Below are 56,904 nucleotides of genomic sequence, written 5' to 3' on the forward strand. Positions count from 1 at the left end.
CCACCTTCTTCAGAAGGTGGATTCTTTACTTGCCCTCATCTTAGGTCTTTTGGCGGATAGTTCTATTTATTAGAATATAACATGCTTAATTTTGCTATTTTAAACCAACTTCTGGAAAGATAAGCTGTGCAAATCAAGAGAGGAACTTATGGCATCAGAGAATAAAGGCTATAGCTGGACTAGCATTCTATTACACTGGTTGGTGGCCGTTATGGTCATTGGGCTTTTTGCCTCAGGCTTTTGGATGGTGGATCTAAGCTATTACAGCAGTTGGTACAGAACTGCGCCTTTCTGGCATAAAAGTGTCGGGGTGTTGCTGCTGTCGCTGATGCTGTATCGGTTATTGTTTCGTATTATTAAAGGAACTGCTGAGCCTTTATCCAGTCACAGTAAAACCATACAGCTCGCCAGTCACGTGACCCATCTGACTTTATATGGCCTGGTTTTTTTGATTATCTGTAGCGGCTATTTGATTTCAACTGCGGATGGCCGGCCTATAGATGTATTTGGCTTATTCAATTTGCCTTCTGTCGGAGAATTGTTTGCGGAACAGGCAGACAAAGCTGGACTGGTTCATAAATTTGCAGCTTACGGTTTAATAGCATTAGCAGTTTTGCATGCTGCAGCTGCTTTTAAACATCACTTTTTTGATAAAGACAACACGCTAAAACGCATGCTTAAACCTTAAGACCTTAATTACTAAAGGAGATTGGAATGAAGAAATTATTGATTGCCGGTTTGGTGACTTCGATGTTAGCAGCACCAGCACTGCAAGCGGCAGATTACGAAATAGATACTCAGGGTGCTCACGCTTTTATTCAATTTAAAATCAGTCACTTAGGTTACAGCTGGTTATACGGTCGCTTTAATACTTTTACAGGTAATTTCAGCTATGACGCTGCCAAGTTAACTGATGCTAAAATTCAGTTAGAAATCGACACTAAAAGTATCGATTCTAACCATGCAGAGCGCGACAAGCACTTACGCAGCCCTGATTTCCTGAATGTGGACAAACACAGCAAAGCGACCTTTGTCAGTACTAAAATAGTACCAAAAGCAGGTGCTGATTTTGATGTAGTGGGTAATTTCACGTTAAACGGTGTTACCAAAGAAGTAGTGATCAACGCCACTAAGCTGGGTGAAGGTTCTGATCCATGGGGTGGTTACAGAGCAGGTTTTGCTGGCACTACCAGCATCAACTTAGAAGATTTCGCCATTAAAAACATTCTGGGCCCAGCATCTGCCACTGTGCATCTGGACCTGACCGTGGAAGGTATTAAAAAGTCTTAATTTTGAATTGAGCGTCTAAAGACAAGATTGCCCTGACGTATCTTTATGATACTCAGGGCAATTCTATTTCTATATCTGTGATGGGAACGCTGCAGCAAGGTAAGATTTCACCTTTTCGCACAAAAGCCAGGGGCTCATTGATGTAGCTGACTGAACCTGACAGTAGTTTACAGCGACAGGCACCACAATAGCCTTCACGGCATTGATAGTTCACTTGTTGTTTTTGCGCTTCAAGTGCATCAAGCAGGGTGCGCTGCTCAGACCCAAACTCCAGGCTGAGCACATCCTTCACCACTACTTTCACCATGTGAATAGTCGCAGATCAGAGATCAAAATCACCGAAGTCAGCGCCATCCATTTCATTGTCGATTTGACCCACTAAATAGGAGCTGATTTCTGACTCCTGTGGCGCCACCTGCACATTGTCAGACACCAGCCAGGCATTGATCCATGGAATAGGGTTCTGGGTCGTGCTGAATAGTGGTTTTAACCCCACAGCCTGCATTCTGTTGTTGGTGATGTATTCCACATACTGGCACAAAATATCTTTGTTTAAACCAATCATAGAACCATCTTTAAACAAAAATTCAGCCCAATCTTTTTCCTGCTCAGCGGCTTTGCGGAAGATAGCGTAGGCTTCGTCTTCGCATTCTTTGGCGATAATCGCCATTTCCGGGTCATCTTCACCAGCGGCCATAATATTCAGCATATGCTGAGTGCCGGTTAAATGCAGTGCTTCGTCGCGGGCAATCAGCTTAATGATTTTTGCATTGCCTTCCATCAATTCGCGTTCAGCAAAAGCGAAGCTGCAAGCAAAGCTGACGTAGAAACGAATAGCTTCCAGCACGTTTACCGACAAAATACAGATATAGAGCTTACGCTTCAGATCATGCATGCTGATGGTATGGGTCTTGCCGTTGACTTCATGAGTACCAACACCACATAAGTGATACAGGCTAACCGAGTTGATTAAATCATCGTAATAGCGAGTGACATCATCAGCCCGTTCGATAATACGTTCATTCAGCAGAATATCATCGAAGACCTTGTGCGGCTCGTTGGTTATATTACGCACTATATGGGTATAGCTGCGGCTGTGAATAGTTTCGCTGAAGGCCCAGGTTTCAATCCAGGTTTCCAGCTCAGGCAAAGACACTATAGGCAACAAAGCGACGTTCGGTGAACGGCCTTGCACTGAGTCCAGCAAAGTTTGGTACTTTAAATTGCTGATAAAGATATGCTTTTCATGTTCTGGTAACTGTTGAAAGTCGATGCGATCTTTACTGACATCCACTTCTTCAGGACGCCAGAAAAAGCTCAGTTGCTTTTCGATCAGTTTTTCAAAAATGCCATATTTCTGTTGATCATAACGGGACACGTTCACCGGATTGCCAAAAAACATCGGCTCTTTCATTTGATCATTGTTCGTACGGCTAAAGGTGGTGTAACTCATCAGCAATATCCAGATTATTATAAGTTATGCATACAAAAAGAGGGCTGCAACGCAGCCCCAGACTTAAATTTTACAGGCGCCACCGGCACAACCATCATCTTCCGGCGTCGCTTTGATGTCTTCCTGTATGTCGGAAGCGCCATCGCGGGTGTTGTGGTAGTACATGGTTTTGACGCCTAGCTTGTAAGCCGTCAGTAAATCTTTTAATAAGATCTTCATCGGCACTTTGCCGCCTTCGAACTTACCCGGGTCGTAGTTAGTGTTAGCAGAAATCGTCTGATCAACGAACTTCTGCATAATGGCCACCAAGCTGATATAGCCGTCGTTGTTTGGCATATCCCACAACAACTCATACTGGTCTTTCAGGCGATCGTACTCAGGCACAACCTGCTTTAAAATACCATCTTTACTTGCCTTTATACTGATATGACCACGAGGTGGTTCAATACCATTGGTCGCATTTGAAATTTGCGAAGAAGTTTCAGATGGCATTAATGCTGACAGTGTTGAGTTACGCAAACCGTATTGCACCACATCTTTACGCAGCTGCTCCCAGTCGTAATGCAATGGCTCAGCACAGACTTTATCCAGATCCTTTTTATAGGTATCAATAGGCATAATGCCTTCAGAATACGTGGTCTCGTTAAATTTAGGGCAAGGACCAAATTCCTGAGCCAATTTGTTCGAGGCTTTCATCAGGTAATACTGAATAGCTTCAAAAGTACGGTGTGTTAATCCATTGGCTGAACCATCAGAGTACTTGACGCCATTTTTCGCCAGATAATACGCATAGTTAATCACGCCTATACCTAAAGTACGACGGTTCATGCTGGCGTGGTAAGCGGCAAGGATAGGGTAGTCCTGATAATCCAGTAAACTGTCTAAAGCCCGAACTGCCAGCTCAGCTAATTCTTCCAGCTCATCTAAATGTTCGATAGCGCCTAAGTTAAAGGCCGACAGAGTACAAAGGGCAATTTCACCGTTTGGATCGTTAATATCGTTCAGCGGTTTAGTGGGCAGTGCAATCTCTAAACACAGGTTACTCTGACGCACAGCGGCAAATTTTGGATTAAATGGGCTGTGTGTGTTGCAATGGTCTACGTTCTGTAAATAGATACGACCTGTGCTTGCACGTTCTTGCATAAAGAGCGTGAAGAGTTCAACGGCTTTAATGCGTTTTTTACGGATAGACACATCAGCTTCATATTGAACATAGAGTGCTTCGAATTTTTCCTGATCTTCAAAAAACGCATCATACAGACCAGGTACATCAGAAGGGCTGAACAGAGTGATCATGTCATCTTTAATCAGACGTGTGTACATCAGTCGGTTAAACTGCACACCATAGTCTAAGTGACGCACACGGTTTTCTTCCACACCCCTGTTGTTTTTCAGAACCAGCAAGGATTCCACTTCCAAGTGCCACAAAGGATAAAACAGTGTGGCTGCGCCACCACGGACTCCGCCTTGAGAACAGCTTTTTACGGCAGTCTGGAAATGTTTGTAGAAAGGGATACAACCTGTATGGAAAGCTTCACCGTTACGGATCGGGCTGCCTAGAGCACGAATACGGCCTGCGTTAATACCAATACCTGCACGCTGGCTGACGTATTTCACGATAGCACTGCTGGTGGCGTTGATAGAATCTAAGCTGTCGCCACATTCAATCAACACACAAGAGCTGAACTGACGGGTTGGGGTACGTACACCAGACATAATAGGTGTAGGTAATGAAATCTTGAACATAGACACTGCGTCGTAAAAACGACGCACGTAGCTTAAACGGCTGTCTTTTGGATAATTAGCGAATAAACAGGCGGCTACCAGCATGTAAAGGAACTGCGCGCTTTCGTATATCTGGCCTGTCACACGATTTTGCACCAGATACTTGCCTTCAAGCTGTTTTACTGCGGCGTAACTAAAATCTAAATCGCGGCCGTGAACAATAAAACTATCCAGCTGTTCTAGTTCATCTTTGCTGTAATCCGCCAGAATGTGAGCATCATAACGCTTTTCTTCTACCATTTTGACCACATGGTCATACAGCTTTGGTGGCTCAAATTGGCCATAAGCTTTTTTGCGTAAATGGAATACAGCCAGACGAGCCGCCATATATTGATAATCTGGTGTCTCTTTAGAGATCAAATCGGCAGCAGCTTTGATGATGGTTTCGTGGATATCGGCAGTCTTGATGCCGTCATAAAACTGAATGTGAGAACGTAACTCGACCTGAGACACTGATACGTTTTGTAACCTCTCAGCAGCCCAATCAATCACACGGTGAATCTTGTCTAAGTCTAATGGTTCGCGTGAACCATCTCTTTTGGTTACGTATAATGTTTGAGTCATATTAATCCGCCGAAAATCCCATCTCAATTGTTATTATTGTGTGCACAGAATGTCTCCTGCACAACGAATTCACCCGCATTTGGCTTCATTAGGTCAAACTCAAAGGAGCGACACAACATCTAGGGGTGAAAAGGAAACGAATCACAAGATAGAGTGGATCAGTAGCAATTGCAACCCCGCTTGCAGGCTAAAAAACCAGCACGTTAGTGCCCGCTAACGTGCAAAATAGGCTTTTAAAAACCTATTCAGGGAAGCAATAGTTTTTCAGTAAAAAATCTATTTTGTCTGTTCGGTTAAATTTTGAAAGGATCAAAAAAACCACCTGGCGCTAGGTGGTTTTTAATTAACCAAAATATGAAAAAACTGAACTTAGTCGAGGTAGTGGATCAAGTCATCCAGGCTTGAAATATGTAAATCTGCGCCCCAAAGTTCAGTTTTATCATCTGGACCAACATAGCCAAAATCGCACATCACAGTTTGCATGCCGGCGCGACGTCCTGCCTCTATATCTCGTTCCGCATCTCCTATATACCAGCAAGCACTCGCCGAAACCTGCATATAGTGAGCAGTCATCCATAAAGGCGTTGGATCTGGTTTACGTTGTGCCATGCTATCACCGCCTACCAATAAACGGCTTTTTAATAAGGCAGGCAACTGGCGTTGTACTCTAGCGGCGAGTTTATAAGGTTTATTCGTTACTATGGCCCAGGGGATATTTCGAGCTTCAAGTGCAGCAAATAGTTCTTCTGCACCTGGAAACAAGCAGCTGTGTACACCGCTATACTGATGGTAATAATCCAGCAGGCTCTGGCGGGCTTTGCCAAAATCAATAGCTTCTATCGCTTCACCAAAACCCAGCTGCAATAGTCCCTTGGCACCATGCGAGGCCATAGGACGGTATTCTTCATAGGACTTTTCAGGCATACCATGCTGTCGCAGTACAAAGTTCAGCGCTGCGCCTAAGTCCTGGGCAGTATCAACCAAAGTGCCATCCATATCAAATAACAGGGCTGCTGGCTTTTTAAGTGTAATCAACTCTTGGCTCATAACGGCTTTTTCGCTACCACAAAATAATTGACATCCAGCCCTGGGCCAGTGCGGAAGGATTGATTAATAGGGTTGTAGTGCAGGCCTGTGGCATCCACCACCTGTAAACCTGCGTCATCAATAAAACGCATCAGATCAGAAGGGCGGATAAACTTCTCAAATTCGTGAGTACCTTTGGGAACCAACTTTAATACCTGTTCTGCGCCAACAATAGCCAACAGATAAGCTTTCCAGGTTTTATTCAGAGTAGAAAAAACCAGGGTGGCGCCTGGTTTTGCCAAATCAGCGCAGGCTTGCACAACAGATTGCGGCTCTGGTACATGTTCCAGCATTTCCATGCAAGTGACCAAATCAAAGCTTTCTTTATTAGTGGCGGCAAATGATTCCGCGGTACTTTGCTGATACTGAACTGAAACTGCAGATTCCAACGCGTGCAATTTGGCCACAGTTAAGGCTTCATCTGCCATATCAATGCCGGTAACTTGCGCTCCAGCTTTTGCCATAGCTTCAGCCAAAATACCGCCGCCACAACCCACATCCACAGCTTTTTTACCAAACAAGCCTTGCACCTGGTCACTAATAAAGGCCAAGCGGCAAGGGTTCAATTGGTGTAACGGCTTGAATTCACCGGTCGGATCCCACCAACGGGAGGCGATTTCATTAAATTTGGCAATTTCGGCCGGATCGACATTGGAAGAAGGGTTCATAAGCGTATCCACTAAAAATTTTGCCTATTATAAAGCCTTGATCTGTTTGAGCAATCCTGTACAAAGCACAACAGAACTGGCAAGGTATTTTTTCTGTGGTAGAATCCGCCTTTGTCCCGCGACCCATTACAGTAAAAAACGCGGGTATCTTGTTGATTTAAGGGAAAAAAGCTTTTTATGACAAATTTGGCCAAAGAAATTGTTCCCATTAATATCGAAGAAGAATTAAAAAATTCTTATCTCGATTATGCAATGAGCGTTATTGTGGGGCGTGCCTTACCGGATGTAAGGGACGGTTTAAAGCCAGTTCACCGTCGCGTTTTGTTTGCGATGAAAGAGTTAGGCAATGACTGGAATAAAGCCTACAAAAAATCTGCCCGTGTTGTTGGTGATGTGATAGGTAAATACCATCCACACGGTGACAGCGCTGTATACGACACCATAGTTCGTATGGCTCAGCCTTTCTCGTTGCGATATATGCTGGTAGACGGCCAGGGTAACTTCGGTTCAGTGGACGGTGACTCTGCAGCAGCAATGCGTTACACCGAAGTTCGGATGTCGCGTATCGCAGGCGAATTATTAGCCGACCTGGATAAAGAAACAGTCGACTTTGTGCCGAACTACGATGGCACTGAAATGATCCCTGCTGTTCTTCCGACTAAAATTCCAAATTTGCTGATTAACGGCTCGTCTGGTATTGCAGTTGGTATGGCGACCAATATTCCGCCACACAACTTAAATGAAGTGATTGATGCTTGTCTGGCATTGATTGCCAATCCGGATATCAGCATTCCAGAACTGATGGAACTGATGCCAGGACCAGATTTCCCGACAGCCGCTATTATCAATGGCCGTCGTGGCATTGAAGAAGCCTACCGTACAGGTCGTGGTAAGGTGTATATCCGCGCCAGAACTCATATAGAAACTGACGAAAAAACCGGTCGTGAGACTATTGTTGTTGACGAAATTCCTTATCAGGTCAACAAAGCCCGTTTGATTGAAAAAATCGCCGAGCTGGTGAAAGAAAAACGCATCGAAGGTATTTCGGCATTACGCGACGAGTCTGATAAAGACGGTATGCGTATTGTCATTGAAGTAAAACGTGGCGAATCATCAGACGTACTGATCAACCACTTGTACACCCAAACTCAGATGCAAACCGTGTTTGGTATCAACATGGTTGCGCTGGATCAGGGCCAGCCGAAGTTGATGGGCTTAAAGCACATGCTGCAATGTTTTGTGTTGCACCGCCGCGAAGTGGTGACACGCAGAACAGTCTATGACTTACGTAAAGCCCGTGACCGCGCTCATATCTTAGAAGGCTTGGCTATTGCGCTTGCCAATATCGATGAAATCATTGATTTAATCAAAAACTCATCAAGCCCGGCCGATGCCAAACAAGGCTTAGTCGCTCGCGGCTGGCAGTTAGGTGATGTCAGCGCCATGTTAGAACGTGCTGGCGAAAATGCCGCCCGTCCAGAGTGGCTGGAAGAGCATTTTGGTATTCGTAACGGCGAGTATTTCCTGACGGAACAACAGGCTCAGGCCATCTTAGATTTACGTTTACACAAACTGACTGGTCTGGAACATGAAAAAATTCTGGACGAGTACAAAGAGCTGTTACTGCTGATCGCTGAGTTATTACACATTCTGGGTAGTCCGGAACGTTTAATGGAAGTGATCTGTGAAGAGTTAGAGGCTGCCAAAGCCCAATATGGTGATGCCCGTCGTACTGAAATTCAGGACAACGCGATGGATATCAACATGGAAGACTTGATCACTGAAGAAGATGTAGTCGTGACTCTGTCGCATTTAGGCTACGCCAAGTATCAGGCTTTGTCTGACTATGAAGCTCAGCGTCGTGGTGGTCGTGGTAAAGCGGCAACTACAGTAAAAGATGAAGACTTTGTCGATCAGCTGCTGATCGCCAGCACCCACGATACTATTTTGTGTTTCTCTAACCGTGGTCGTTTGTACTGGATGAAGGTGTATCAATTGCCGCTGGCTTCACGTCAGGCTCGTGGTAAGCCAATAGTCAACTTACTGCCACTGGAAGAAAACGAACGTATTACCGCTATTTTGCCGGTTCGTGAATACGAAGAAGGCAAGTACGTGTTTATGGCCACCGCCAACGGTACTGTGAAGAAGACTTCATTAACTGAATACTCTCGTCCACGTAGTAACGGCATTATTGCGGTGAATCTGAACGAAGGCGATCAGTTGATTGGCGTGGATATCACAGATGGCAACAGTCAGATCATGTTGTTCTCAGACGACGGTAAAGTAGTACGCTTTAACGAAGAGCAGGTCCGCCCAATGGGACGTGGCGCTACAGGTGTTCGTGGTATTAAACTGCGCGAAAACGGTTCTGTGGTGTCATTGATAGTTCCGAAGAGCGAAGGCGCAATTCTCACTGTAACTGAAAATGGCTACGGCAAACGTACCGCACTGCAGGAATACCCGGAGAAGAGCCGCGCTACTCAAGGCGTTGTCTCTATCAAAGTATCAGAGCGTAACGGCTTGGTGGTGGGCGCAGTTCAAGTGAATGCGCTGGATGAAATCATGCTGATTTCTGACAAAGGCACACTGGTACGGACCCGCGTCAGCGAAGTTTCACAAGTAGGCCGGAACACTGCTGGTGTTATTCTGATCCGCACCATCGAAGGTGAAAAAGTAGTAGGTGTACAACGCATCGACGAAATTCAGGATCAAGACGAAGTCGCAGCCGCAGAAGCCGCTGCAGCAGCATTGGCTGCGCAGAATCCGACAGAGGATTCTGTGGCGGACGGCGAAGAAGAGTAAGTCTGTATAGAAGGGGCCAGATCGCGTTATTGAAAATAATAATGGGATCTGGCCCCTTTTTTATTTCTGTCTTTTGCAAAGTGCGTTAAAGTAGCGGCTGCCAGAAGAGACGTCCAGACGTCGAAATCTTATTGCAGATAAAATCAAGGCCACAAAAATAAAGATCATCCAAAGATGACCCCAAGCCGTTTTCTAATTTATTTTTCATTCGATAAAGCGTTGTAACAGGAGCAAGAGATGACCACCTATAACTTTTGTGCTGGCCCGGCTATGTTGCCGGTGGAAGTGATGCAACAAGCACAGGAAGAGTTGATCAACTGGCATGGTCGCGGCTGCTCCATTATGGAGATGAGTCACAGAGGCAAAGATTTTATGCAGGTTGCGGCTCAAGCAGAGCAGGACCTGCGCGATTTACTGGCTATACCAGACAACTACAAAGTGCTGTTTATGCACGGTGGCGGCCGAGGTCAGTTTTCAGCTGTTCCGCTGAACTTAGCCAAAACGGGTGTCAGTGCCGATTATATTGTCTCAGGCGCCTGGTCTAAAGCCGCTGTAGAGGAAGCGGAAAAATTTACCGCTTTAAAAGCTCAGAACATTCAGCTCAAACAAGATGGCCTTCGTACTTTAGTACCGGCATCCGAATGGCAGCTCAATGACAACGCCAGCTTCGTACATTTTTGCCCGAACGAGACTGTGGATGGCATGGAGTTTATCGATTTGCCGACCACCAACGCGCCTCTAGTCGCCGATCTGTCATCTACCATCTTGTCTCGTCACCTTGACGTCAGTCGTTATGGCGTGATTTACGCCGGTGCCCAGAAGAACATCGGGCCTTCAGGTTTAACCCTTACCATAGTGCGCGAAGACTTGTTACCAGTAAAAGGCAGCAGCATTCCTAGCGTTTTGGATTATCGTTTGGCTGCTGACAACGACAGTATGTTTAATACGCCTCCCACTTATGCCTGGTATCTGGCTGGTTTAGTCTTCCAGTGGCTAAAGCGTCAGGGTGGTGTAGAGGCTATGCAACAGCGTAATGCCCTCAAAGCACAAACCTTGTATGGCTATATCGACCAAAGCGATTTTTATCGCAACGACGTAGCGCCACAATTCCGCTCATCGATGAACGTGCCGTTTTTATTAGGTGACGAAACGCTGAACGACTTATTTGTCAGCGAAGCTGAGAGTAATGGTTTGTTAGCACTGAAGGGCCATCGTATGGTAGGCGGTATGCGCGCCAGTATCTACAATGCAATGCCATTAGAAGGCGTACAAACTTTAGTAACCTTTATGAAAGAATTTGAGCGGGTGCACGGCTGATGAAAACTTTAACCTTAGAGCCTATAGCTAAAGTGGAAGGGGTGGTGCATTTACCTGGTTCAAAAAGTATTTCCAACCGCGCTTTATTACTGGCCGCCTTAGCCAAAGGAACAACCCGTATCACCAATTTGCTCGACAGTGATGACGTCAGCCATATGCTCAATGCCTTAACAGCGCTTGGTGTCCGGTTTTCGTTATCTGCTGATAAAACAGTTTGCGAAATCACTGGTGTAGCTGGTGTATTTGAGCGTAAAGAGCCGCTAGAACTATTTTTAGGCAATGCCGGCACAGCGATGCGTCCTTTAACAGCAGCTCTTGCTGTGTCCAATGTAGATGTCACCTTAACAGGTGAGCCACGGATGTACGAACGTCCTATTGGCCATCTGGTTGATGCTTTGCTGCAATGGAATGCCGATATTGAATATCTGCAGCACAAAGACTATCCGCCGCTGCGTATTCGCGGTAAAGCTCTGGCTGGCGGACACATCAGTATTGATGGTTCTGTCTCCAGCCAGTTTTTAACTGCAGTATTGATGGCTGCACCTTTGTTATCGGGCGACAGCGAAATTGTCATTAGCGGCGAACTGGTGTCTAAACCTTATATAGATATCACCTTAGCCTTGATGGCGCGTTTTGGCGTAGTCGTCGAGAACAAAAATTATCAAAGTTTTGTCGTCAAAGGTAATCAACAGTATCAATCGCCTGGCGATTTTCTGGTGGAAGGAGACGCATCTTCAGCCTCTTATTTCCTCGCAGCTGCTGCTATTAAAGGCGGTACTATTAAAGTCACAGGCATTGGCAAAAATGCAGTACAGGGCGATATTCACTTTGCCGATGCTTTAGAAGCCATGGGTGCGACAGTAGACTGGGGTTATGACTATATTTCGGTTACCCGTAACCAATTGAAGGGCATAGACCGAGATTACAACGCTATCCCTGATGCAGCTATGACCATTGCAACCACAGCTTTATTTGCTGAAGGGCAAACAGCAATCCGTAATGTCTACAACTGGCGCGTCAAGGAAACCGATCGTTTGTCGGCTATGGCCACAGAACTGCGTAAAGTCGGTGCTGAAGTGGAAGAAGGTGAAGATTACATCTTGATCACGCCACCTACGACACTGAATCATGCCAGCATAGCGACCTACAACGATCACCGTATGGCCATGTGTTTCTCTTTGGTTGCATTAAGTAATACGGCGGTAACCATTGAAGACCCTGATTGCACCCGTAAAACATTTCCTCAATACTTTGAAGTATTTAGCACGCTCAGCACTTTAGCTTGACAAATATCGCGTAACCTAATTGGTTACGCGATCCCCTTGATTAAACCGCGCTTTTTGTCATTTATTTCTGTATAATGCCGCATCTTTTTGTGTGTTCGACTGTTTTGGAGGCAGAATGCAACAAGCGCCGGTAATTACCATTGATGGACCAGGTGGCTCAGGGAAAGGCACTATTTGCCGTTTAGTTTCCCAAAAACTGGGCTGGCATCTGCTGGATAGCGGAGCGATTTATCGCGTATTAGCTTTAGCTGCTATCCATCATCAGATTGACCCTTCTGACGAAGAAGCATTACAGCCATTAGCTGCGCACCTTGATGTACAGTTTAGCTGTGACGAACAAGGCAATACCCGCATTACGCTGGAAGGCGAAAATGTCAGTCATACCATACGTACTGAAGAAGTAGGTTCAGTGGCGTCTAAAATTGCCTCTTTACCACGAGTACGTGAAGCCTTGTTACGCCGTCAACGTGCTTTTAAAGAAGCGCCAGGTTTGGTTGCGGATGGCCGTGATATGGGCACTGTGGTGTTTCCACAGGCAGAAGTTAAAATCTTTTTAACAGCCGACGCGTCAGAGCGCGCCAGACGGCGTTATTTAGAGTTGAAAGAAAAGGGCCATGATGTTAACATCGGCGACCTTTTGAGCGAAATACAGGCCCGTGACGAACGGGATATGAATCGCGCCGTAGCGCCTTTAAAGCCTGCAGACGATGCATACATGCTGGATTCGACCAATAAATCTATTGAACAAGTGTTGGACGAGGTTCTCAACGTCTGTAAAAAGTTGAACCAGGCCTAGACCTTCACGTTGGACAGCTTGTCGCAAGGAAGATGACAAGTTAACTTAGCAACCCCATGACACAGGACTGTGCGTGGAGCACTTAAACTGAAAAAGTGAATATGACTGAAAATTTTGCACTACTGTTTGAGGAAAGCCTCAAGACTATCGAAACTCGCCCTGGTTCTATCGTTAAAGGAACCATCGTTGCTATCCATAAAGACGTAGTACTGGTTGACGCCGGTCTGAAATCTGAAGCAGCAATCCCGGTTGAACAATTCAAAAACCTGGCTGGCGAGATTGAAGTGAGCGTTGGTGACATCATCGACGTAGCTCTGGACGCGGTAGAAGACGGTTTCGGTGAAACCTTATTATCTCGTGAAAAAGCTAAACGCCATGAATCCTGGGTTCGCCTGGAAAAAGCTTGTGAAGATAAAGTTACTGTTATCGGTATCATCACTGGCAAAGTTAAAGGCGGTTTCACTGTCGAAGTCGATGGTATCCGTGCATTCCTGCCTGGTTCATTAGTTGACGTGCGTCCGGTACGTGACACATTACACTTAGAACACAAAGAACTTGAGTTCAAAGTAATCAAATTGGATCAGAAGCGTAACAACGTGGTTGTATCACGTCGTGCTGTGATCGAATCTGAAAGCAGTGCTGAGCGCGATACACTGTTACAAAACTTAGAAGAAGGCATGGAAGTTAAAGGTATCGTTAAGAACCTGACTGACTACGGTGCATTCGTAGATTTAGGTGGCGTTGACGGTTTACTGCACATCACTGACATGGCTTGGAAACGTGTTAAACACCCAAGCGAAATCGTCAATGTTGGCGACGAAATCCCAGTGAAGGTTCTGAAGTTTGACCGTGAGAAACAACGTGTTTCTTTAGGTCTGAAGCAAATGGGTGAAGATCCATGGGCCGCTATCGCTTCACGTTACCCAGAAGGTGCTCGCATCACTGGTCGCGTAACTAACCTGACTGATTACGGCTGCTTCGTAGAAATCGAAGAAGGCGTTGAAGGTTTAGTACACGTTTCAGAAATGGACTGGACTAACAAAAACATCCACCCATCTAAAGTTGTTAACTTAGGTGATTCAGTGGAAGTTATGGTTCTGGAAATCGACGAAGAACGTCGTCGTATTTCTTTAGGTCTGAAACAATGTAAAGCTAACCCATGGGAAGAGTTCGCTAAGGGCTTCAACAAGGGTGACCGCGTATCTGGTAAGATCAAGTCAATCACTGACTTCGGTATCTTCATCGGTTTAGACGGTGGCATCGACGGTTTAGTACACCTGTCAGATATCAGCTGGAATTCAACTGGCGAAGACGCTGTACGTGAATTCAAGAAAGGCGACGAAGTACACGCAGTTGTGTTACAAGTTGACCCAGAGCGCGAGCGTATCTCTTTAGGCATCAAGCAATTAGACGAAGATCCGTTCAACGGCTACCTTGCTGATAACAAAAAAGGTGCTATCGTTAAAGGCAACGTAACTGCAGTTGACGCGAAAGGCGCTACTGTAATGCTGGAAGGTGGTGTTGAAGGTTACGTTCGCGTATCTGACATCGCTCGTGAGCGTATCGAAGACGCTACTACAGTATTAAAAGTTGGTGAAGAAGTAGAAGCTCGCCTGATGGGTGTTGACCGCAAAAACCGCGTAATCAGCCTGTCAATCAAAGCGAAATTCGAAGCTGAAGAAAAAGAAGCTATGGATACGATCAAAAAGCAGGATGATACTGATTTTGGTGGTAACGCTATGGCCGAAGCATTCAAAGCTGCTCAAAAAGCTGACTAATTGATGCTTGTATAGAAAGGCCGGGGCTGTTGCTCCGGTCTTTCATTCTACTGATACAGCGGAGGGTCCATGACCAAATCTGAATTGATCGAAAAACTGGCTACTGATTTTTCTCATGTCCAGGTGAAAGACATCGAATCTTCAGTCAAAGAAATTCTGGAACAAATGGCTACTTCACTGGCGAATAACGAGCGTATCGAAATTCGTGGCTTTGGTAGTTTTTCTCTGCATTACCGTGCACCTCGTGTGGGCCGCAATCCAAAAACCGGTGATAAGGTGGAATTAGATGGCAAATACGTGCCTCATTTCAAACCGGGTAAAGAATTACGTGATCGGGTGAAAACTAATACCTGATCTCTTTTCAGCTAAAAACGGGGTTGATGGAGTTTTGACCAGATTTTTTTACGTTGTCTTTATAATTGCCCTGATTGTTTTCGGGCTTATTCTGGGTTCCCTCAATCAGCAGGTTGCTGAATTTAATTATATTATTGCAAAAACAGAACTCAGAGTGGTGGATATCGCTGCTCTGTTTTTAGTCTCTGGTTTTCTGCTTGGCCTGAGCCTCTCTATGGCCTTTATACTGAAGGCAAAAACCAAAGGTTGGTTTGCTAAATATTCAGATAAAACCTGACTCCTATGCTGGAACTGTTATTTCTGTTACTTCCCGTCGCCGCCGCTTACGGCTGGTTTATGGGACGAAACAGCGAAAAACAAAAAGAGCTTAAGGGCAGGGCTTCTGTCGCTAAAAACTTATCCTCTGGCCTCAATTTCCTGCTGACTGATCAGGAAGACAAAGCTATTGAGCAATTACTGCAATTGCTTGATGTGGAAGCCGCTACTATTGATACCTATCTGGCATTAGCCAACCTGTTCCGTCGCCGTGGTGACTGGGATAAAGCCATTCGTATTCATGAAAAATTACATCAGTTAAAACTGCCAAAACAACAGGCGCAAAAAATACAATTTGAGCTGGCCAAAGATTACTTTAGCGCCGGTTTATACGACAGGGCTGAACCTTTACTCAGTGCTCTGGTTCAGGCTGAAAGCATTCGCGAAGCTGTTTTAAAACAACTCTTTAGTTTATTTACAGCAACACACGAATGGCAAAAAGCCATGGATTTCCGTGCTGTAGTGGAGCAAACAGATTCCCGTTCCTTGCGCATAGGTGTGGCGAATTTTAGCTGTGAAGCCTGGCGTAAAGAACCGGCTCCAAACGATGTGTACCGCCAGTTGATCCAACGTTATCCGGTATCCCTGCGGCCTAAATATGAGCTGGCCAAAAAGCTGATTGCCGAAGAAGAATTTGCTGAAGCCCGAGAGCTGCTGCTGGCCATACTGCTACAAAGACCGCAATGGGCTGCTGAGTTGTTGCCTTTAGTACAGCAGACAACACCAGAACAAGCAGAGTGGCAAACAGTTCTGACGGAACTAAGCCGCAAACATAAAAACATTAGCGCGACGGCAAAACTGGCAGAGTTTTATGCGCAAGGCGAAAACCTACAGCAGGCTGAAAATTTGCTGACGGAGAAATTAAGGCAACAGCCAAATATCCGCTTATTCTTAAAGTTTATTCAAATCAGACGGTTGCAAGACCCGTCTGAGCCGCATCTGGCTGAAATTGAACAAATGGTGCAGGCTTATCTGGATACCAAAGTGCTGTATCATTGCCGCAATTGTGGTTTTAAAACTAAACAACCTTACTGGCTTTGTCCGTCTTGCCAACAGTGGGAAACGGTAGAGCCAATGACCGGTATAGACGGTCGCTGATCTGACAAAGAAGAGAACCTGATGAATAACACCAGTCCTATAGTGGTCGCATTAGACTTTGAACAAAAATCCGCAGCTCTGAATTTAGTCAGCCAACTTGATCCGGCTTTGTGCCGTTTAAAAGTAGGCAAAGAGATGTTTACCCACTTTGGTCCTGATTTTGTCAAAGAGCTGCATCAGCGGCAGTTTGATGTATTTTTAGACCTGAAATTTCACGATATTCCAAATACAGTAGCCAAAGCCGTTAAAGCCTCTGCCGATTTAGGTGTATGGATGGTGAACGTACATGCATCCGGTGGCAGCCGTATGATGATTGCCGCCCGTGAAGCTTTAGAAAGCTTTGGCAAAGAAAAACCGCTGCTGATCGCGGTGACCGTATTGACCAGTATGGAGCAAAGTGATTTAGTGGAGCTGGGTATTAATCTAACGCCACAACAGCAAGTACTTAGACTGGCAGGGTTGGTTGATAAATCCGGACTTGATGGCGTGGTTTGTTCTGCACAAGAAGCTGTTGAATTAAAACAGCAATTTGGTAAAGAATTCTGCTTAGTGACACCAGGGATCCGGCCATCTTTTGCCACTGCTGACGATCAGAAAAGAGTGATGACTCCAGCAGATGCGTTAAAGGCTGGTGTAGACTATATGGTGATAGGGCGCCCAATAACCAAAGCTGCCGATCCGTTATCCGCTTTACAGCAAATTTACCGGGAGATTTACCCCGCGCATTAAGAAAAAAGGAGCTTTTATTTGGAGGCAGTAAATTTAACAATCCTGGTTGCAGGGGCTCTGTTTTTCTCCAGTATCGTTGCTACTCTGATCTCGGCGCGCTTAGGCGCGCCATTATTATTAATTTTCCTTGTTATTGGCATGCTGGCCGGTGAAGACGGTTTGTTGGGCATTAAGTTCAGTAATCCTGATGTTGCTCTGCTGATTGGCTCTATTGCGCTCGTCATCATTCTGTTTGATGGTGGTATGCGCACTCATCCGGACAGGGTTCGTGTGGTCTTAGCGCCTTCAGCCGTATTGGCCACTTTAGGTGTGGTACTTACTTGCGGCATTTTAGGGGTTGCAGCATCCTATCTGTTTAATTTGACCTTGCTCGAAGGCTTACTGTTGGGCGCTATACTAAGCTCAACTGACGCTGCTGCGGTGTTTTCTATCTTCCAGTCTGCTGGCTTAAACATTAAAGAGCGGGTCGCATCCACATTGGAAATAGAGTCGGGTAGTAACGATCCAATGGCGGTGATGCTGACCTTTACTCTGGTCGGGGTGTTAGCTGGTCAAAGTGAATTGAACTGGTCTTTGTCGACCGTATTCTTCCAGCAGGCCATAGTGGGAGCTGCAGTAGGTTATGGAGCAGGGCGCTTCTTTGTTTTTTTGTGCCGTAAACTGCCATTAAGCGCTGCGTTTTTTCCTTTACTGGCCGTCTCTTATGCTTTACTGATCTATGGTTTAACTAACAGATTCGGTGGCAGCGGCTTTCTGGCTGTGTATTTAATGGGCTTTTTAATAGGCAACGCCCGTTTACCCCAAATTCAGCAGATTTTACGTATGCACGACGGTTTAGCCTGGCTTAGTCAAATCATTATGTTTTTGATGCTGGGCTTATTGGTAACGCCAAGCAAGCTGATGGAATATGCAATTCCTGCGCTGATATTGGCATTGGTGATGATTTTTATCGCCCGGCCCATAGCTGTGTTTTTAAGCTTGGTGCCATTTCATTTCCCAAAAAAAGATCAGGTCTTTATCAGCTGGGTAGGGCTTCGTGGTGCAGTACCTATTATTCTGGCGTTATTCCCATGGTTAGCTGGCGTACCAAATAAAGATTTGTACTTTAACGTGGCATTTTTTGTGGTGATTGTATCCTTGCTTATTCAAGGCTGGTCTATAGCACCGGTCGCACGCTGGCTGAAACTTGAAGTACCACCCGAGCCTGGCCCTGATCACTCCATGACACTGGATAGCGTCGACAGTCATGATTTGTTGCAAGTGCTGTCCTTTAACGTTGGTACAGGGTCTCCTGTTATTGACAGCGAATGGTCGCTATTAAACATATCATCAGATGTAAGTTACTTAGGTGTGGTACGCAATGGTGAGTGGTTAAAGCCAGAACAAGCTGCGAGCTTCAGGCTTCACGACGTACTTCTGGTATTAAGTAAAGCAAAAGACGTCAAAACAATCAGTGACAAAGTATCGACCAGTGCCGAGCAAAGCTCTATCGATAAATTGGATTTCTTTGGTGATTTTGTACTCAATGGTGCAATTACTTTGAGGGAATTGGACGCTTTTTATAGTATTCAATTTGCAGAAAACCAAGAACCCACTCAGACATTGTCAGACTATATCTCAGAAAAATTTCACAGGCGCGTTGTGATTGGTGATCAGGTCCAGCTGGATCAATTAGTCCTGACCGTGCGACAAATTGACGATCAGGACCGGGTGCTTCAAGTCGGAATCAAGTCAGCTTAGACATTGAATTCTTCTGTCAACTCAGCTTATTCCTCACTATAAACACGTACCTTCACTTGGTCGCTCGTGTCTTTAATTTTGTGACAGCGATGCACTCTCAGGTTAGAGCCGGTTTTCTCTTGTTGCATTCTGCATGACACAAATTGCGCCTGAGAACCATACTTTGCCTTGTATTCTTCTGTTTTTTGCTCAACAGCTTTTTTCTGCTCAGCAGTCAGGTTAGCAGTTAACGCCTCATAATTGTTTTTCCACTTGGATTCCCGCTGTTCTAAAGCAACGCCTAGCCAAACTAAACCTTCAAATACATTTTCTTCCGTACCCAATCCTTCAATAAAATAAGAGCCAACAATATTTTGAGCGTATTTATCGCCATATTTGGCATATTTTAACAACGTAGGAAAAGCATCTGAATACTGACGTTCTTTCACCTGATAGAGAGCTTTATGAAGATCAGTCTCATATTCAGTACCAGAAATTGTAAGAACTTCAGAGCTAGCAGTGCTGGCATAAGCTGAACTGATCGCTATAGCTGCCGATAAAAATATGTAAGTAACTGGTTTCATGGATTCACTTCCTTATTAATAACTAATCACTATCTTAGAGCAGATAACTTCAGACTCCAGCATTATTTTATGACAAATTGTAAACAATTATGTGTTTCAATTAACTTACAGGTGGTTATCCTTCAAAAGGAAAGACTAAATAGTCGTGCTGAAAGCATGCATCACTGTAGCCATCTAGCACCTAATTTAACATAATAATCATTATGCGAATAAGCGCGAACGGGCCAAAAATCTATGTTTACCTAAATCTGGCACTAAGTAACTCCCAGAGATCTTCAGGACGCATAACATCAGAGCGCCCGTTAGGAGCTTTTTTGCAAGGGTTGACCAGACGCTTTTCACTGCCTCCGATTTGGTGGTATCTGCTGCCAAACTCACTAAAACCCACTCTGTGTTAAACCCGCAATGTTCAGCAATAGCGAGGGCTTGAGCGTCTGTTAGGTCTCTGTTTCCTGATTTTATTTTAGACAAAGTTCCTTTTTCCATATTTGGGATCAGCTCTAACAACTGGGCATCTTTCGTTAATTCCAGTTTCTTTTTTGCCAATTCTAAAAGTTCTCTGCTAAAGCTCATAAAAACCTCTTGACGTTGGCAAGTTTGCCAACTAATCTGTTTCTGAAGTTGGCAAAGATGCCAACAAATTGTTAAATCAAATTCAAAGGCGGCAACCAATGAACAGACTCACTTTAGACCAACTGCAAGAAATCGTTTACTCGGCTACCAGTTCAGCGAAAGCCCTGTTCAATCTGATGCAGTGCGGCGCAAATGTGTATAACTCCGCCTTTCGTCCTGAGTGGTACTCTGTCACTGTTGACGGTCATTGTGTATCTTTTTCAGACAATCCAAACGACGCGCTCTTTTATGTGTTCTTTGACCACAAAATGGTTACGAAAGAAGTTCGCGCTCAGTTTTTAGAGTCTCAGCGGGAAAAAACCTTTTCGGTTGCCGCCGTAGAGCCTGTTGAGGCTCGTCCTACTTCATCAGACCAGTTATCTGACACCATTCCACAGACTACCGTGCAAATGCTGGACTGTTTCCGTTTTATCTTTGGTATTGATACCGCAAATGGTCATTATCAAGACATTCTGTTTGATGTAATGAAATCTCACTTATTTTCTCACGCTATCAACTTCAACGACTTAACCGTTTATGAAATCCGCATTCTTATGATGACTGCCGATTCAATTTTTGACCATCTTATGTCTATCGACTTATCCACAGAATCTGTAGATAAGTAAGGTATAAAAACATGAACCTACAGGACGTAATTCAGCTCAAGGAAAAAGGCGCCAAGTTCAAATTGGTCTTGGCAAAAAGCGATTCTTTCCGCTCTAGTCACTCACATTATGAGCTGTATTTGCAGCTAAAAACCGTCGAAAGCAAAGACGATACGCCTGTGACGGCAAATATAGCAGTTGATGCGCCAAAACACTACTTAACCCTAGAACGGTTTTTAACGCAAAACTCATTAGATTTCAGCTTTTTACCTACAAAAGAAAACCTATTTTCAATCGTGCATGCTAGTGAACCTTTGGCTGGTTGTTCGCTTTGTACCATTTGCTTTAAAACAAATTTTGATGGGGCAAGCGGATGTAAAAATTCCAGTATTTTTTCGCCTGCCGTTGGTGATTGGGTGTGTAACTTACAGGCCAGACAATGATTGATTTTGCTGCCATCTCCGTCATGTTCAAGTCTGAGTTTGTCAAAGAGATGTCCGACAGTTCTATTTTGCTTCCATCCCTAAAAGGAAAGCTTGGTCTCTCCTACTCTGGCCAGATTGATTTTGACCTTGACGGCAACGCAGAAGTAAGCCGTTTGAACCATCGTTTTGAGTCCATTCCAAGCAGCTTTGCAAGCCTCGCTTTTTTGTTTGTGGACGGCACTGACTTTGTGAAATATCCCTACATCCGGATCTGTGGCAATCCTGCCAAGCTTTTGCAGGGTCACAACGTTTATGGCTCTGATGATGCTGAACTCTGCCTCTTTGCAGTGCTGGAAGCTTTCATGATGGCCATGCCACACCTGTCTGAATTTTTGGATTGGACCACGGCAAACATTGATTACATTGATGTGACGTATACAGCAAGGATCACCAATGACAGCACAGCCTTACAGGTGCTTCAGGTTCTGAAAAACGTCAGTGCTGGCCAAACCAAAAACAAAACCTCAGACGATTACTTATCAACGGTTTACTGGGGCAAAGGTACTGGCAAAAATAAGCGCAATAGCCGCCGTAAGCAGCTCAAAGCCTACCTGAAAACCCCTGAGCTGATGAATTCTATTAAAGAAGTACAAAAGAAGCTTAAAAAGTCTTTCGGCGACAAAGTGCTGACAGATTGCCTGATGCGTCAACTAGCCGCATTAAACCAGCCAGATGTTCAGAAAATGGCTGAAGGCGCAATTCGTTTTGAATCCCGTTTATTTGGACCGTGGTTATTTGATAACGGCTTACCCGTCCACGTTTTTGATTTTATGACTAAGGCAAAGGCCGAACCAACGCTATTAAAGCACCTCTGGCAAAAAAGCTGGCAGGACGTTTTCAAATCTTTTGAGGGCGCACAAATGCACCTACACAACGATGAAGCAATCCAGGAATCGTTAAAAACTCATTTTTACCGCGAAAGCAAAACCGGAGGCCGTACTTACACCAAGGCGTCCAAGTTGTTTAATTTCTATATTGCCCTGAAAACCCTCGGCTTTGAGAAGGTTTATCGCGATATGGACAGGGCGACGTTTAGCCGCCATTTGGCTGACTTAAAAACCGCTGGATTAAGTCGCGCCCAGCTTCAGAACCTAACCGCAGAAGTGAATAACGTGGTTCCTCTGGTTCGACTGATTAACATCGATTTCAATACCCAGCTGCCGGAGAACTGGCAGGAACCCCAACCTTTGCGCGACCAAGTGAAGCGCTTAAACCCAATGCTGAAAATAGCAAGCTGAGGCAACTAACATGGCTGAATTAGTACATATACCAACGTTTACAGGTGACTGTCACACAGGCATTTATCTGGGCTTTCGTGAAGAACAAAAGTTAGATAAAGAAAAAAAGCCGTACACACAGTACGTGCTCGGCATGATGCGCGAAATACCAACTAAGTTTGGTACGACAAGTGAAATGATTACCGAGCTTACGGTATCCAAAGACCTCGCAACCAAAGGTTTTTTAACTCTGATCGCTCCAATGGTGGACACCCAAATATCATTGCCCATCTATGTCAGCACTTATCAGGGTTCAAGCGGTGTAACTCGTTACGTTACAGAATCGGCCATGCAGATGTTCGGTCAAGGCGCTCAACCTAAAAAAGAGCAGGCCGCCTAATGAAAATTTTAGCCGCCCTGCTGTTTTTCGTGTCCTCATTTGTAAACGCACAATGTGCCTCACCTCAGCAGGACGGCTCTTTAATTTTGACCACTGAAACTGTGGATATGTGCAGCGGCCTGTGGCTTACCCCAGCCGCCGATATTCGCAATTACCAGACGGTTGAAGTAACACCCGAAAACTTCGCGTTAGCTTTCGGTTTTGGCGTCACAGCTGTTCTAACGTTTTGGTTTTTACCTTACGTGGGTTCAGTTGCTGGCAATGTAATTCGTAGAATGTAAGGAAATTAAAAATGGCAGATATTTTTGCAGCTGTGGATTTAACCAGCGTTTCGGCTTTCGCTTTGGGCGCTATCGTTTTGATTATCGGTTATCACATGATTTTCAAAGGCGGTGATGTAGCCAAGCGCGTTATCCGTAAGGCGTAACAAACTGATGCTGGGCGGCTTAATTGCTGCCCTCATCTACACCGTTGCGGCGTTTATGGGGGCTTTATGCACCGCCATTATGGTGGACCGATTCAACAAGATTTAAGGGGCATTCATGGCCAGAAAACTTGTTCAACTAGCCCTGCTTATCGCGGGGCTTTTTTTATCAATAAAATCTTTTGCTTCTGACGAATGTACGGCCCGCGCTGGCGATACGATTAATTTACTCGAATTTGGATCTTCAACTTGTCCAGTTTTAAGCTCGTGGACTATATCCGGCGTTCGCTGTGAATTGGTACAACTAGGCGATCAGATTTGTGCATTGTCTGACAATGGTACTACTTACTCAGGCGGCCCTTATGTGTTTACAGGTGGTATTGCAAGTGACGATACAGAATCACCAATTCAACCGCCTGATGAAGAACCTCCCCACGAATTCGACGTTCCGCCAGAGTTACCGACCATTGATCCGGTTGCTGTCACTCCGGGCGAACTTCGCGATCCGAATGCAGCTAACGCGCTGGTACAAATTCAAAATGAATTAGTGAATCAACGTATTTTGTCTCAGAACGTTCTGGACAATATTTACAATATGGTCAACGACAACGGCGTTTCATATTTTGCTTTAAATAACAATGTAAGGAATTCAAAGTTCGAGTTGTTAAACGCAATTAATGCGCGTTCTTGGGAAATTCGGTCTGCTGTTGGCTCACTTTCTAACAATGTTTCTTATTTTCATACCAATATTTTGAACAGGCTTGATGCCCAACATTTGCAAACTGCTCGTAACGAGACAGCCAGCACAAACGAAATATTAACCGCAATAGCCAATAATAAGCCTGTTGATGAATTTCTCTTGTTTAGCAAGCTCGATGGCATCGACGAAGAGTTGGCTAATTTTTCAAATAATCTGAACTTCATTGCAACTGCCGAACAACAAAGCGAAATCCGCGAGCAAGAAATCCTTTCTGAGCTAAGTACAAATACTTTTGTTTCAAGCAATGCTTATACGGTTACTCAACAAAACCGCGACAGGCTTGATAATCTCAAAAATGATGTTTTTGATTTGACTGTATCAATGTCTGAAATTTCTAACCTGTTAAGAGACGACGAACCACCTCCGGCTTGTGGCGGCATCTTTGAACCACCATGTGAACCATGCGGCGGAATGATGGAACCACCATGTGATGACGGCGGCGGCGGTGGCTCTGATGACGGCGGCTCGTTCTCTGCTGTTGATAAGCAAAATTTACAAACTGTTGCCGACGCTTCTCAGGAAATTTCTCAGGGCGTCCGTTCCGTTATTCAAGGCGTCGATTATGTAGATCAGTCTCTTGGCGTAGTTATCGACAAGCTTGATGTTATTAACGAAACCCTTGCTGCTGGTACAGGTTCAGGCTCAGGTTCTGACTTAACAGAAACAAATAACAAACTAGATACCATTGCTGATGGTATTAACGATTTATCTGAATCTTTAGCTTCAGGCACAGGCCAAAAATCTGGTCCTTCAACCTGTCAAGGTAAAGAGTGCTGGAAAGCTGCCAGCTGGGTTGAATCAAGTTATCCTGACGGTGTAGCCGGATTATGGGAAGCGCGCAAAGTCGCCTTTGAGCTTTCAGTCATGAACGAATATCTACACTCATTAATCCCGAATATCGGCGGCAATAGCGGCTTGCAACCTTTTGAGCTGTGCTTCGATATGGGGTTCGCTCAGTACGGTTGCCACAGTTTCACTGTTCCCCCGTACGTCATTGCATTTATTCGCATCTGCTTACTGATTACCGCAGGTTTTTACTGTCAACGTTTAGTTTTCGGAGGTGCTTAATATGCCCCAGTTTTTGATTGATTTTGGTAACTGGCTTTATGATATTTTTTATGCAGCTGTTGCCACTGTTGGCGTCTTAATTTATGACGTTTTGCTGTTGATTTTAGAGGGCTTTTTTATTGTGGGTCAGACGGCTCTGGATGGTATCGCGTTGACGATGGAAACTCTCAATCTGGGCGATTACATGACGTTTCTCGGCCCTGATGTGTTGGCGTGGATAGTAGCCATCGGATTTACTGAAGCCATGGGTATGGTAATTACAGGGATCAGTATTCGTCTTTTACTTCAAATCATTCCATTCACAAGGCTGGGCAGCTAATGATATTCGGCATCTCTGGCCGCCCTGGTGGTGGCAAAAGTTATGAAGCAGTAAAAAATCACATTATCCCTGTGTTAAAAGAAGGTCGAAAGGTAGTCACTAACCTACCGCTGAACATTGAACACATCAAACACACTCTAGGCCATCAAGCCGCCGAGCTGGTGGTTCTGGTCGATGGTAAGTTTCATAATTTCGGTGATACAGACCGTCCGTTTTCTAAAGCTAAGCATTTTTTGCAGTTTGAAGGATGGCAAAACGACAAGGGCCAAGGTCCTGCTTTTTTCGTGGATGAATGCCACTTGGTGATGCCATCTGGCGCCACTGAAAAAGAGTTGCTCGAACTTCTGTCCATGCACCGCCATTACGTGTTTGATATTTACTTAATTTCTCAGGATTTCCGCAAAATCCACCGCGACATTCTTGCCATGATTGAAATCAACTATCGCTGCATTAAAAAAACAGCGCTGGGTCGCACTGACGCCTATATCATGAAAGTCTGCCAAGGCGGTTACAGCAATTCTGAGGTGGTTAATACTTACGAGCGTGAGTATGAGCCTTGGGTCTTTGAGTTCTACAAAAGCCACACAAAAACCAACGCAGCTAAAGTTGAAGAAGCGCTGACTCAGGACATAAAACCATGGTGGAAGCAGAAGAAAGTGATCGCCGGTTGTATCTTCGTTCCGGTCGGTTTATTCATCCTTGTTGCTTCAGTTGCAAAATTTGGGGAACAGAATCAGCCTAAAACAGTTCAAAAAACGAAGCAGGAGCAACCACAGCAGCAAATTACACCCCAAGTCAACCCTACCCCTCAACCAGTTCAAGTTATTGCGCCTAAATCGCAGCCAAAGAAAAAGGAATTTAGTTCGGATGCTGACCATCCTCTGAAGAACGTGAGCTTGCATATCGCGGGGGTCTATCGTGACCAGAACGAGAAAAAAGCGTTTTTTACAGTTGCTGTGAATGGTCAGCCTGTGAACGAGGTTGATTCGGTGGATTTAATGATGTCCGGTTATCAAGTGTTGATTTTGTCTGACTGTGTGGTCCGTATCCGATTTGAGGAGTATCAAAACTATGTTATTTGCGACAATCCTCAGATCAGCAGCAACGGCGCTCTGGACTCCACCGGAGTGACGGCCGCAACCGCACCAGTGACAGGAGCAATAAACTAAGGCTGGAGCAGCGGCGGGAAAAGGGGCCCCTTCGGGGAAAAGGCTCCCGCTGCTGATCCTGCATGCTTTTATGGCCGAAGGCCATGCAGCGAAGCGGTAACCAAGGGACGCTAGTCCCGCCTGAAGGCAAAGCCTTCCCTCTGCAAAACATAAAAGTCCAATTTTTGGACTTTTTCTTTTTTAAACAAAACGTTTTCCCTAAATTATCTTCATGTATACTTTTTTAGAAACTTACTTGGAGTGAAATTTATGAATGAACCTACGTTAAATGAAATTCTTATAAAAAATGCTGAGTCGATGAAGCCTGTTTTGGATGCAATAACTAAACAGTCTATTTCTGTAAATAAATTTATTACTGATCTTCTAGAAACTCAGAAAAATTTAGATTATCTAAGTCTGGAAAATCAGTTGAAGTCCATAGCAACCAAAATTCAGAATGAAGATAGTAGATAACTTGTTTTTCGCTCTGGCTCTGAGCCTCGCAGAGTGCACTACAGTAATAGTGCACTCTTGTTTCAATTTGAAACAGGTTTAGAAATTAGCTCCCTAAAATACCCCGCTTCCACCGCCTTTGCTTTTCCGCTTCTCAAAACCACAACCAAACCTTGCAGCAAGCTTTCACTAAGCCGTTGATTTTAAACGTAATACTTACATTATGCGATATAGCGCACACTAAAATAAAAACAGACAATACAGCCGTATCACTATCTGTAAAATCGCAAAGCTATAGCACTAAAATCAAAAGATCCTGCAAATAGCTGTGAAAAACGAAACTCTGATTATTTACAACGACCTTACGCTGAATCTATGCATCACTGAGTTGTAGTAGTAAAGCATAACTAGCTGAAAAGAAAAAAGTTGGTTTAATTTATAGTGAACTGATTAAACCAACTAGTTCTAGATTTTTCGCCCTAAGGATGTCGGAGCCTTAATGGCCGCTTACTCGTTTATAGTCACGATATTCTGGTTTCCAGAAATTGCGTTCGATTTTTTGCAACAATTCATCGTCACTAATTTCAAGAGCTAAACCTTGTTTTTGAGCAATCTTCGCCACTTCAAAAGCGATTTTTTTGCTTAACTCCGACAATTCTGACAAGGCCGGCAACAAGGAGCCTTGACCAGTATTGGCCAAAGGTGAGGCTGAAGCTAAAGTTTCACTGGCAATACGCAACATCTCGTCACTTATGCGGTTTGCCTTCACTGCGACAACTCCCAAACCAATGCCCGGGAAAATATAAGAGTTATTGCACTGAGCTATATGGTAGCTTTTTCCTTTATAAACAACAGGTTTAAATGGGCTGCCAGTTGCGATAATCACTTTGCCGTCAGTCCACTTGATCACCTGTTCTGGCGTCGCTTCTACTTGCTTTGATGGATTACTCAACGGGAAAATAATTGGCAATTCACAGTGTTTTTTCATCGCTGTGATCACTTGCTCAGTAAACAAACCAGGCTGTCCAGATACCCCAATTAAGATATCAGGCTTGGCGCAATTCATTACATCTAATAAAGAAGCGTATTCGCCACTATAAGCCCAGTCTGTCAAATCTGGTTTTTGCTGCACTAAAGCTTGTTGGAAATCCCGTAAATCAACCATACCGTCAGTTAACAAACCAAAACGATCAACCATATAAACTTGTTTACGAGCTGTCGCATCATCCAAACCTTCAGTTTTCATCTGACTTATCACTTGTTCTGCTATACCACAACCAGCAGAACCTGCACCGACAAAAACAACTTTCTGAGACGACAGTTTTACACCTTTACTGTGACAGGCGGCCAACAAAGAACCTACGGTCACAGCCGCGGTGCCCTGAATGTCATCGTTAAAGCAGCAATACTCGTCACGATACCGTTTTAAAATAGGCATAGCATTTGGCTGCGCAAAGTCTTCGAACTGGACCAAAGCTTCTGGCCAACGACGTTTGACTGCTTTCATAAACTGATCAATAAATGCATCGTATTCTTCGCCGGTAATACGCTTATGTTTTGAACCCATATACACGGGGTCATTCAGCAGTTTTTCGTTGTTAGTACCCACATCCAGCATCACAGGTAAGGTATAAGCCGGACTGATACCACCGCAGGCTGTATACAAAGACAACTTACCGATGGAAATACCCATACCGCCAACGCCCTGGTCGCCTAAACCCAGTACACGTTCGCCATCTGTGACTACTATGACTTTTACTTTTTTCTTGGTAACGCTGCGCAGTATGTCATCCATATGCTCACGTTCACTGTATGACACAAAAATACCACGGGCGCTGCGGTAAATTGCGGAGAAACGCTCACAGGCGTCCCCTACTGTTGGCGTATAAATCACAGGGATCATTTCTTCCAAGTGCTCTTTCACCAGACGATAAAACAAGGTTTCGTTTTTATCGTGAATAGCACGCAGATAAATATGTTTATTGATTGGCTCAGCAAAGCTGGAGTATTGCATATAAGCACGCGCCAGTTGCTGTTCAATAGTTTCGTAACGTGGAGGCAATAAACCAATCAGGTTAAAAGCAATACGCTCTTCTTTGGTGAAGGCGCTGCCTTTATTCAACAACGGAGTTTCTAATAAAGCTGGACCTGCATAGGAGGTATAAAGAGGTTGTTTCGTACTCATGGGGATCTCTCAAAACAAGCCTGCTGGCTCAAATTGCTGCCGATCATAACAGGTCTGACTAAAGCGGCAACCTCACATTGGGTAAAGTGTTGTTAAATGACGATCATTTCATTCTGGTCAGACCTGAGTATTGCATTTTTAACCCTTATCTTTTGAATTTAGTCTCCAAAATAACTGAAGAGTTAGTGCGCTCTACCCCGTCTAAATTACCGATTTCATCTAAAATATGACTTAATTGCTCAGTCGTTTGAGCCTGTACTACGGCTATTAAATCGTATTCGCCGCTGATAGCGTATAACTCAGAAATCTGACTAATTTGTTTGAGCTCAACGTTGGTTTTAGTGGTCAGTTTTTGTCGTACTTTAATAGCGACATGAGCTGATACCAACTGGCTTAAAAATGCACTGCCATATTCCAGAACATAACCTTTTACCACCCCGCTTTGTTCCAGCCTATGCAAACGGTTTTGTACTGTGCTGCGCGATACATTCAGCGCTCTGGCTAAATCAGAAATACTGGCTCTGGCATTACGACGCAACATGCCAAGTAATTTTTCGTCTTCTAAACTTATCACTTTGCTTAATGCCCTTATCAAAATGACAGAATTAACTGCAATATTGTTGATAATGCTACTGCATATTGGTAAGTCTGGCCAATATAATAAAAGAAATTCCTTAGTTACCCTATCCTGTTGGGTAATCAACAAAAAGCATAAAGGCAGAACAACAATGCAAGTCAACAGATCTTTATTCGATGAAGTGATGGTTCCTAACTACGCACCGTCCGCAGTGATCCCGGTCAAAGGTTTGGGTTCAAGAGTCTGGGATCAAACAGGTCGCGAGTTTATCGACTTCGCAGGCGGCATAGCCGTGAATTGTCTGGGGCACTGCCACCCGACTCTGGTCAGCGCTCTGAAAGAGCAAGCTGACAAGTTATGGCATTTATCTAACGTGATGACCAACGAACCGGCTCTTATTTTTGCGCAAAAGCTGGTCAACGCTACCTTTGCTGAAAAAGTCTATTTTGCCAACTCGGGTGCTGAAGCCAACGAAGCTGCATTAAAACTGGCTCGCCGCTTTGCTAAAAATGAGTTTGGTGATCACAAAACCCAAATTATCGCCTTTAAACAAGGTTTTCATGGCCGTACTTTCTTCACCGTCACAGTAGGCGGCCAACCTGCCTATTCAGACGGTTTTGGTCCTAAACCTGCTGATATAGTTCATGCTGAGTACAACAATCTGGCAAGTTTAGAAGCACTGATTTCCGATAATACCTGTGCTGTTATGATTGAACCTCTGCAAGGTGAAGGCGGTATCATCAGCCCTGAACCTGGCTTTATCGAAGGCGTTGCTGCACTGTGCAAAAAATACAATGCGCTGATGATTTTTGACGAAGTGCAGTCTGGTGTCGGCCGGACCGGCGAACTGTATGCCTATATGGGTTTAGGTGTGGTACCTGACATTCTGACTACTGCCAAAGCTTTAGGTGGCGGTTTTCCTATAGGTGCTATGCTGACAACCACTGCTATCGCTAAGCATTTAGTGGTTGGTACTCACGGTTCCACTTACGGTGGTAATCCATTGGCTTGTGCAGTAGGTATTGCTGCATTTGATACAGTCAACACGCCAGAAATATTAAATGGTGTGAAACAACGTGAGCAGTTATTCCGTGAAGGTTTAAGGGCTATTAACGCTAAATACGATGTGTTCAGTGACATCCGTGGCAAAGGCCTGTTAATAGGTGCTGCGCTGAATGACAAATATCAGGGCAAAGCCCGTGATTTTATGCTGGCCGCAGCTGACGAAGGTTTGATGATGTTAGTCGCAGGTTACAGTGTTATACGTATGACGCCTTCTCTTGTGATCCCGGAAGCGGACATTGCCGAAGGTTTCAAACGTCTCGACAAAGCTGTAGCTAAATTGGTACAAGCCTGAGGCTGTTATTGGGAGCTTTTGGGCTCCCTTTCACTTACATCACCCAGAATAAGAACTAAGCAGGAATACTGAATTTATGTTGTTGATCCGTCCTATTCGACAATCGGATTACCCTGTCCTGATGCAAATAGCCATTGAATCGGGTGCTGGTTTTACCTCTTTGCCGGTCAATGATCAAAAATTGCAGGCGAAAATTGCCCGTTCTGAGCAAAGTTTCGCAACTGCTGTTGAGGCTATGGGCGATCAAGGTTATGTCTTTGTACTGGAAGACACCAGTACAGGTGAAATCGTTGGTACTTCAGGTATAGAGGCCTCAGTTGGCCTGGAAAACCCGCTGTATCATTTCCATAAAAGTACAGTTGTGCACCACTCCAAAGAGTTAGACGTGTTTAAACAAGTTGAAGTTTTGACTATGTGCAATGACTACACAGGCGTTTCTGAGATTTGTACGCTGTTTTTACGCGAACCCTACCGGCAGGGCTTAAACGGCCGCTTTTTATCCAAAGTGCGATTTTTATTTATGGCCGAGCACCCGAAGCGATTCTCTAAAATGGTGATCGCAGAAATGCGCGGAGTAGCCGATGACTCTGGTTTACCGCCTTTCTGGAAATGGCTGCAGTCGTACTTTTTTAGCATCGACTTCCCTACTGCCGACTATATGATTGGTGTGGGTAATAAAGGCTTTATTGCCGATTTAATGCCGCGTCACCCTATTTATGTCAGCTTGTTGCCTGAATCTGCGCAACAAGTCATAGGCGAAGTGCATGAAAACACCAAACCCGCTTTGGCACTTTTGGAAAACGAAGGTTTTTTTCATCGTGGTTATGTCGATTTATTTGACGGTGGCCCAACGGTTGAGTGCCAGCTCAAACAAATTAAATCAGTGCGTAACAGCCATAAAGTCAAAGTGCTGGTTGCTCCTGTCGAAGGCAACGCAACACTTTCCATTTGTAACACCCATACGGCCAATTTCCGCGCTGTATTTAGCAAAAATGCAGCACTGAATGACAATCACGAATTGGTGATTAGTCCTGAACTAGCTGAAGCTCTGATGGTCAGCAATGGCGATTTTGTGCGTTACCTCTCCTTAGAAAAGGCAGTGAAATGAACCAAGTAATTACAAAAGCTGCAGTGCAGTTAATAGAAGGTCAATGGCAAGCCGGCTTTGGTTTAGCTTTTCAGTCGGTAAATCCGGCAACAGGTAAAGTCATATGGCAAGGTAACAGTGCTGATGAAGCCCAGGTACATCAGGCTTTACTGGCCGCACGTCAGGCCTTTTATCGCTGGTCAGCGCTCTCTCTTGCAGAGCGCTTGGTAGTGGTTGAAAAATTTGCTGCCTTATTGCAAGAAAATACCGAAACCATGGCTCGAACTATTGCCGAAGAAACGGGTAAAGCCTTATGGGAAAGCCGCACTGAAGTGGCGGCTATGATTGGCAAAATTGCCATATCGAAACGGGCCCATGAAGAACGTACCGGTACTTTAGAAAACCCTATGCCTGGCGCTAAAGCTTTTATACGCCATAAACCTCATGGCGTAGTTGCTGTATTTGGTCCTTACAACTTCCCGGGCCATTTACCAAATGGTCATATAGTCCCCGCTCTGATTGCCGGAAACGTAGTGGTATTTAAGCCATCAGAGCTGACACCTAAAGTGGCAGAATACACAGTAGAGTTATGGCAACAGGCTGGTTTACCCGCTGGTGTGCTGACCTTGCTGCAAGGTGAAGTGGCCACAGGTAAAGCCTTGGCTGCTCATCCTCAGTTAGACGGTTTATTTTTCACCGGAAGCTCTGGTACCGGCCATTACCTGCATCAGCAGTTTGCTGGTCAGCCGGGTAAAATTCTGGCATTGGAAATGGGTGGTAATAACCCATTGATCATCAAAGATGTTGCGAACGTAAAAGCTGCAGTGCATGACATTATTCAGTCGGCTTTTATAAGTTCAGGCCAGCGTTGTACCTGTGCCCGTCGCCTCTTTGTGCCAAAGACGGCCAATGGCGATGCCATTCTGGCAGAACTGGTAAAGGCCACAAAAAACATTAAGGTTGCCGACCCTTTTGCCACAGAACAACCTTTTTACGGCGCTATGATTTCAGCCAAAGCAGCCGAAGGCATGGCCAAAGCACAGCAACAGCTGCTGGACATGGGCGCTAAAGTACTAGTCGAACTGACTTTACCTGAAGCTCATGGTGCTTATGCCACGCCCGGTATTCTTGATGTGACAGGTGTAAACGGCATTCCGGACGAAGAACATTTTGGCCCACTGTTAAAAGTCTATCGTTACGACGATTTTGAGCTGGCTATCGCTGAAGCAAATAACAGCAAATACGGTTTATCTGCAGGTTTACTAGCCGATTCTGCTGAAGATTATCAGCTGTTTTTCCAGCAAATCCGCGCAGGTATCGTCAACTGGAACAAACCTATTACCGGAGCTTCCAGCGCCGCACCTTTTGGCGGTATAGGTGCCAGTGGCAACCACAGAGCCAGTGCTTATTACGCGGCCGACTATTGCGCTTACCCAGTCTCTTCAGTTGAAGCAGATCAGGTCGTGTTACCCGCTACACTAAGCCCGGGGTTAATGCTGTAAAGCTGAACCAGATCAACATAATAAGCTGGCAAGGTCGCTACACTTGTCAGATAGAACACCATAATCAACAGAGCAGGACTCGTTATGCATACTGATGTGAAAGAACTGTTTAACCAACTTTGGGCAAACTACCTGGAAGTGACTCCTTCTGCGAAAAAAATTCACGCCATTTTAGGCTCATCGCAACAAGACGATGTGATCAACGATCACATAGCACTTCGTACTTTTAATATCGAAAAAGTGGGTCTGGAAAAGCTTGCTGCGCACTTATTGGCATTAGGTTATACCGAAGGTGGCGAATACCACTTTGAAGCGAAAAAACTGTATGCAAAACATTTTGAACATCAAGACTCAACCTTACCAAAAGTTTTTATTTCTGAATTGTTGCTAGAAAAATGCTCACCCGAGTTGCAAAGCATAGTACGTAAACTGGTTGATCAAATCCCAGAAGATGCCGTCACAGCAGATAACTTTCTCTACTCAGGCCGTCACTGGAGTATTGACCAGGCAAGCTATGAAACTTTGTTGGCGGAAAGTGAATACGCCGCCTGGATGTCTGTCTGGGGTTACCGTGCCAATCATTTTACGGTCAGCGTCAATGCACTGAACAACTATGAGACTTTAGAGTCGGTTAATCAGGCTTTAAAGGATGCAGGTTTTCCATTAAATACCTCAGGTGGCGAAATCAAAGGCACACCAGAAGTGTTACTGGAGCAGTCTTCGACTTTAGCGGACGAAGCACCTGTTACATTTACAGATGGCACCCGCAATATTCCAAGTTGCTTCTACGAATTTGCCCGTCGTTATCCAATGGCTAATGGCCAGCTGTACGGTGGCTTTGTTGCGGCTTCTGCGGATAAAATCTTCGAAAGCACCAATGTGCGTTAACAGCTAAAGCTGCTCAATAAAGGCTGGATCACTGTATAAAATATCCGGCCTTTATTTTTTCCCAATAGACCCCAGCGGCTTCAGCGCTATAACCTTGTGATAAAACATTTATAAAACCATGAGGATAAGGTACAAGGCTCTGTTTTAGATTAGCTTTATCCGCTAATGCGCTCATCAACTCCGGCACCGAAAAATGTGTTTCTTCAGCAAATATAAGTTCTGTTGGATAAAACGGTGTCAGATGAGTCATCTGCCGAATCTGGCTACCATAAAAACCAACGCAAGCTTTGATTGTCAACTGTTTAGATGCAAGATTCATCCAACAAGCTGCGGCACCGGCACTAAAACCAAGCAAAAATACAGGTTGTTGTTGTACTGCATATTCAGTTAAACACCTATTGAGTTTATAGGTGTAGGCATCAAGACCTCCATGCTGCAGAAAATACTGATACGCATGGTGATCGTCTGAAAATACCGGCGGCTGATGATCGTAAGGTTGTATACAGACATAGTCAGAATGAAGCTGCTCAAACTGCAGTAACAATTCAGACTGGGCTCCAAAAATATCAGTCACAATTACAAGTAGCATGTGGCCCGTCTCTCCCTGTTCGAATGCACAGTTTCCTTCGGCACTAGCGGCTGAGAACACCTGGCCAGAACATGGTTCCATAGTAAAAATAGCGCTTTAGATTAATACAATGCGCAATGAATAGCCATCCAAACATCCGCAGACCTCGTTGTCATAATAGTGAAACCTCCGACCTCTACTCTGTTTTCGCATGGATCTTAGCGGAGATAGAAGTAGTATGAATATCGCCAGAAAATTAACCTTCGGTGCAGGCTTATTAACTGTCATGGCGGTTATTTTATCCGCCAGCGCCAGTGGTTTATTAGCTTTAAAAGACAGTTCTGATGCTGTACATCAAAGTGCTGAACAACAATTTCAGGCTCTTGCTGCCAGCAGACATACTATGCTGATGACCCAGCTTGAAAGTCAGCAACAATTACTCAATGCCCTGGCACACAATCGTTTGACTCAGGAAGCCATTTACAGCTTTAAGAATCCTTTTGTATCCTATCGTTACGAAGTTTCGGCACCTAAGATGGATGAGTTAAAACAGCAAATGGGCGACTGGTATGCTGCAAAGTACCAGGCTTATTATCAGGATCAGACCCAGGGGCTCTCAGCTCCTGCCACTCTATGGCTGGAAAAATCAAAGTTCGAAACTTTATTGCTGCAAAAATTTTATGTTGCCGATAACCCGCAGCCTCTGGGCAAGCAACAGCTGTTAGAAGACCTCAGCGATGGCTCTGTTTATGGCCAGCAGCATAAAAAGTATCACAGCAGCTTTAAGGAAATAGTTGACCGCTATGGCTTTCAGGATCTGATGTTGGTCGATGCCAATAGTCTGGACGTGCTGTATAACGTCAATAAAGGACCTGTTTTTGCCAGTAACTTACAGAATGGTGCCTTTGCTGAAACTGAACTGGCCATTTTAGTTAGGGACCTGAAATTAAAACCTAAAGCAGGCTTGCAGATTTCTGCTATCAGCGCCTTCTCTGGCGCTTTCCAACAACAAGTATTATTTTTTGGCGTGCCTGTATTCCACCCAACTAGTGCAGATAATCCTATAGGTTTTTTGATAGCTCAATACCCTGTAAGTCGTTTTACAGATTTGATGACCGCCAATCAAAAATGGCAGGATCTAGGCTTAGGCCAAACAGGAGATTTGTATCTTGTAGACGAAAATCACAAGCTGGTTACAGAAATAAGACCTTATCTTACCGACAAATCAAATTTTATAGCCAACTATCCCGAGTTCAAAGTCGGACCTTATGGCTTAGGCGGTCATACCAAGCTGCAACTGCCACAAATTAAAGCCGCTTTATCAGGTCAGTCCGGAGTGGCTGAAGCTGAAGATTACAGAGGTATAGATTCACTGATCAGCTGGCGTCCGATGCAGATTGGTCCTCAGCGCTATGCCCTTATTGTGCAACAAAATTTGACTGAAAGCATGGCAGCCGTCAGTACCATTAGAACCAACTTGATTTTAAGTACCCTACTCTCAGTGCTACTACTTGGCATACTGGTGGTTTTACTGGTATTTGTGCTAGCACGACGCTTTGCCAAACCTATGCTGACGCTACATCAGAGTATAGAGAACTCAGCCAAGTCTCATGATTTAACAGTGCGCTTTAAACTTGAGTCAAACGACGAGTTAGCTGATATAGGGATTGCATTGAATAAGTTATTTTCTGCTTTCGGTGCCTTAGTTGCTAAGCTTTCAACGACTTCTGAGCAAAGTGCGTCTGCAGCGACTCAAAACCTGCACATAAGCCAAGGTTGTAAAAACTCAGCGATGCAACAAGGAATGGCCATAGCTCAGCTCTTGCAGCAGTCTCAACAACTGGACCTGCAACTTCAAAGCTCAGCAGAACTATTACGTAATTCAGCCAGCCAGACAAATCATGCCAACCAACAAGCCGATTCCGGCTATAAAGCTGTCGAATTAGTCGCCAGCTCAATGCGGCATCTTGCTACTCAAGTCAGTTCTTCCGGTCAGAGTATGGATCACTTACGCTCAGCTGCAACAGATATAGTCACAGTACTTGACACAATCAAAGGAATTTCAGAACAAACCAACTTGCTCGCGCTCAATGCTGCTATCGAAGCAGCCCGTGCCGGAGAACATGGCCGGGGTTTTGCTGTTGTCGCAGACGAAGTGAGGCGTTTATCAGGCAGCACCCGGCAAGCTACGATGGAAATTCAACATATGTTAGATCGATTAATGAGTACAGTGGATGAAACCGCGCTTGATTTAGCCAAAGAGCGGCAAAGTGCCGAACTTTGTGTCACGGGTTCTGAACAGGCTCTGGATGCGTTGGGTGAAATTAAACAGCTGATTGCGCAAGTCAGTACTGATACTGCGCAGATAGCTCAGGCCAGCGAACGACAATACCAGCAAAATCAGCAAATGCGTGACGAACTGATAGCGGTACAAGGATTGGCAGAACGTACCGAGCAAGCCATGTCTGAACTAAACCACACTGCTAAAGAGCAGGAACAACTTGCTACTGAATTATTAACAAACGCCAGAGCGTTCCGGATTTAATTCAATCCAAAAAAAAGCCCCGGTTGATCCGGGGCGCTTTTCAGACTAAACAGAACAAGCTTAACTTAACCTTCAAAAGAACGGCTTTGTAATGCCTGGATCCTTTTATCCAAAGGTGGATGACTCATAAACAGCTCAGAAGGCGCAGGTTTAGCCGCCAGACCAAACGCCGTCATTGAACCCTGTAACTGGCTTTCATGATTACCTTTCAAACGTTGTAACGCTGCGACCATTGCCTCTGAACCCACTAAACGGGCAGCACCAGCATCGGCTTTGTATTCACGCTGACGAGAGAACCACATCACAATAATACTGGCCAGTACGCCAAAGATCATTTCCAACACAAACACAGTGATCATGTAACTGATACCACCGCCCTGACTTTCCTCTTCATCGTTGGAGCGAAAGAAGTTATCAATAATGCCAGCGACTACGCGAGCAAAGAAAATAACAAAGGTATTCACCACACCCTGAATAAGGGTCAAAGTGACCATATCCCCGTTTGCCACATGTGATACTTCATGCGCAAGTACAGCTTCAGCTTCCTGCTGTGTCATCGCCTGCAATAAACCTGTGCTGACAGCGACCAAGGCGTTATTTCGGCTCATACCAGTGGCAAAGGCATTAATTTCCGGCGAATCATAAATAGCCACTTCCGGCATGCCAATACCTGCCTGCTTGGCCTGGCGTTGCACTGTGCTGACCAGCCAGTGTTCAGTCGCGTTTGACGGTTCTGTGATCACCACAGCGCCCGTTGAACGTTTGGCCATCCATTTCGACATAGCTAAAGAAATAAAGGATCCACCAAAACCAAAGACTGCAGCAAATATCAACAACCCACCCATGCTGCGGTTATCAATACCAAAGACTTTAAACACGATACTCAAAACGATGCTCAGCACTAACATCACAGCTAAGTTCGTGATTAGAAATAGTACTATACGTTTCATAACAACCTCTGTAATTCAGGAAACCTACTAAGTTCTATACCTAAGTAATTTGGAGTTGCAGCGAGGCGACAAGCCAGTGAGTGCCCGGGAGCATAGTAAACCTATGTGATCGGGCCGAGTGGCATAGTCAACAAAGCTGCAGCTTCAAGTACGACGCTAAAAACGCCTGTTGCTAAAAAAGCCCCTGTTTCATTGCTGGAACAGAGGCAAAGGGCGGATAAATGACCACAACAAGTACGTATTGGTTCTGCACAACCCATCAGCAGCTTCTCGTCATACTTCTGGGTTACTCAAGGAACGACTTGATAATAAGCCGGATAGAGTTACAAGGTAAAATCGAATATAACGAACGAAATGACAGTTAAAAACTTATCATATGGCAGGCACTTTTCATCTTGGAACACGACTGAAACAAGCCGGTAGGATCAAAAAAGCCAGTTAGTAAAAACTGGCCTCTTCAATTTGAATATAAAGCAAGGTGAGATTTAACAGCCGATTTTATCTACGGTAACCACTTGGTTCTGCATTGCAGTTAAAGCATCTGTTACTTTTAAAGACGCCTGTTCCATCTGTGCCAAATACATTGCCATTTTGCCCTCTTCGTCATTGGAGCCTGCTTCCAGGGCCTGACGGCCTAAGTCATGCACTGCTTTGTGTGGCTGATCAATAGATTTAAAGGCAGGTAAATGACTGTAGTTCGCGGCACCCTGCCCCTTGAAATACCATTGCCCCAACCGACACTCGGTATGCAAATTGACCTTAGAAGTGAAGTCGCCTTTTGCTATCAGGCTATAAACAGCATTTTTCCAAACAACGTGGTCCAACTTCACTGTATTTAAAAATGCAACAGTTGCCGAATCATTGATAACGTTTTGCATATGGCTGGAACAATTCACCACATCAGTCACTACTGCATCAATTTGTTGTGACGACACACTCACTTCAGCTGCACTTTGTAAACTCTGAATTGCACTTTGTTCTATCTGCTGAGTTTGACTGATCATTTGTTTAATCAGTTGCTCTATCTGAGTGGACGCCTGATGGGCTTTGCTCGCAAGAGTTCTCACTTCATCCGCGACTACAGCAAAACCCCGTCCAGCCTCGCCAGCCCTTGCGGCTTCAATAGCAGCATTGAGTGCCAATAAATTGGTTTGATCTGAAATTTCCTGAATGCTGGAAATAAGCTGATTGACGGATTGAGAGCTCTGACCCAGCAATCGTACGCTTTCAGCACTATGTTCGGCGTCTTTACGGATCACCTGGGCCCTGTTTGACAACTGTGCTATCGCCTGACGAGTCTGACTGAATACATCAGACATCCGCACCAGAGATTGCTTTTCTTCAGACAACTGATTAGCGTTTTCCAGTAAAGCTGCTCGTATAGCTTCGAGCATCGAACCACCGGCTAATTGCTGGGTTCTGACTTGCATTGTTGCCTGCAGCGTCAGTTCTAGCTGTTGTAGTTCAGCTGCCAGACGCAGCTGTTCGGCTTGGGCCTCTCGTCGCTCTGATTCTAGTTGCTGCGCTTGCTGCAGCACTTGCAATTTCAGCTGCGCATTTTCTGCTTTATATTTTTTATCGAACCACATACGAACCCCTTTGGCAACTTCGTGGCTGATAGTACAAGAGCCAGAATATTCAAAGCAATAGTTCTACTTGTGCTAAATCAATAAAATGAAAAACTAAAGAGGCTCACCCAGGGTGGAAAGAGGTAAGCCTGTGAATGGATGATGGAAAACCTAACCTAATAAGCTTCTGAGCATCCATGCATTTTTCTCATGCACCTGCATACGCTGTGTTAATAAATCTAATGTAGGTTCATCAGACGCTTTATCAGCAACAGGCACAATAGCACGCGCTGATTTTGCCAAAGCTTCCTGACCTTTCACCAGATCTTTGATCATATCCTGAGCATTCGGAATACCATCCGCTTCTTTAATGCTGGTCAATTTGGCAAACTCTTTGTAAGAACCAGGTGCAAATTCACCTAAAGCACGAATGCGTTCTGCAATCAAATCCACTGCTAGCGACAGCTCAGTGTACTGAGTTTCAAACAACACATGCAGCGTCTGGAACATAGGACCTGTCACGTTCCAGTGGTAATTATGTGTTTTCAGATACAATGTATATGTATCAGCCAATAACACAGCTAAACCATCAGCAATGGCTTTACGATCGTTATCTTCAATACCAATATTAATTTTCATAAGAAACTCCGTGTTGCTGAAATAACGCTGTTACCCTAGCACATCTAAAGCGGCACGCTCAATGAAACAAAGGGTTAACCTGTTCTTAATCAATGGGATTGAATTAAGAGAAAACAAGGATGCAGACCAAAATTAAGCTTTTAATCTGCATATCTGCTGTATCACTTTGCCGATTTCACCAGGCAAAACTGCTTGTGCCCTCGTTGCAACAGCCAGTACTGGTAATGAAGCGGCTTTATGTCAGACATCTTCAGGTCTTGTTGCATCACTTCACCATTACACCTTATGGCTTTGGAGCTCACCAAGTCTCTTGCTTTACTTTTGGAAGTAGCCAGTCTGCATAATTAACCAGCTGCAGCGGTTCTGATAACACGGCTTGCAACAGCTCCGTGATTTGACAACCAAGCTGTTCAGTCCAGGTTTGAATACTTTTTGTGTCGTTTAAATTGCGCTCTGTGGCTTTAAAGCCTGGATCGCCGATAAAACCTGTAGCCCCACCTATTAACGCTATAACGTGATGGCCTGCATCCTGAAAACGTTTCAGCATCAACAAAGGCACCAAATGACCTATATGCAGGCTGCCCGCTGTAGGATCAAAACCACAGTACAGGGTTTGCTTACCGCTGCTGTTGTCATTGGCTGCTCTCTTTCTAAAGATAAACTGAAAAGCAGCAGCTTAAAGCTCAGGTGCAGAAAAAGGCATGTCCCTAAAGGGCTAAGAAAGGCGTTTTTAGCTGGTCAGCAGATGTGTAAGAAACAACTGGAATAACTCGCTTAATGAACCGATTTGCAGTTTAGCGTAGATTTTTTTTCGATGGTTTTTGACAGTGCCAACAGCGATATTCAACTGCTGGGCTATATCCTCTGAATCAAAACCCTGCAGTAACAAACAGGCAATTCGCTACTCTTTGTCTGTCAGTAACTACTGGCCAAAACAGGAAAAAGCTTGGTTCAATTGATACTGTAACCCGGTTTTTTCGGAGGAAGCGCTGGATAGGACAAAGCTATCCTGCACCCAATGCTGGCGAACTAAAGAGCTGAGCAAAGCTTGCAGTCGTGTCACTACTTCATAGCTGGTTTGATAACGGGCCTGGTTGGGTTCGCGATAACCAATAAACAAAACAATCCAATGCTTTGGTTCCAGCTTAAAACTCAGGCAGAGCTCATCATGCAGACCAGTCTTTTCGGTAAACAGCTTTTGGTAGTTTTTACGGGCTTTAGCTGAATCAAACAGATCCTGCAAACGCCATAGCCCATCGTCAGTCGCTTGTTGGGCATGCAGATAAAAAGGGTCTTGCAGGTCGGAGTCCATTAAATAGTGATGAAACAAAAACTCACGTTTCGTAACTATGCAGTCGTACAAATAAACCGGATGTTTATCAGCCCTGCAGCCCAACAACAGCAGTTGGTCACAATGCAATTCTGTTTTAAGAAAAGCTGCCAGCCGTTGGCTAAGGTCTATGGTCCGGATGCTACTGATCAGACCGCCACTGTCTGCCATTCCAGATAAGTCCTCGCTCAAAAGTAAAAAAGCCGGTGTTCAGACCGGCTTCTTAGCTTACAACATTAGCGCTGTGGTTACGAACGAGCCGCCAGTTCAGCTTGCTGCACTAAATAATCTTCGTAGGTGCCAGCGAAGTTACGTACACCGCTGTCTGTCATTTCAACGATACGGGTGGCCAATGAGGATACAAATTCACGGTCATGGCTGACAAAAATCAGCGTGCCTTTGTACATCTCCAGCGCCATGTTCAACGACTCAATAGATTCCATATCCAAGTGGTTGGTAGGTTCGTCCATCACCAGAATATTAGGGCGTTGCAGCATCAGCTTACCAAATAACATCCGGCCTTTTTCACCACCAGATAACACCCGTGTTGGCTTGGCAATATCATCTTGCGAAAACAATAAACGGCCTAAAATACCACGGATCGCTTGCTCATCATCTGACGGCTGTTTCCACTGGCTCATCCAGCTAAACAGCGTCATATCTTTCTGAGCGCCTTCAAACTCGTATTCGTGGTCCTGAGCGTAATAACCAATATTGACGTTTTCAGACCATTTCACTATGCCTTTTTCAGCGGTTAAATCACCAACCAGACATTTTAAGAACGTGGTTTTACCAATACCGTTGGTACCCAGAATGGCTACCTTCTCACCGACTTCAATCGTCAGATCAAGGTTTTTCAGTACGTGCAGATCATCAAAGCTCTTGTTTAACTCCGTCACTTCTAAAGCTAAACGGTACAGCTGCTTTTGCTGATCAAAACGGATAAATGGGTTCACGCGGCTTGAGGCTTTTACTTCAGCCAGCTGAATTTTATCAATCTGTTTTGCACGTGACGTCGCCTGACGCGCTTTAGAGGCGTTGGCAGAGAAACGACTGACGAAAGTTTGCAGTTCAGCAATTTGAGCTTTTTTCTTGGCGTTATCCGACAATAAACGTTCACGCGCCTGAGTGGCGGCTGTCATGTATTCATCGTAGTTACCAGGGTAAACACGCAGCTCGCCGTAGTCTAAGTCAGCCATGTGAGTACAAACGCTGTTTAAGAAGTGACGGTCGTGCGAAATAATAACCATGGTGCTGTTACGTTCAGCCAGGACTTCTTCTAACCAACGAATAGTGTTGATATCCAAGTTGTTGGTCGGTTCGTCCAGCAGCATAATTTCCGGATCGGCAAATAATACCTGAGCCAACAACACCCGCAATTTCCAGCCCGGAGCTACAGACGACATCAGGCCAAAATGCTGTTCAACCGGGATACCTACGCCAATCAATAATTCGCCGGCACGGGATTCAGCGCTGTAGCCGTCCATTTCGCCAAAAGCGACTTCTAAATCAGCGACACGCATACCGTCTTCTTCGCTCATATTTGGATCAGCGTAGATACGGTCACGTTCTTCTTTCACTTTCCACAGCTCAGCGTGGCCCATAATCACTGTATCGATGACAGTGTATTGCTCAAAGGCAAACTGATCCTGATGCAACTTAGCCACACGGTGGTTAGGTTCAACAAAAATGTTACCACCACTTGGGTCTAACTCTTTGCTGAGGATCTTCATAAAGGTTGATTTACCGCAACCGTTGGCGCCAATCAAACCATAGCGGTTACCGTCGCCGAATTTAACGGAGATATTTTCAAAAAGCGGCTTAGCGCCAAATTGCATCGTAATATTTGCGGTAGAAATCACAGTGTTTTTGATCCAACAAAGAGTCATATACAAGCTGTGCTGTTGGCATTAAACCTTTCAGCACAGCCCCAAAAATAGCGCGCCACTATACGCTTTTTTAACGCTAAACTCAAAGTATCTCTGGTTTATATGTCTGTTTTACTACACTCAGCCAAAACGTCGGCCTAAAGCTATGCATCCGACCACTGTCAACGCCAATATCCAGTGGATCCATTGCAGCGGTTCAGCCAGCAACAGCGCTGACAACGTCAGAGCGCTAAAAGGTGATAACAGCTGCAATTGACTGACCTTAGCTATGCCGCCTATAGCTAACCCTTTGTACCAACAGAAAAAGCCGATAAACATGGTAAACACCGACAGATACCCAAGCGCTAGCCAGGATTGCAGCGACACAGCTGCATAATCAGGCTGATAAGCCCAGACCCAGGGCAGCAAGACTGGAATCGACATCACCAGCGCCCAGCAGATCACCTGCCAGCTGCCGAGTTCTTTGGATAAAATAGCCCCTTTGGCATAACTAAAACCGCATAAAAAACTCGCTAACACCAGATAGCCGTCAGCGAGCTGAAAAGGGCCAGTGCTGTGTTGTAACGCATAAAGCGCCACACAAAAAGCCCCCAGCAGTGCGAATAGCCAAAAGCCAGGTCGTGGCCATTGTTTAGTTAAGTATGCGCCAAAAAAGGCGGTAAAAACTGGCATTACACTGGTGACCAGAATGCCGTGACTGGCGCCAACCTGCTGCAAAGCCAAGGCAGATAACACCGGGTAAGCAAAGACTGAACCCAAAGCCACTAACGCCAGCCCCTGCCATTGCTTTGCTGTAGGTAATTTTTGTCTGGTCACCAGCAGTAATATCAGAGCCAGTAGTGCCGCTATTAAAGCCCTGCCCGCGCCAACAAAAACCGGCGGCATATCAAGCACCGCCATTCGGGTTGCTGGTAATCCAGCTGAGAACATCAGCATACCTAAGCTGCCAAACCATAAGCCTTGCACCAGCGGCTTTTGCCAAAATGGCAAAGCGGTTGAGTTTTGCTCTGAAACAGAAACTGCAGACATAAAAGATGCTCCCCAAAAAGCGACTGGACAGTCAGCCAACTTCAGTTAGTATACAAAGCAATAAACCATGACAATCAGGACAGTTAGCAGCAAAACTCACTAAACTGTACAGGTGAAAATTCCATGACAATTGCAGTGACCCAGTGGCAGTTGGATAAAGCCAGTAAAGCAAGTTTTAGCAGTCAGCTGTATCTGCAGGCGCAGCAAGCCATCCAATCCGGCCGCTGGGTTGCAGGTGCGCGCTTGCCATCGATCCGGCTTTTAGCTGCGCATTTAGAGATCAGTAAATTTACCGTGGCAGAGCTGTATGAAAAGCTCTCTGCCGCTGGTTTTGTTCGCTCTCAGCCTGGCAGCGGGGTTTATGTCAGTCGTTTAACTGAGCAGCAACAGCAGCTGGAATCCAGTGCCAGCCAAAGCAGCAGACAACAGGATGTCGCTCTGATGCGCCAAACACTGCTGAGAGAACCTCACTGGATCAAAGCATCAGCGGGGTGGTTATCACCGGATTGGATGCCGGATCAGGAAATACGCCAGGCGATGCGGGATTTAGCGCGTCAACCACAGTCTTTAACCGACTATGGCCCGGCTCAGGGCTATTTCCCTTTGCGCCAGTATTTCGCTCAGCGTTTAGCGCAGTTATCTATTGCCACAGAACCCGCTTATATTCTGCTGACCTACAGCGCCTCTCATGCACTGGATTTAGTCTTTCGTTTGCATCTGAAACCAGGCGATTGGGTGATGGTGGACGATCCAGGCTTTTATAACTTCTTTGCTTTGCTGAGATTGCATCAGGTGCAGCTCCTTGTGGTGCCCCGCACTAAAGAAGGGCCGGATTTAGCAGTGATGCAGCAACTGGCGCAGCAGTATCAGCCCAAAGCCTATTTAACCAATTCAGTGCTGTCGAACCCTGTGTCGTTAAGCATCCATCCAGCCCGCGCTTTTGCAGTGTTGCAGTTGTTGCAACAGCATCAGTGCTTGTTGATTGAAGACGATATCTACGCCGACTTTGAAACTCAGCCGGTATCGCGTTACGCTTCGATGGCTGGATTTCAATCAAACAATGGTTTTGAAACCATTTACTTAGGCAGTATGTCGAAAACTTTGTCCGCCGATTTACGGGTAGGTTTTATTGCTGCAGCCCCAGCCACCATAGCGGCCCTGACTGACTTAAAACTCATTAGTGGTATATCCACCTCCAATACCATGGAGCGCCTGGTGTACGCGCTGTTAACAGGAGGCGGTTATCGCCGTCACCTTGAGCAATTAAAGCGTCGTTTGCAGCAAGCCCGCAACTTAGTGTTTTCAAAATTAAAACAGCTCGATTGCCAGTTATGGGCAGAGCCATCTTCTGGTTTTTTATGTTGGGTCAAGTTGCCTGAAGGTGTCAGTAGCAGTCTATTGTCTGAACGTTTGCAACAACGTCAGGTGGTATTAGCTCCGGGTTCACAGTTCAGCACCCTGCCCGATGCCGATCAGTACACCAGACTTAATGTGGCGCAGTGTCTGGATCAAGAATTTTGGTTGATATTGGCAGATGAGTTGCGCCAGATCAGAGACAGTGTTTCTCTTTCATCAGATACTAACCACAAAGAGCGGGGATAAACCAATCTCAGATTTGATTGGATTTCTGGACGGGCTGGGACAAACCACCGCCCCTACTTAAGTCGCACTGACAAAACCCTTGTATTCTGACAAGCTAAAGAAAAAGGATGTGGTATGGCCAAAACATCAGATAAATCGCTGGCAAAATCGCTGGACTGGGGTGTATTGCTGCAATCCGGTAATCGTATTTTTATTGGCTCTCATGCAGCAGCCCCTGCGGCATTGCTGGCAGATTTAATGGCGCGCAGTAAAAACCTGCATGATATAGAGCTGGTACAACTGATGGTGCTGGCTGATAACTGCTGGGCTGAAGAGCGGTATAGCGACTTATTCAAAATCAATGCGTTATTTATTGCCGGTGACAAAGTGCGTAATGCGGTTGCACAAGGCCGTGCTGACTATACTCCTTGTTTTTTATCTGAAGTGCCGGCGCTGTTTAAAGAAGAAATTCTGCCCTTAGATGCTGCTTTGGTGATGGTGAGCCCGCCTGACGCCTTTGGTTACTGCTCCTTGGGTGTCTCTGTCGATGCCGTCTCGGCCGCAGTGCGGTCAGCGAAAAAAGTCATAGCGCAAATTAACCCTAAGATGCCTCGCACCAATGGCTATACCTTTATCCATCAAAGCCAAATTCATGCTTTTATCGAGCAGGAAGAAGAGCTGCCAGAATTAACCCCTCCAGTACTGGATGAAGTGACAGAACGAATTGGTCAGTACGTGTCTATGTTAATTGAGGATGGCGCGACCTTGCAGCTGGGCATAGGCAAAATTCCTGAAGCCGTTTTACGTTATTTGGGCAACCATAAAGATTTAGGCGTGCACTCTGAGGTGATCTCAGACGGTGTGATGGAGCTCATCACCAAAGGCGTGATTAACAACAGAAAAAAAACCTTTCACCCCGGCAAAACTGTGACCAGTTTTTGTATGGGCAGTAAAGCTTTATACGACTTTGTTGATGGCAATCCTCATGTTGAGTTTTACCCCAGCGAGTATGTGAATTCCCCTACTAATATTGCCCGTAACGACGCCATGATCGCCATTAACAGCGCCATCGAAGTTGACTTAACAGGCCAGGTGGTATCGGATTCTATAGGTCATAAGTTTTACAGCGGTATTGGTGGTCAGGTCGATTTCAGCCGCGGCGCGTCGATGAGTAAAGGTGGCAAACCCATTATTGCCTTACCCTCAACGGCTAAAAACGGCACTGTATCGCGCATAGTGGCCACCATCACTGAAGGTGGTGGCGTAGTGACCTCCCGTGGTCATGTGCATTATGTAGTGACAGAATTTGGTGTTGCATCCCTACGTGGCAAAAGTATCCGCGAACGGGCGCTGGAGCTGATACGGGTAGCGCATCCTAAGTTCCGTAAACAGTTGCTGGATGAAGTTCGTACCCGCTACTGGGTGCCGCATTATCAAAAAGACTACCCAAAAGATGTGGTCGAATTGGGCAAAGTGGGTGTAAAAACCTTAACCATAGCGGGAGAACAGTTTGATTTGCGGGCGTTAAACCCTGCTGATGAGCGCCGCTTGCAGGAGTTTTTTTACTCACATACTAAAGAAACTTTGCTGCTACGTTACAACCACCATCCCAAACAAATGAGTAGGGAAAAATCCTGTACTTTGGTCAGTGTCGACCAATCCCGTGATTTAGCACTTTGTATTGTCAAACAACAAGGTTCGATACTGGAAATTCAGGCGGTAGGGCGTTATTACCTGAACGAAACCGACAACAGTGCAGAAGTAGCTTTTGTTACCCGTGAGCGACAACACGGTAAAGGCATGGCCAAAAGGCTGCTGGAAGAAATGATCAAAATTGCCCGTATGCGCGAACTCAACCGCATGATGGCTTATGTTCGCTCTGATAATAAGCCTATGCAAAAAGTGTTTGAAAAAGCCGGATTTAAACGCATCGCCAGTGGCGATCCGGATGAAGTCTATTTAGAGCTGCCACTCAAGGTAGCGGAACCAGAGAAGCAGTAAATGAGTTTAGTGATCTTCAGTCACGGTCGTTGTTTGTCCTACGACATAGGCCATGATCATCCGGAAGCTGCGTCGCGCATTCATGCGGTGCAGGACCAGCTATTAAGTTCGGGGCTGGAATATGTAGTGCAGCAACGTGATGCCAGCCCGGCCAGTCGTGATCAGCTGTGTTTAGCGCATTGTCCGTCCTATGTTGACCATGTCTTTGATGCAGTGCCGGATACTGGCCATATTTGGTTGGATGACGATACCCAGGCTAATGCTAAATCACTTAACGCAGCTTTGTATTCGGCAGGATCGGGCATCAACGCCGTGGATGTGGTGATGCAACACCAAGATACCCAAGCTTTTTGTTTAATACGCCCGCCAGGTCATCACGCTGAATACAAAGCGGCCAAAGGTTTTTGTATCTTTAATAACGTCGCCATAGCAGCAGCTTATGCTATGCAGCATTATGGCTTGCAGCGTGTGCTGATTGTGGATTTTGATGTACACCACGGCAATGGCACCGAAGATATTTTCCAGCATGATCCAAGAGTGAAGTTTTTCTCGTCCTTTCAACATCCGTTTTATCCTTATACCGACCCCATCAGTCATTCGCCTTCTATTGTTAAAATGCCTCTGGCGGCTGGCACCAGCGGAGCTTTGTATCAACAAAGGTTTACCGATGAATGGCTACCTTTAATGCATGAATTTCAGCCAGAGCTGGTGTTAGTTTCCGCAGGTTTTGATGCGCATATCGAAGATGATATGGGCCAGATGAAACTAACAGAGCTGGATTATTTATGGCTTGGCCAACAACTGAAACAGCTGGCCGATCGCTACTCAGAAGGGCGCTTGGTGTCTATGCTCGAAGGCGGCTACGAACATAGCCCGCTGGCGCGCAGTGTGGTTGCTTACCTGAAGGGTCAGTTGTGACAACCTGCGGGCGGGTGCAAGACCCGCCCCGACAGTAATCCTTATACAATCTTTATAACCCGCCTTAACCCAAAGCTATAAAATCCGGTTGTTGTTTCACGCCGGATAAAATTTTATGGCCGCCTCTTTGGTGTTGGGTTCTGCAGTAAAAAGCTCCAGTCGTTATTTGATGTACCGGGTGCTTGGGCATTTATTATTACTGTTGTCGGCCGTCAAACTGGTGGCTATGGCAGTTTCCATTCTTTACCACGAAAGCAGCTTTTGGATTTTTCTTGGCTCAGCGCTTTTTACCGCTTCTGTGGGGTATAGCCTGGTGTACAAAGGCCGTGAAGCAAAAGATATTAAACATCGTCAGTTGTTTTTACTCACTACTTTAAGCTGGTTGTCTTTATGTGTGTTTTCGGCTATCCCATTGTGGTTGATAGTGCCGGACATCAGTATCTCCAATGCCGTATTTGAGACTGTATCAGCTGTCACCACCACTGGGTCTACCGTCTTGTCAGGCCTGGACACTATGCCAAAAGGTATTTTGTTCTGGCGCGCCGTACTGAACTGGATAGGTGGTATAGGTATTATTGTGATGGCCATTGCCATTTTACCCGCACTAAAAATCGGCGGTATGCGGCTATTTAAAACTGAAAACTCCGATACCTCAGACAAAATTTTGCCCCGCAGTTCTACCCTATCCGCCGCTATCGGCTCTGTCTATCTGGTATTAACGCTATGCGCTATGGTGTCCTATTATCTGGCGGGTATGAATGGTTTTGATGCTGTGACTCATGCCATGACCACAGTGGCCACAGGTGGATTCGCCAACTACGATTCGTCTTTTGGTCAGTTTAAAGACATGCCACAAATTTACTGGCTCAGCAGCTTTTTTATGATGCTGGCCGCTATGCCCTTTGTCCTTTTTGTAAGCGCCGCCAAAGGAGATCGAACCGCGTTATGGCGCGACCCACAAGTACGGGCCTTTTTAGCCATAGTGGCGTTTTGCAGCCTATTGCTAACTGGATATCAGGTAGTGCATAACGACAGAGCGGTATTTGATGCCCTCACCCACAGCTTGTTTAATGTGGTGTCGATCATTACCACCTGCGGTTATGCCTCAGAGGATTATACCTTGTGGGGCAATATGGCCATTATGCTGTTTTTCTACCTGACTTTTGCCGGGGCTTGTTCAGGATCTACGTCAGGTGGTTTAAAAATATTTCGTATACAGCTCGCCGCAATGTTGCTGGTGAAACAGTTAAAACTGTTGGTACATCCGAAAGCCGTCTGGAGCCAGAGTTACGGCGGAAAAAAAGTAGATGATCAACTACTGGGCAATGTGTTGGCCTTTTGTTTTATTTATTTTGCTACCATAGCCTTTATTGCGATGGCCTTATCCTTCTGCGAACTGGATTTAGTTACGTCAATCACTGGTGCCGCAACAGCAGTTGCTAACGTAGGTCCAGGTCTTGGCAGTATTATTGGTCCTGCCGGTAATTTTGCGACTTTGCCAGATGCCGCAAAATGGTGGCTGAGTTTAGGTATGTTAATGGGGCGACTGGAAATTCTGACTTTACTGATTTTATTTAGCCCCTCTTACTGGCGCTATTGATATGGCAAAAGCACTGCGTTTTTCATTTTCTTATCTGCCAGAGCTTGCCGGCACATTTTTGGCGCCGCTGCTGATCGTGCTGCTGTGTTTACCGTTGCGTGCATGGATAAGCCCGACTGATGTAGCTATGTTGCAATTGTTATGGGTAGCATGGCAGGCACAGCATTATGGTTGGCGCTGGGCCTCGCTGACCACTTTGGTGTCGGTATTAATTCTGAACTGGTGTTTTGTGCCGCCCTATTACACTTTTGATGTGCACGATGCCAGTTTCTTTATTAGCTTTGTGGTGATGGTGGTATTGGGGTTATTAATCAGCCTGCTGTCTGAACAATCAAAGCAGCAATTAAAACGGTTGCGTTATGCCATGTCACAAACCCGTGGCATGTATATGTTGGCCAAAGGTTTAGGCCAACGCCAAAGCTGGTCACAACAATGTGCCTACGCAGCTAAATTATTAAGTCGCCGCTTAGGCGCTGCTGTTCAGGTTGTTCAAGGACAGCAACCTGCAGCAGCTGCGGAGCAAGCGGTTTTACCTGTTGGCTCTCCTGCGACTGCCTGGATCCTTGTGCCACCTGCTTTTCTAACCAGCCATCCCACTTTATTGCATACAGCTCAGTCTTTATTGGCGCAAAGTTATGCTCAGCTGGAATTGCGTGAAAAAGCACAACAAGACAGAGTAAAAGCTCAACTGGAGCAACAAAAAGCTATGCTATTAAGGTCCCTGTCGCATGATTTACGTACGCCTTTAGCCACTATTATGGGCGCATCCAGTATGTTGGCCGATCCAGAGCTGCAACTGAGTACAGCGCAGCGCCAACAACAGGCGCAGAATATTTACCAGCAAAGTCAGATTTTAAACCAGCATTTTGAAAAAGTGCTTGAGCTGAGCAAAGCCCAACTGACAGGGCATCATATTCAGCTTACAGATTTCAGCTCAGACGATTTAGTGGCTGGCGCTTTGGCCAGACGAGGTGAAAAAGCCACAGAGTTAACTGCATCTTTGCACTGCAGTGCGGCGGAGTCTTTGTCAGGTGATTTAGAATTACTGGAAATCGCGCTGGCGAATATGCTGGAAAATGCCTTGTATCATGGGGCAGCCCCTTTCGAGTTGCAGATGGGGCAGAAAGCATCGGCCTTTTACATCCGGCTGACAAATACTGTGAATGATCAAGCGCCGTCAAACCGGGATAAAGGCCATGGCTTGGGTATCAATATTTGCCGGGCTGTGGCTGGTTTGCATCAGGGTAGTTTTGAAATACAAAGCTGCCCAAAGCTACAGCAAATCACAGCTGTATTGGAGTGGCCACGATGAACAAGGGCACAGCAAAAGATCTTTCTGTCAGCCTGCTGGTGCTTGAAGACGATACAGGCTTGCAAAGTTTCTTACAAACCCTGCTGGATAGTCAGGGCTATCAGAGCTTGATCACTGCTCAGGGTAAACAAGGCTTTGCTTTACTCAAGGAGCATAGTTTTGATTTGATTTTACTGGATTTAGGTTTAGCCGATATGGATGGCATTCAGTGGCTGCAGCAGCTGCGCTCCTGGTCTGAAGTGCCAGTCATTGTGATATCAGCCCGGGGCAAAGAGTTAGATAAAGTTCAGGCGCTGGATAGCGGCGCCAATGACTATGTGACTAAACCTTTTAGTTCAGCTGAGCTGTTAGCAAGGATCAGAGCCACATTGCGACAACAACAAAAAACCACCAGGCCATTGGCTTTTGCCAACGTCAAGCTGGATCCGGTGCAGCGCCTGGTGACCAAAGCCGGTGAAGCTGTGCATTTAACCAAAACCGAATACGATATTTTATTGCTGCTGGTGCGCCATTTAGGTTCTGCGTTAACCCATAACCAAATTTTACAGCAGGTCTGGGGCGAACATTACCAGGACAGACCTGAGTATATTCGCGTCCATATGGCACAGCTGCGGCAAAAACTTGAAGACAATCCATCTGCGCCCAAACACCTGAAAACCGAGGCTGGTGTGGGCTACCGGCTTTGTGAATAAACAGCTGGCTGTACCTGGGAAATTATGTTGACGCAAAGTTAATTATTCTTTAGTTTATTCAACAAGATAAATCATAGGAACTCCAAAGAGGCCCTTCAAGGCAACTCTGGTACAAAAGGACTATTTATGAAACTACATAGGCTTAGCTTCGCCCTGCTATCCATAACCTTAAGCACTGCAGTAAGTGCAGCCCCCATGAACTATGGCTTTACCATTTTAACTGAATTAAAACCACAGCAGCATGAAGCCTTGTGGACCAGAGTTAATCCGGTACCACCTCTTTATCCTGTAGATATGGCAAGTAAAGGCGTCGCAGGTTGTGGTGTGTTTAAAGTCATTATTGATAAAGAAGGTGAAACCGAAAGTGTTGAACTGATAAGCTCGGTTCCGGTAAAAGGTGTAGCCAGAGGTGCCACCAAGGTGATCAAAAAATGGCAGTGGCACAATACAACTGGAAAACCAGACAGTGCCGAAGAAAAAATTATCAGGCTGGATTTTTGTATGGGCGGTACCACCTTAGCTGAAGCTGAAGCGCGTTGTCAGCAGCAAGCACAGCTAGAGTGCAGCGAGTAGCGCGAAAGGCCTGCGCGGTCAATTGACCAAGCCACCACCATGCAGCTATGAATTGGCTGCATGTTTTTATTTGTAATCTGTATTTCATATTAGGGACTTATTCGCATGTTCCCTAGGTAAAAATCTGCCATAGGTTCAATGGTTTGCAAGGTAAAAAGCTTTCGTCATTGCCGTCCCCATTCCTTTCCACCCATTTCTACCAACCGAGACGCGGCTCGTCGAAAGGAAAAGGCGAGATCATTGGCGGCCGATAATTGTGCCAGTGACACGCCACTTCGACCCGTCGCCGACCACTCAAATTGTTCACCCTCTTTGGTACGAATCATGGTCGTCGCAAAGGAACTCGAGTTCCCCCCCTTCTCACTGACAAACAACTCTTCATTTCCATCACTGCTTTCAACTTGCGCTTCAAACTCGACAAATAATTCATCGAGCGGGACTTTTGCCGCTAGCACCAAGCGGGTGCGATATTCATAACACACGTCAATGAGGGTCACGAATCGTCGCGCTTCGTCGAGGTGATTGGCGTCTAATTGCGGCACCCGGTCCATGATGAGGACCTGAAATCGGTCGCAGAGGGAAATATAATCGGCCGCGCCGAGTGGTTGGTAGCATAACTCGGAAAAGTCAAACCAGGCGCACCGGTCATTCAACCGGGCGACCTGGACGGTGCGACCGAAGGGTACGTGAATGGCCTCGGCCTCAGTTCCGGATGCAGTGCCACCAAATATTTCTTTCAACTGCGCCTGCATGTTGTTATCACTATTATTATCGCCGTGAACATCCTTGTTTGACCAAAAATAGGATTGACCATCAGCTCGAGTTTCGAGTCGATAATCCTTGGCGGAATCCTCCATGGAAATAATGTCGAACGTGTGTTTTAACATGTCTATGAATGGCAAAAAGAGGGATCGGTTAATGCCTCCCTCATACAAGGCATCGGGGGAGCGATTCGAGGTGGCCACCACCACGACATTCCAATCCAATAATAATAATAAAAGTCGTTTCAAAATCATGGCATCGGCAACGTCTGTTACTTGAAATTCATCGAAACAGAGGAGTTGGGCTTCCTGTGCCAATTGCTGCGCAATGATGGGTATCGCATCATCTCGTGGGTGCTTCTGTTTGTAGACAAAGATTCGATGATGGACGTCTAGCATGAATTCATGAAAGTGGACGCGGCGTTTGGTAATTTTTACGTGTGTGAAGCTGTGGCTGTCATTATTACAGCAAGAATCATCAGGAACATTAACCGACGCGTAAAAGAGATCCATTAGAAAGCTCTTGCCGACCCCGACCGGCCCATAAATGTACATGCCTCGCGGTGGTGGACCAAAAGACCACAAATGGAATTTCTTTCGAAGAAAGGACTGAGCGGATGCCAAGGATCGCGTCAGTAACAGTAACAGCGGACTGCTGCTTGTAGAGCTGCTCTCTGTCGGTCTGTCCGTGCGCACGGGTACTGGTGGGAGCGAGTTTAGAGACTCGTGCAGGGCATCGAGTTTTGCCGCCAGAGCGACTTGCGCGTCATCTCGTCTCACCTCCTCCGCATCCACCTTGCGTTCATACGCCGCTGTCACGGGGCCTGTCGGGAGGGACCGCCGAGCAACGCGATGTTGTGCTGCCATATTCTTCATCACCGTCTTCATCACCGTCTTCATCATCAACATGATGAGTTTATCAACATGGTAAGGAAAGTACGATCAAGTCCGCTTCTTCCCGCTTTTTTCGATTGTCTCAGATCTAGGGGCTTATTCGCAATTTACCTCGTCGGTTCCCCCAAGATCTTCGAGGAGTTGCGAAAGCGTATAAGAGATCCTTTCCTCCTCTCGGGTTTCCGCATCTAGTAAATCACACAGAAGCCCAGTCAGAGCTTCCTCTTACCAGGGTCGTTTACGTGTGAGTCGGCTAGCCACCACATCATCTAATGCATCGAAATGCCTTAGGAGCAGTCGGATCGTGCGAGGTGATAACACTAGATCTATTCCTCTATCTGTTTAACGCAAAGCTAAGCGGCGCGGGTTAGCGCGTCCTTGCTTGAGCGCTTTATGCGTGTACGATACACTGCCACATACCAGAATACGGTTGCACCAATAAGACCACAAATGCTGCAAAACAATGTTTGTTTCATTAGATCAACACTTGAGTCTTGACCGAACGGCTTAAAACCATAAATGAATATTACACTGGGAACTACTGCAGCTAGTAAGTACCAATGAAACTCCTGCCGCTCTAATTTTTTAAGCACATAATGCAAAGGCAAAGCCCAAGCTATTACAACAACTATGGCCACTATTGCAGCCACACTTGCCATTAATAGCGATATATTTATACCGGAATAAGCAGTTCCAATTGAATCAACCGCAGTGACAACAAAAGTTACTACAAAAACGGTTAGAACTGTACATAAGCTAGCTATAGATAGTGATTTCATAATTTACGCATAACTTTTTAGCGTCTTATCCTGCGTTCACGACGGATAAGCGCCTGTTAAACGGTAGGTGCGCTCTTTATTGGTACATTTGATGCTAATGGAATTTGTATATTTAGGGAACAGCTGCTTATAAGTTTATTTTGGCCAATCTGAAGCTGTCTTTTACAGTGTTACTGTCATTTCGTATCTCATCACCTGTTTCATCCAGTGAGTATTTGTCCGTATTCAGAGCTTCTGGCAATACATCACCCTCCCGCTTTCCCGGGCTCATAGTTTTACCGCTCATTACAACCAGCCGTTAACTATCCGGTGGTCCGGTGTCCAGTCGTTTGAACCTATAGGGTCAAGTCTTGCCCTGTGCCCCATCAAATTAGAACCAACAAAAAATGTTCATAAAATCAAAAAATAATGGAAAAATATCACCAATTCATTCACAACTAATGATGTGCCCCCCCTAAAACATCGGGGCACGGGGCAAGACTTGACCCCAAACTTCCTCTGTCCATGGCTTGGCAACAGCGTGGGAAGCCAAAAGACCTGATGTTCCATTCTGACCAGGGCTGC

The 56,904-nt window shown here is 45.5% G+C and carries 56 protein-coding genes and 1 pseudogene; 34 read left to right on the forward strand and 23 right to left on the reverse strand.

What is annotated here, in order from left to right:
• Window positions 1-148 precede the first annotated feature (148 nt).
• Complete coding sequence (locus EMM73_RS15945) at window positions 149-688, forward strand: cytochrome b (protein ID WP_127687799.1); 540 nt, start codon at window positions 149-151, stop codon at window positions 686-688.
• Window positions 689-714: 26 nt separating this feature from the next.
• The gene (locus tag EMM73_RS15950) at window positions 715-1,290 is read left to right on the forward strand and encodes a YceI family protein (RefSeq protein ID WP_127687800.1); all 576 of its coding nucleotides are present in this window, start codon (window positions 715-717) and stop codon (window positions 1,288-1,290) included.
• Between the two features lie 52 nt (window positions 1,291-1,342).
• Here EMM73_RS15950 and yfaE read toward each other — a convergent pair whose 3' ends face one another.
• The 5 genes from yfaE to ubiG form a co-directional block, all read right to left on the reverse strand.
• Window positions 1,343-1,597, reverse strand: a complete 255-nt coding sequence (gene yfaE, locus EMM73_RS15955) for a class I ribonucleotide reductase maintenance protein YfaE (RefSeq protein ID WP_127687801.1) — start codon at window positions 1,595-1,597, stop codon at window positions 1,343-1,345.
• Between the two features lie 15 nt (window positions 1,598-1,612).
• Window positions 1,613-2,743 carry a class Ia ribonucleoside-diphosphate reductase subunit beta gene (gene nrdB / locus EMM73_RS15960; protein WP_127687802.1) on the reverse strand — a complete coding sequence of 377 codons (1,131 nt, stop codon included), beginning with the start codon at window positions 2,741-2,743 and terminating at the stop codon, window positions 1,613-1,615.
• Between the two features lie 63 nt (window positions 2,744-2,806).
• Window positions 2,807-5,092 carry a class 1a ribonucleoside-diphosphate reductase subunit alpha gene (nrdA, locus tag EMM73_RS15965; protein WP_127687803.1) on the reverse strand — a complete coding sequence of 762 codons (2,286 nt, stop codon included), beginning with the start codon at window positions 5,090-5,092 and terminating at the stop codon, window positions 2,807-2,809.
• A gap of 369 nt (window positions 5,093-5,461) precedes the next feature.
• A complete protein-coding gene (locus tag EMM73_RS15970) occupies window positions 5,462-6,139 on the reverse strand; it encodes an HAD family hydrolase (RefSeq protein WP_127687804.1) in 678 nt (225 codons plus the stop codon).
• Window positions 6,136-6,846: a bifunctional 2-polyprenyl-6-hydroxyphenol methylase/3-demethylubiquinol 3-O-methyltransferase UbiG gene (ubiG, locus tag EMM73_RS15975; RefSeq protein WP_127687805.1), complete on the reverse strand. Its 711-nt coding sequence runs from the start codon at window positions 6,844-6,846 to the stop codon at window positions 6,136-6,138. Before ubiG ends, EMM73_RS15970 begins: the two co-directional genes overlap by 4 nt.
• 177 nt (window positions 6,847-7,023) lie before the next feature.
• Between ubiG and gyrA the strand changes: the two genes are divergently transcribed.
• The 10 genes from gyrA (at window position 7,024) to EMM73_RS16025 (ending at window position 19,061) form a co-directional block, all read left to right on the forward strand.
• Window positions 7,024-9,648, forward strand: a complete 2,625-nt coding sequence (gyrA, locus tag EMM73_RS15980) for a DNA topoisomerase (ATP-hydrolyzing) subunit A (protein ID WP_127687806.1) — start codon at window positions 7,024-7,026, stop codon at window positions 9,646-9,648.
• 237 nt (window positions 9,649-9,885) lie between these two features.
• Window positions 9,886-10,965 carry a 3-phosphoserine/phosphohydroxythreonine transaminase gene (gene serC, locus EMM73_RS15985; protein WP_127687807.1) on the forward strand — a complete coding sequence of 360 codons (1,080 nt, stop codon included), beginning with the start codon at window positions 9,886-9,888 and terminating at the stop codon, window positions 10,963-10,965.
• Window positions 10,965-12,251: a 3-phosphoshikimate 1-carboxyvinyltransferase gene (gene aroA / locus EMM73_RS15990; protein ID WP_127687808.1), complete on the forward strand. Its 1,287-nt coding sequence runs from the start codon at window positions 10,965-10,967 to the stop codon at window positions 12,249-12,251. The genes serC and aroA overlap by 1 nt, the downstream gene beginning before the upstream one ends.
• A 115-nt stretch (window positions 12,252-12,366) precedes the next feature.
• Complete coding sequence (gene cmk / locus EMM73_RS15995) at window positions 12,367-13,047, forward strand: (d)CMP kinase (RefSeq protein ID WP_127687809.1); 681 nt, start codon at window positions 12,367-12,369, stop codon at window positions 13,045-13,047.
• Window positions 13,048-13,148: 101 nt separating this feature from the next.
• Window positions 13,149-14,825 carry a 30S ribosomal protein S1 gene (rpsA, locus tag EMM73_RS16000; RefSeq protein ID WP_008899010.1) on the forward strand — a complete coding sequence of 559 codons (1,677 nt, stop codon included), beginning with the start codon at window positions 13,149-13,151 and terminating at the stop codon, window positions 14,823-14,825.
• Window positions 14,826-14,894: 69 nt separating this feature from the next.
• Window positions 14,895-15,179 carry an integration host factor subunit beta gene (ihfB, locus tag EMM73_RS16005; protein ID WP_127687810.1) on the forward strand — a complete coding sequence of 95 codons (285 nt, stop codon included), beginning with the start codon at window positions 14,895-14,897 and terminating at the stop codon, window positions 15,177-15,179.
• 34 nt (window positions 15,180-15,213) lie between these two features.
• Complete coding sequence (locus EMM73_RS16010; protein ID WP_127687811.1) at window positions 15,214-15,456, forward strand: LapA family protein; 243 nt, start codon at window positions 15,214-15,216, stop codon at window positions 15,454-15,456.
• A 59-nt stretch (window positions 15,457-15,515) separates the two neighbouring features.
• Window positions 15,516-16,592, forward strand: a complete 1,077-nt coding sequence (locus EMM73_RS16015; RefSeq protein WP_261373467.1) for an N-acetylglucosaminyl transferase — start codon at window positions 15,516-15,518, stop codon at window positions 16,590-16,592.
• Between the two features lie 21 nt (window positions 16,593-16,613).
• Window positions 16,614-17,321, forward strand: coding sequence for an orotidine-5'-phosphate decarboxylase (pyrF, locus tag EMM73_RS16020; protein WP_127687813.1), 708 nt, complete (start codon window positions 16,614-16,616; stop codon window positions 17,319-17,321).
• Window positions 17,322-17,339: 18 nt separating this feature from the next.
• Window positions 17,340-19,061, forward strand: coding sequence for a potassium/proton antiporter (locus EMM73_RS16025; RefSeq protein ID WP_127687814.1), 1,722 nt, complete (start codon window positions 17,340-17,342; stop codon window positions 19,059-19,061).
• 26 nt (window positions 19,062-19,087) lie between these two features.
• Here EMM73_RS16025 and EMM73_RS16030 read toward each other — a convergent pair whose 3' ends face one another.
• Window positions 19,088-19,624, reverse strand: coding sequence for a hypothetical protein (locus EMM73_RS16030; RefSeq protein ID WP_127687815.1), 537 nt, complete (start codon window positions 19,622-19,624; stop codon window positions 19,088-19,090).
• Window positions 19,625-19,825: 201 nt separating this feature from the next.
• Window positions 19,826-20,197: a DUF3693 domain-containing protein gene (locus EMM73_RS16035; protein WP_127687816.1), complete on the reverse strand. Its 372-nt coding sequence runs from the start codon at window positions 20,195-20,197 to the stop codon at window positions 19,826-19,828.
• 98 nt (window positions 20,198-20,295) lie between these two features.
• Between EMM73_RS16035 and EMM73_RS16040 the strand changes: the two genes are divergently transcribed.
• The 10 genes from EMM73_RS16040 (at window position 20,296) to EMM73_RS16080 (ending at window position 27,136) form a co-directional block, all read left to right on the forward strand.
• Complete coding sequence (locus EMM73_RS16040; RefSeq protein ID WP_127687817.1) at window positions 20,296-20,862, forward strand: hypothetical protein; 567 nt, start codon at window positions 20,296-20,298, stop codon at window positions 20,860-20,862.
• A gap of 11 nt (window positions 20,863-20,873) precedes the next feature.
• Window positions 20,874-21,284 (forward strand): hypothetical protein, encoded by a 411-nt coding sequence (locus EMM73_RS16045; protein WP_127687818.1) that lies wholly within the window; start codon window positions 20,874-20,876, stop codon window positions 21,282-21,284.
• On the forward strand, window positions 21,281-22,564 hold the full coding sequence (locus EMM73_RS16050) for a phage/plasmid replication protein, II/X family (RefSeq protein WP_127687819.1): 1,284 nt from the start codon (window positions 21,281-21,283) through the stop codon (window positions 22,562-22,564). Before EMM73_RS16045 ends, EMM73_RS16050 begins: the two co-directional genes overlap by 4 nt.
• A gap of 10 nt (window positions 22,565-22,574) precedes the next feature.
• Window positions 22,575-22,943 (forward strand): hypothetical protein, encoded by a 369-nt coding sequence (locus EMM73_RS16055; protein WP_127687820.1) that lies wholly within the window; start codon window positions 22,575-22,577, stop codon window positions 22,941-22,943.
• On the forward strand, window positions 22,943-23,224 hold the full coding sequence (locus tag EMM73_RS16060) for a hypothetical protein (RefSeq protein WP_127687821.1): 282 nt from the start codon (window positions 22,943-22,945) through the stop codon (window positions 23,222-23,224). Before EMM73_RS16055 ends, EMM73_RS16060 begins: the two co-directional genes overlap by 1 nt.
• A gap of 11 nt (window positions 23,225-23,235) precedes the next feature.
• Window positions 23,236-23,370 carry a hypothetical protein gene (locus EMM73_RS20405; RefSeq protein ID WP_261373468.1) on the forward strand — a complete coding sequence of 45 codons (135 nt, stop codon included), beginning with the start codon at window positions 23,236-23,238 and terminating at the stop codon, window positions 23,368-23,370.
• A 115-nt stretch (window positions 23,371-23,485) separates the two neighbouring features.
• Entirely contained in the window at window positions 23,486-25,195 is a 1,710-nt protein-coding gene (locus tag EMM73_RS16065) for a hypothetical protein (RefSeq protein ID WP_127687822.1), read from the forward strand.
• Window position 25,196: 1 nt separating this feature from the next.
• Window positions 25,197-25,514, forward strand: coding sequence for a DUF2523 family protein (locus EMM73_RS16070; protein ID WP_127687823.1), 318 nt, complete (start codon window positions 25,197-25,199; stop codon window positions 25,512-25,514).
• Complete coding sequence (locus EMM73_RS16075) at window positions 25,514-26,683, forward strand: zonular occludens toxin domain-containing protein (protein ID WP_127687824.1); 1,170 nt, start codon at window positions 25,514-25,516, stop codon at window positions 26,681-26,683. The genes EMM73_RS16070 and EMM73_RS16075 overlap by 1 nt, the downstream gene beginning before the upstream one ends.
• A gap of 249 nt (window positions 26,684-26,932) precedes the next feature.
• Window positions 26,933-27,136 (forward strand): hypothetical protein, encoded by a 204-nt coding sequence (locus tag EMM73_RS16080; protein ID WP_127687825.1) that lies wholly within the window; start codon window positions 26,933-26,935, stop codon window positions 27,134-27,136.
• Window positions 27,137-27,611: 475 nt separating this feature from the next.
• Here EMM73_RS16080 and EMM73_RS16085 read toward each other — a convergent pair whose 3' ends face one another.
• Both EMM73_RS16085 and EMM73_RS16090 read right to left on the reverse strand, forming a co-directional pair.
• Window positions 27,612-29,300: an NAD-dependent malic enzyme gene (locus EMM73_RS16085; RefSeq protein WP_127687826.1), complete on the reverse strand. Its 1,689-nt coding sequence runs from the start codon at window positions 29,298-29,300 to the stop codon at window positions 27,612-27,614.
• A gap of 145 nt (window positions 29,301-29,445) precedes the next feature.
• Window positions 29,446-29,874, reverse strand: coding sequence for an Lrp/AsnC family transcriptional regulator (locus EMM73_RS16090; protein WP_127687827.1), 429 nt, complete (start codon window positions 29,872-29,874; stop codon window positions 29,446-29,448).
• Window positions 29,875-30,028: 154 nt separating this feature from the next.
• Between EMM73_RS16090 and EMM73_RS16095 the strand changes: the two genes are divergently transcribed.
• The 4 genes from EMM73_RS16095 (at window position 30,029) to EMM73_RS16110 (ending at window position 34,711) form a co-directional block, all read left to right on the forward strand.
• On the forward strand, window positions 30,029-31,234 hold the full coding sequence (locus tag EMM73_RS16095; RefSeq protein ID WP_127687828.1) for an aspartate aminotransferase family protein: 1,206 nt from the start codon (window positions 30,029-30,031) through the stop codon (window positions 31,232-31,234).
• A gap of 76 nt (window positions 31,235-31,310) precedes the next feature.
• Complete coding sequence (gene astA / locus EMM73_RS16100; RefSeq protein WP_127687829.1) at window positions 31,311-32,342, forward strand: arginine N-succinyltransferase; 1,032 nt, start codon at window positions 31,311-31,313, stop codon at window positions 32,340-32,342.
• The gene (gene astD, locus EMM73_RS16105) at window positions 32,339-33,823 is read left to right on the forward strand and encodes a succinylglutamate-semialdehyde dehydrogenase (RefSeq protein ID WP_127687830.1); all 1,485 of its coding nucleotides are present in this window, start codon (window positions 32,339-32,341) and stop codon (window positions 33,821-33,823) included. The genes astA and astD overlap by 4 nt, the downstream gene beginning before the upstream one ends.
• 84 nt (window positions 33,824-33,907) lie before the next feature.
• The gene (locus EMM73_RS16110; protein WP_127687831.1) at window positions 33,908-34,711 is read left to right on the forward strand and encodes a DUF1338 domain-containing protein; all 804 of its coding nucleotides are present in this window, start codon (window positions 33,908-33,910) and stop codon (window positions 34,709-34,711) included.
• A 28-nt stretch (window positions 34,712-34,739) separates the two neighbouring features.
• On the opposite strand, the gene EMM73_RS16115 is transcribed toward EMM73_RS16110, so the two are convergent.
• Window positions 34,740-35,381, reverse strand: a complete 642-nt coding sequence (locus EMM73_RS16115; protein WP_127687832.1) for a dienelactone hydrolase family protein — start codon at window positions 35,379-35,381, stop codon at window positions 34,740-34,742.
• 136 nt (window positions 35,382-35,517) lie between these two features.
• Between EMM73_RS16115 and EMM73_RS16120 the strand changes: the two genes are divergently transcribed.
• Window positions 35,518-37,824: a methyl-accepting chemotaxis protein gene (locus EMM73_RS16120; RefSeq protein ID WP_186435263.1), complete on the forward strand. Its 2,307-nt coding sequence runs from the start codon at window positions 35,518-35,520 to the stop codon at window positions 37,822-37,824.
• 65 nt (window positions 37,825-37,889) lie between these two features.
• On the opposite strand, the gene htpX is transcribed toward EMM73_RS16120, so the two are convergent.
• The 10 genes and pseudogenes from htpX to EMM73_RS16155 form a co-directional block, all read right to left on the reverse strand.
• Complete coding sequence (gene htpX / locus EMM73_RS16125) at window positions 37,890-38,774, reverse strand: protease HtpX (protein ID WP_127687834.1); 885 nt, start codon at window positions 38,772-38,774, stop codon at window positions 37,890-37,892.
• A 485-nt stretch (window positions 38,775-39,259) separates the two neighbouring features.
• Window positions 39,260-39,652 carry a CZB domain-containing protein gene (locus EMM73_RS20535; RefSeq protein WP_409994313.1) on the reverse strand — a complete coding sequence of 131 codons (393 nt, stop codon included), beginning with the start codon at window positions 39,650-39,652 and terminating at the stop codon, window positions 39,260-39,262.
• 36 nt (window positions 39,653-39,688) lie between these two features.
• Window positions 39,689-40,363, reverse strand: a pseudogene (locus tag EMM73_RS20540) (methyl-accepting chemotaxis protein); the annotation flags it as partial.
• Window positions 40,364-40,513: 150 nt separating this feature from the next.
• Entirely contained in the window at window positions 40,514-40,981 is a 468-nt protein-coding gene (locus EMM73_RS16135) for a Dps family protein (RefSeq protein ID WP_127687836.1), read from the reverse strand.
• 161 nt (window positions 40,982-41,142) lie between these two features.
• Window positions 41,143-41,283, reverse strand: a complete 141-nt coding sequence (locus tag EMM73_RS20545) for a hypothetical protein (protein ID WP_409994312.1) — start codon at window positions 41,281-41,283, stop codon at window positions 41,143-41,145.
• The gene (gene tyrS / locus EMM73_RS16140) at window positions 41,280-41,639 is read right to left on the reverse strand and encodes a tyrosine--tRNA ligase (protein WP_127687837.1); all 360 of its coding nucleotides are present in this window, start codon (window positions 41,637-41,639) and stop codon (window positions 41,280-41,282) included. Before tyrS ends, EMM73_RS20545 begins: the two co-directional genes overlap by 4 nt.
• A 72-nt stretch (window positions 41,640-41,711) precedes the next feature.
• Window positions 41,712-41,870 (reverse strand): helix-turn-helix domain-containing protein, encoded by a 159-nt coding sequence (locus tag EMM73_RS20550; protein WP_222422688.1) that lies wholly within the window; start codon window positions 41,868-41,870, stop codon window positions 41,712-41,714.
• 33 nt (window positions 41,871-41,903) lie between these two features.
• Complete coding sequence (locus tag EMM73_RS16145; protein WP_222422689.1) at window positions 41,904-42,482, reverse strand: LuxR family transcriptional regulator; 579 nt, start codon at window positions 42,480-42,482, stop codon at window positions 41,904-41,906.
• Window positions 42,483-42,559: 77 nt separating this feature from the next.
• Window positions 42,560-44,173 (reverse strand): ABC-F family ATPase, encoded by a 1,614-nt coding sequence (locus tag EMM73_RS16150; RefSeq protein ID WP_127687838.1) that lies wholly within the window; start codon window positions 44,171-44,173, stop codon window positions 42,560-42,562.
• Window positions 44,174-44,320: 147 nt separating this feature from the next.
• Window positions 44,321-45,229, reverse strand: a complete 909-nt coding sequence (locus tag EMM73_RS16155) for a DMT family transporter (RefSeq protein ID WP_127687839.1) — start codon at window positions 45,227-45,229, stop codon at window positions 44,321-44,323.
• Between the two features lie 123 nt (window positions 45,230-45,352).
• Here EMM73_RS16155 and EMM73_RS16160 point away from each other — a divergent pair, with 123 nt between their 5' ends.
• The 7 genes from EMM73_RS16160 to EMM73_RS16190 all read left to right on the forward strand — a co-directional run bounded on the left by EMM73_RS16160 (window position 45,353) and on the right by EMM73_RS16190 (window position 53,906).
• A complete protein-coding gene (locus EMM73_RS16160; RefSeq protein WP_127687840.1) occupies window positions 45,353-46,831 on the forward strand; it encodes an aminotransferase-like domain-containing protein in 1,479 nt (492 codons plus the stop codon).
• Between the two features lie 114 nt (window positions 46,832-46,945).
• Window positions 46,946-48,811, forward strand: coding sequence for a GNAT family N-acetyltransferase (locus EMM73_RS16165; protein WP_127687841.1), 1,866 nt, complete (start codon window positions 46,946-46,948; stop codon window positions 48,809-48,811).
• Window positions 48,812-49,729 (forward strand): histone deacetylase family protein, encoded by a 918-nt coding sequence (locus EMM73_RS16170; protein WP_127687842.1) that lies wholly within the window; start codon window positions 48,812-48,814, stop codon window positions 49,727-49,729.
• 115 nt (window positions 49,730-49,844) lie between these two features.
• Complete coding sequence (locus EMM73_RS16175) at window positions 49,845-51,329, forward strand: TrkH family potassium uptake protein (RefSeq protein WP_127687843.1); 1,485 nt, start codon at window positions 49,845-49,847, stop codon at window positions 51,327-51,329.
• 1 nt (window position 51,330) lies between these two features.
• Window positions 51,331-52,641: a sensor histidine kinase gene (locus EMM73_RS16180; RefSeq protein ID WP_127687844.1), complete on the forward strand. Its 1,311-nt coding sequence runs from the start codon at window positions 51,331-51,333 to the stop codon at window positions 52,639-52,641.
• Window positions 52,638-53,333 carry a response regulator gene (locus tag EMM73_RS16185; protein ID WP_127687845.1) on the forward strand — a complete coding sequence of 232 codons (696 nt, stop codon included), beginning with the start codon at window positions 52,638-52,640 and terminating at the stop codon, window positions 53,331-53,333. The genes EMM73_RS16180 and EMM73_RS16185 overlap by 4 nt, the downstream gene beginning before the upstream one ends.
• Window positions 53,334-53,459: 126 nt before the next feature.
• Window positions 53,460-53,906: an energy transducer TonB gene (locus EMM73_RS16190; protein ID WP_127687846.1), complete on the forward strand. Its 447-nt coding sequence runs from the start codon at window positions 53,460-53,462 to the stop codon at window positions 53,904-53,906.
• Window positions 53,907-54,070: 164 nt separating this feature from the next.
• Here the strand turns inward: EMM73_RS16190 and zapE are convergent, their stop codons facing one another.
• The 3 genes from zapE to EMM73_RS20095 all read right to left on the reverse strand — a co-directional run bounded on the left by zapE (window position 54,071) and on the right by EMM73_RS20095 (window position 56,626).
• Window positions 54,071-55,576, reverse strand: a complete 1,506-nt coding sequence (zapE, locus tag EMM73_RS16195; RefSeq protein WP_127687847.1) for a cell division protein ZapE — start codon at window positions 55,574-55,576, stop codon at window positions 54,071-54,073.
• Window positions 55,577-55,914: 338 nt separating this feature from the next.
• Window positions 55,915-56,340 (reverse strand): hypothetical protein, encoded by a 426-nt coding sequence (locus EMM73_RS16200; RefSeq protein ID WP_127687848.1) that lies wholly within the window; start codon window positions 56,338-56,340, stop codon window positions 55,915-55,917.
• Between the two features lie 127 nt (window positions 56,341-56,467).
• A complete protein-coding gene (locus EMM73_RS20095) occupies window positions 56,468-56,626 on the reverse strand; it encodes a hypothetical protein (RefSeq protein ID WP_186435264.1) in 159 nt (52 codons plus the stop codon).
• Window positions 56,627-56,904: the final 278 nt, after the last annotated feature.

Origin of the sequence: Rheinheimera sediminis, from assembly GCF_004005375.1 — a bacterium.
Lineage (GTDB): Bacteria > Pseudomonadota > Gammaproteobacteria > Enterobacterales > Alteromonadaceae > Pararheinheimera.

What these genes read in the sequence shown, in the direction of transcription:
- nrdA (WP_127687803.1), bottom strand. Translation starts at nt 5,092, where the DNA reads ATGACTCAAACATTATACGTAACCAAAAGAGATGGTTCACGCGAACCA.
- EMM73_RS16190 (WP_127687846.1), top strand. Translation starts at nt 53,460, where the DNA reads ATGAAACTACATAGGCTTAGCTTCGCCCTGCTATCCATAACCTTAAGC.
- EMM73_RS16160 (WP_127687840.1), top strand. Translation starts at nt 45,353, where the DNA reads ATGACAATTGCAGTGACCCAGTGGCAGTTGGATAAAGCCAGTAAAGCA.
- astA (WP_127687829.1), top strand. Translation starts at nt 31,311, where the DNA reads ATGTTGTTGATCCGTCCTATTCGACAATCGGATTACCCTGTCCTGATG.
- EMM73_RS16075 (WP_127687824.1), top strand. Translation starts at nt 25,514, where the DNA reads ATGATATTCGGCATCTCTGGCCGCCCTGGTGGTGGCAAAAGTTATGAA.
- ihfB (WP_127687810.1), top strand. Translation starts at nt 14,895, where the DNA reads ATGACCAAATCTGAATTGATCGAAAAACTGGCTACTGATTTTTCTCAT.
- ubiG (WP_127687805.1), bottom strand. Translation starts at nt 6,846, where the DNA reads ATGAACCCTTCTTCCAATGTCGATCCGGCCGAAATTGCCAAATTTAAT.
- EMM73_RS16015 (WP_261373467.1), top strand. Translation starts at nt 15,516, where the DNA reads ATGGGACGAAACAGCGAAAAACAAAAAGAGCTTAAGGGCAGGGCTTCT.
- EMM73_RS16180 (WP_127687844.1), top strand. Translation starts at nt 51,331, where the DNA reads ATGGCAAAAGCACTGCGTTTTTCATTTTCTTATCTGCCAGAGCTTGCC.
- EMM73_RS16040 (WP_127687817.1), top strand. Translation starts at nt 20,296, where the DNA reads ATGAACAGACTCACTTTAGACCAACTGCAAGAAATCGTTTACTCGGCT.
- yfaE (WP_127687801.1), bottom strand. Translation starts at nt 1,597, where the DNA reads ATGGTGAAAGTAGTGGTGAAGGATGTGCTCAGCCTGGAGTTTGGGTCT.
- EMM73_RS16110 (WP_127687831.1), top strand. Translation starts at nt 33,908, where the DNA reads ATGCATACTGATGTGAAAGAACTGTTTAACCAACTTTGGGCAAACTAC.
- EMM73_RS16045 (WP_127687818.1), top strand. Translation starts at nt 20,874, where the DNA reads ATGAACCTACAGGACGTAATTCAGCTCAAGGAAAAAGGCGCCAAGTTC.
- EMM73_RS16175 (WP_127687843.1), top strand. Translation starts at nt 49,845, where the DNA reads ATGGCCGCCTCTTTGGTGTTGGGTTCTGCAGTAAAAAGCTCCAGTCGT.
- EMM73_RS16065 (WP_127687822.1), top strand. Translation starts at nt 23,486, where the DNA reads ATGGCCAGAAAACTTGTTCAACTAGCCCTGCTTATCGCGGGGCTTTTT.
- EMM73_RS16155 (WP_127687839.1), bottom strand. Translation starts at nt 45,229, where the DNA reads ATGTCTGCAGTTTCTGTTTCAGAGCAAAACTCAACCGCTTTGCCATTT.
- EMM73_RS16165 (WP_127687841.1), top strand. Translation starts at nt 46,946, where the DNA reads ATGGCCAAAACATCAGATAAATCGCTGGCAAAATCGCTGGACTGGGGT.
- EMM73_RS20095 (WP_186435264.1), bottom strand. Translation starts at nt 56,626, where the DNA reads ATGAGCGGTAAAACTATGAGCCCGGGAAAGCGGGAGGGTGATGTATTG.
- zapE (WP_127687847.1), bottom strand. Translation starts at nt 55,576, where the DNA reads ATGTTGATGATGAAGACGGTGATGAAGACGGTGATGAAGAATATGGCA.
- cmk (WP_127687809.1), top strand. Translation starts at nt 12,367, where the DNA reads ATGCAACAAGCGCCGGTAATTACCATTGATGGACCAGGTGGCTCAGGG.
- EMM73_RS16050 (WP_127687819.1), top strand. Translation starts at nt 21,281, where the DNA reads ATGATTGATTTTGCTGCCATCTCCGTCATGTTCAAGTCTGAGTTTGTC.
- EMM73_RS16085 (WP_127687826.1), bottom strand. Translation starts at nt 29,300, where the DNA reads ATGAGTACGAAACAACCTCTTTATACCTCCTATGCAGGTCCAGCTTTA.
- EMM73_RS20535 (WP_409994313.1), bottom strand. Translation starts at nt 39,652, where the DNA reads ATGCAAAACGTTATCAATGATTCGGCAACTGTTGCATTTTTAAATACA.
- EMM73_RS16135 (WP_127687836.1), bottom strand. Translation starts at nt 40,981, where the DNA reads ATGAAAATTAATATTGGTATTGAAGATAACGATCGTAAAGCCATTGCT.
- pyrF (WP_127687813.1), top strand. Translation starts at nt 16,614, where the DNA reads ATGAATAACACCAGTCCTATAGTGGTCGCATTAGACTTTGAACAAAAA.
- rpsA (WP_008899010.1), top strand. Translation starts at nt 13,149, where the DNA reads ATGACTGAAAATTTTGCACTACTGTTTGAGGAAAGCCTCAAGACTATC.
- nrdB (WP_127687802.1), bottom strand. Translation starts at nt 2,743, where the DNA reads ATGAGTTACACCACCTTTAGCCGTACGAACAATGATCAAATGAAAGAG.
- EMM73_RS16185 (WP_127687845.1), top strand. Translation starts at nt 52,638, where the DNA reads ATGAACAAGGGCACAGCAAAAGATCTTTCTGTCAGCCTGCTGGTGCTT.
- EMM73_RS16145 (WP_222422689.1), bottom strand. Translation starts at nt 42,482, where the DNA reads ATGGCAGACAGTGGCGGTCTGATCAGTAGCATCCGGACCATAGACCTT.
- EMM73_RS16030 (WP_127687815.1), bottom strand. Translation starts at nt 19,624, where the DNA reads ATGAAACCAGTTACTTACATATTTTTATCGGCAGCTATAGCGATCAGT.
- EMM73_RS16080 (WP_127687825.1), top strand. Translation starts at nt 26,933, where the DNA reads ATGAATGAACCTACGTTAAATGAAATTCTTATAAAAAATGCTGAGTCG.
- astD (WP_127687830.1), top strand. Translation starts at nt 32,339, where the DNA reads ATGAACCAAGTAATTACAAAAGCTGCAGTGCAGTTAATAGAAGGTCAA.
- htpX (WP_127687834.1), bottom strand. Translation starts at nt 38,774, where the DNA reads ATGAAACGTATAGTACTATTTCTAATCACGAACTTAGCTGTGATGTTA.
- EMM73_RS15950 (WP_127687800.1), top strand. Translation starts at nt 715, where the DNA reads ATGAAGAAATTATTGATTGCCGGTTTGGTGACTTCGATGTTAGCAGCA.
- gyrA (WP_127687806.1), top strand. Translation starts at nt 7,024, where the DNA reads ATGACAAATTTGGCCAAAGAAATTGTTCCCATTAATATCGAAGAAGAA.
- EMM73_RS16060 (WP_127687821.1), top strand. Translation starts at nt 22,943, where the DNA reads ATGAAAATTTTAGCCGCCCTGCTGTTTTTCGTGTCCTCATTTGTAAAC.
- EMM73_RS16115 (WP_127687832.1), bottom strand. Translation starts at nt 35,381, where the DNA reads ATGGAACCATGTTCTGGCCAGGTGTTCTCAGCCGCTAGTGCCGAAGGA.
- EMM73_RS16055 (WP_127687820.1), top strand. Translation starts at nt 22,575, where the DNA reads ATGGCTGAATTAGTACATATACCAACGTTTACAGGTGACTGTCACACA.
- EMM73_RS15970 (WP_127687804.1), bottom strand. Translation starts at nt 6,139, where the DNA reads ATGAGCCAAGAGTTGATTACACTTAAAAAGCCAGCAGCCCTGTTATTT.
- serC (WP_127687807.1), top strand. Translation starts at nt 9,886, where the DNA reads ATGACCACCTATAACTTTTGTGCTGGCCCGGCTATGTTGCCGGTGGAA.
- EMM73_RS15945 (WP_127687799.1), top strand. Translation starts at nt 149, where the DNA reads ATGGCATCAGAGAATAAAGGCTATAGCTGGACTAGCATTCTATTACAC.
- EMM73_RS16200 (WP_127687848.1), bottom strand. Translation starts at nt 56,340, where the DNA reads ATGAAATCACTATCTATAGCTAGCTTATGTACAGTTCTAACCGTTTTT.
- EMM73_RS16035 (WP_127687816.1), bottom strand. Translation starts at nt 20,197, where the DNA reads ATGAGCTTTAGCAGAGAACTTTTAGAATTGGCAAAAAAGAAACTGGAA.
- EMM73_RS16170 (WP_127687842.1), top strand. Translation starts at nt 48,812, where the DNA reads ATGAGTTTAGTGATCTTCAGTCACGGTCGTTGTTTGTCCTACGACATA.
- EMM73_RS16070 (WP_127687823.1), top strand. Translation starts at nt 25,197, where the DNA reads ATGCCCCAGTTTTTGATTGATTTTGGTAACTGGCTTTATGATATTTTT.
- EMM73_RS16095 (WP_127687828.1), top strand. Translation starts at nt 30,029, where the DNA reads ATGCAAGTCAACAGATCTTTATTCGATGAAGTGATGGTTCCTAACTAC.
- EMM73_RS16120 (WP_186435263.1), top strand. Translation starts at nt 35,518, where the DNA reads ATGAATATCGCCAGAAAATTAACCTTCGGTGCAGGCTTATTAACTGTC.
- aroA (WP_127687808.1), top strand. Translation starts at nt 10,965, where the DNA reads ATGAAAACTTTAACCTTAGAGCCTATAGCTAAAGTGGAAGGGGTGGTG.
- EMM73_RS20405 (WP_261373468.1), top strand. Translation starts at nt 23,236, where the DNA reads ATGGCAGATATTTTTGCAGCTGTGGATTTAACCAGCGTTTCGGCTTTC.